Origin of the sequence: Drancourtella sp. An57 (genome assembly GCF_002161525.1) — a bacterium.
GTDB lineage: Bacteria > Bacillota > Clostridia > Lachnospirales > Lachnospiraceae > Sellimonas > Sellimonas catena.
This window is the reverse complement of record NZ_NFHY01000007.1, coordinates 57672-115342: the sequence shown is the minus strand read 5'-3', so window position 1 is coordinate 115342 and position 57671 is coordinate 57672. Positions and strand designations below refer to the sequence as shown.

The window sequence follows — 57671 nt, the reverse complement described above, 5'->3', positions numbered from 1 at the left end:
TTGCTGACGGACTTACATATGCTTCTGGATGAATCAAAACTGGAACTGTAAAGCCAAAGCGTTTTGCTTTCGCATACATTTCCAGTCTTTGCTCATAGTTTCCAACTGCCGGAAAAACTTCCTGATATTCTTTTTTTAATAATGGCATTTCGTTTAATTTACCAATCGCTTCTGGCTTTAGATCATCCAGAAAGCTGATTTTATCGTATAATGGATTACCTTCTGCATCGGTCATGGAACGTGCTGTTTCTGCAACCACATGTCCATGTCCGCCTGCTCCTAAAATCAGAAGATTCTTCATCTTCCTTCCCTCACTCCTTACTTTTTTACACAAAAATAAGGATCTCCTTGTTTGGAAATCCCTGCTTTGTTTTCTATCTTTTATTCGATCTTTTTTCTTCTATAATATAATAACTTCGTAGCTTTCTACGTTTCCCCTTATTCTTCCCCTTTTAGCCGGATACTAAGAAGAACCGTCCGTTTCTTCCCGAACAGTTCTTTTTCTATGACAACGTACCGTTTCCGGATCCTCTTTCTGACTACATTTCCGAGATACTGTGAAAGAGGGGCTCCGGCCCAGACGATATTTCCTTCTTCATCGGTTTCTATTTCTGACCGTTTTACGATGTACTCTTCTTTTTCCTCATCCTGTTCGATCGTGATCAGGCTTTCCAGAAACTCCTGCTCATCCTCCCGGACCGGCAGGAATTCTTCTTCCCCGTCGCTTAGCAGTTTGGAAAGCTTCGGTACTTTTTTTAATTGATAATACAATGTTTCCGGAATCTGTGTCTTGACAAACACATACCCCGGAAACAGGATTTCTTTCTGTATCTTGTGTTCGCCTTTCAATCTCCAGCATGTCTCCCGTTTGATCAAAAAGCTTTTTTCACATATCGTCTGTGGCAGCATCTTATCCAGCACTTCTGTCAGTTCTTCTTCTTTCCCTGTCATGGTCTGTATGACATACCACATAACTTCTCCTCTCTGGGAAGCTTATCTGTTTTTTGACATAGCTTCGCCATATCTGCGGTAAAAAATTTTTTTAAGTCTTTCACCCCAGACTTCTATTTTTCCTTTTTATCCGTTTTTTCCGCAGCCATGACTTCTTATCACAGTTGTTTTCCAAACTTCTTTTCCGTTTTCGCACTCCTTATCCGGGCGTGCGGTTTTTAGCTTTTTGATACAATTTCAAGGCCAGCCCAGAGTCCTTTTCTCTGATACTGATCCACCGGGCATTCCAGACGTGCCAGACGCTTATGTCGATCAATTTTGCGGATCTGGCTTTCCCGCCCGCAAAGCGGTCCTTCTGTCACACAGGTCTGTCCTTCTTTGATATAGCCCCGTGACATCGGGATGTGGTGCTCCTTCCCGCCGATCTCCTCCAGAAATCTGGTTTCTTCGCTACCGACAGGAATCAGGCTCTGATCATCTTCCTTTTCCGGGATCATCTCGTCTTGGGCTATCAAAAAGATGTACCCCACAAAGAGAGACTCCCGGAGCAGATGCCAGCTGCCTTCGTAGCGTTTCATCTTCTCATAGGTAAAGACAAAGGCCTCTCCGCCCTGTCCCGCAAGCTTTTGCTTCCACTTTTCTGCTGTTTTTTCTTCGTTTCCCGCTTCACAGCGCACTGCGTACCAGATGACGCTCACCACCTACTGTCATTTCGCAGAGTGTGATACTCTGCGAACCCGTTATTTTTGTATACAAAATAGTGAAAACTTTAAGGCTGTTTTCACCTCCCTAATTATAACACAACAAACTGAAAATGCAATTCTATAATACTGGAAGATGTCGTAAAAGACGGGATTCCTTCGTGAGGACAGAAAAGTGGACAGCCTTTTTTCTTTAAGATTCATCTTTCGACTTGTAGAATTTTCAAAATTATGCGTCAAATCTTTGGTCGAATACCAACTTTAGAGACAATTCTTTTTCTTTTTTTTGCTTCTATTTAAGATTTTATTCCTAATTTTATTAACGTCAATATTCTTGTCAAAAATTTTTTATTCGGAAGAAACGCCCTGTTTTCTGATCATTTCCATGTTGAATTTGTCATTTCCAAGAGTATCACACTCTGCGATTTTTTTATTATTCTACCGTTATTTCCTGCTGTTTTTACTGTTGAATGTAATATAGACTTGTTATTCCGCAATCAGCCCGGAGAGTTTTTCCATATTATCACGCTTCAGCTCCATAGATGGATGCACATACCGATTCAACGTAATATTCACGCTTGCGTGCCCTAGAATCTCGCTGAGGCTTTTGATGTCAAAGCCAAGTTCAATACATCTCGTCGCGAAAGTATGGCGCAGCGCATGGTAATTTGCCTCCTCGATGCTTGATTTCTTCAGAACCTTTTTAAAATGATACTGGAGGGTACGGGGTTCAACATATCTGTTTTCTTTTCCTGTCAAAAGATATTCATTGCCGTGTCTCTGGTACTCACCAAGCACTTCCGCTACTCCCTCCGGGATTGGAATATGCCGGATCGACTTGCTGCTTTTCGGCGGAGTGATGATAATTCTTGTCCTGCTTCCCCACTCCTGTCGCGGTTTCTCCGGTCTTTTATTTTGGATGCGCTGCATTGTTTTCCGGATAAACACTTCTTTTTCCCCCAAGTGAATATCTTCCCAGGTCAGAGCACAGAGCTCTCCGATCCGGAGCCCGGTAAATAATGTCAGGAAGATGCCGCAGTTCATCGGTGATGGATACTCCCGCAGATACCGGATCAACTGTTCCTGCTCTTCTCTGCTTAAAATCCGCATCCGGGATTCTTCTTTTTTAATAGTAATCTGTGAAAGATCACATTCGACTCTTTGAAATCGTCCATTGATGTAGCGGATCACGTTTCGTACCACTCCCAGAATATCTGTTACAGTTTTTGCCGAAAGAGGTGCGATTTCTTCGGTTCCCTCCAGAAGGGTATTGATAAACTCGTCAATGACGGCAGTATTCAGGCTGCCAAGTTTGACTGCTCCGATTTCTCTGTCAATATGAAGTTCAATCAGATTTGCATACTTTACATAGGAAGATTCTTTGATGCGCGGCCGAATATATTCAAGCCACTGGAAGAGAAACTCCGAAAATTCTTTTTCCGTATCCGGAAGATGTCTCTTCTCTATTGTCTGTTGACTTGTTTCTTTTGCTTCCTGCAGTTTCTGTTTGGCCTGAGTATAGGTTTTCGCATAAACAGAACGATAAACCGCTTTACCATCCATTGTTCTGTCTGCAATATATCTGCCTTCCCAGCGTCCATCTTTCCTTCTGTATATATTTTCTCCTTTTCTTGCCATGTCCTTTTCCTTTCTCTTTTGCGATGCTTCCGATCGTATTCTTTCATATTTCAATCGGGCTTTTATCGCTCAGGACTGACCTTGTTCCTCCCTCCTCTTCTTTGCTTGTGTGCTGTATCTTCCCTGTATTCCAGCTCCGGAATTTGATTTCTGTCACTGAGCTTTTTGGTAAGAATCCGGTTGTTGGATATGCATATCAGCGAAATAAAGCACTTCTTTTATCATATCATGTTCATTATTGCATAAAGATTTGACGGCTTGAAGTAGTTTCTGGCAGAAAAGTCCGGATACTGACCCCTGGAAGCCATTCCCGCTCCCTCGATAGTATCCGGACTTCTTGCTTTTACTGATTTAAATATTTACGAATTTCTCTCTGAAAGATCTTCATACTGCTTTCTATGTTCTTATTCTGTTCAAAAATCTCTGTAATTTCCGTGTTCGCCAGGCTGATCATCTGTTCATACGTCTCATACTGATAAAATTTCGGCGTGATGGTTCCATGTTCAATGACATCACACAACAGTTCTCCACTGATAACCTGTTCTTCCTTATCCATATCTTCCTGAATAATCGAGGCCGCTTTCTCAGATCTTGCTACAGATTCCAGGACGGATACGCCTTGTGAGTACCGGAAAATATCGAGCTGGCTTTCGTATCCACAGACAAGTTCTTTCAAAAATTCCCACGCCAGTTCTTTCTCTGTGCTATCATGATTGATTCCTATCAGAAGTGCGTCCACCTTGGAAATATTCTCTCCGTGGGTACGGCCTGGAAATGTCGTGCAGTCCCATTGGAAATTGGAATACTTCTTGATTTTGTATGGATAAGTTTTGTATGTCCGGTATTCTGCAAACGTCAGAGGCATGAAGGCGACTTTTCCTGCATCAAAGTCTTCCTGTGTCACATTTTCGCCCTGATTCAGAGCCAGTAGTTCTTTCATAAATTTCACCGACTCAATCACATACTGATTGGAAAAGTCTACATTTTGTTTTTCATTATCAAACGCGCTTCCGCCGCTTGTATACATCGCATCCTGCCAGGAATAATTGTAGGTTCCAAACTGGTCGATCCGGCCGTCGCCATCTGTATCTTTGGTCACTTTTCTGCATATTTCCATAAAATCATCCCAGGTCCAGTCCTGCTGTGGCATCTCTATTCCTTCCTGCTGAAGCAGTGTCTTATTTACAAAAAGCATGGTTGGAACTATTTCATATGGCAGGGCATACTGAATTTCTTCCGTGCCTTTCCCGATATCCATCGCTGTCCGGAAAATTTCTTCGCTTTGAAACTCCGGATCTGATTCCATAAAGCTATTCAGTTCCTGCAAAATTCCAAGGGAGCAGTATTGATTAAAATCCGTATCCAGAACCATAAAAACATCCGGCATTTTCCCTTCCAGAATCCGTTTTGCGCACCATTCGGAGTAATCCTTTTTTTCAATTCCGGAAGTATAGCGAACTTCTATCCCAGGATGGCTTTTTTCAAAGCGCTGAATTGCCCTGTCGATAATAACAAAGGCGTCTGCATTTTCTACTCCCCAGTTGCTTCCGGTAAACATGCCAAATTCCAATACCTGTGTCTGCGGTCTGCTGAAGAAATACATGCCTGCCATAAGGAAAACTGCCGCTGCTGTCTGTAGTATTCTGCTTATCCATTTTCTGTACAATCTCATCTTCCTATTCTTCAGTCATATTCTTGTGTGCGTTCGTCTGTACTGCCCAGATTGCAAGCTGCGTCCGGTCTCTTAGATTCAGCTTGTTCAGAATCGTACTTAAGTAATTACGGATCGTTCCCTCGGAAAGGCTCAGTGTATCTGCAATTTCCTTGTTGCTTGCTCCTTTTTCTACCTGTGCAATGATTCTCCATTCTGTTTTTGTCAGCTGGCGGATATCTTTTTCCTCAACAGGAATGGTATAGTTGGTTTGCGCCATCTGTGAAAACAGTCTCAGCACTTTTGCCGCAATGTCAGGATTGATCATTGCTCGTCCGCTGTAAACAGTGCGTATTGCATCACTCAGTTCATCCATGGAGACACCTTTCAGAAGATATCCGCTTGCCCCATATTTCAGAGCGTTAAATACATACTCGTCATCATCAAAGGTTGTCAGAATGATGATCTTAATCTGCGGATAATTTTCCTTAATAATTTTTGTACACTGGACCCCGTCCATTTTAGGCATCCGGATATCCATCAGTATAATATCCGGCTTATTTTTCCGAATACACTGAATCACTTCCTGGCCATTTGCAGCCACATCTGATACCTCAATGTCCTGTTTGCTGTTTAAAACAATCTGCAGACTCTGCCGAATCAGCTCCTGGTCATCTGCAATCAGTACTTTAATCATACTCTTCACCCCATCTTATCGGAATCCGGGCATCAATCAAGAATCCATTTTCTCCTGAGAAATGGATCGAGCCGCCCAGCATGGCAACCCGTTCTTTCATATGTTTTGTTCCGAATCCCTTCTTTATCTCTTTGCATCCACATCCATTGTCCTGAATTGTCAGATGCAGTACTCCATCAATTTTTCTGGCGTCAATCTGTATTCTTGTTGCTTTCCCGTGACGCAGGGCGTTTGTAATGCCTTCCTGTATGATTCGGTAAACAACATTTTCTTCATCTTCACTAAACCGGAATGGTTTCACTTCTGAATGAAACACTACTTCCACCCCCGCAAGTGAGTTCATTTCTGCGATCATATCGCTTATGGCTTCATCCAGCTGAAAATGTTCCAGCGCATCTGCACGCAGTTCGGAAACAGAACTGCGGACATCTTTAATCCCTCCTCGTACCGCCTTTGCAATCACTTCCAGCTGTTTTTTCGTCTGTCCAGGGTCAATGTCGACCAGCGCAATGCAGGCATCAACTCCGGCAGACACACCGGTCAAAGTATGACCCAGCGTATCATGGATTTCTCTGGCCACCCGGTTTCTTTCCCTTGTTTCAGCCATTTTTTCTGTCATTTCATTGTATTCCTTCAGCCGGTCATTTGCATATTGAAGCTGTCTGGACCATTCATTCACTTCCTGAATGGTATTTCGCTGTTCATTAATGATGTTAATACAATACAGAATGAAAATCATAATATTCAATGATCCCAGTATATTGTAGACGGAAAACAACAGCTGCTGCTGTGTCTCGTTGTAATACTGTATATAATCCCTGACGGAAAACAGATGATTGGATACAGAAATCAAATCGTAGTCCGCCACCAGATATCCAAGTGTCGCAACACCGATCAGAAGGTATTTTATCTTTGTATCATTGACAAATACAAGAATATTGGCGAAGACAAGCAAAATCACACCATTATAATTAAAGTCCAGAATCCAGACAAGAACGATGCTGCACACCAGATCTATTCCCAGTGTAATCGCAATGATTTTCCCGCTTTGTTCTTTCCGCGTCTCCCGGATCAGCATGTCGCATCCAAGAAGAGCAATGAGAAGCAGTGTACTCCAGACAATCATTTCCGGATATTTGGGAATGGCATCTACCTGCCCCAGAAATACTCTGGCCTGATCATCCTCACAGATTTTCTTTGTCGTCATATAGATAAAAAGGCTGATTCCGCCCGCCTGTACCATGTTAATCAGAAAAAAGAGCAGTTTAATAATACTCATTGCTTTTCTTTTCATCCTACTGCCACCCATCTATATCGTAATTCATCAGGTTTTCTTTTGTAATCAGCCTGCTTGGAAGCTTGACATATTTCTCCACTGCTTTTCCATCCAGTGCCTGATATGCCATTTCCGTCGCCGTCTTCCCGATCGTCTCCGGGCTCTGACTGCTTGTCCCGGTTACATACCCCAGATCCAGCATGGCTTTAAAATCAGGGGAGCCGTCTACTCCGTAAATCAGAATTCCTTCCTCTCTCCCTGCTTTCTGAAGAGCCGCAAGGGCGCCAAGTGCAGACGGATCGTTACCGCCAAATACAACATTAAAATCTTCGTCCAGAAGTCCGGATACTACTTCTGCTGAGATTTCAATTTCTCCGCCGCTGAAAATCTGCTGTACCACCTGATATTCCGGATGTCCTTCGATGGTGTCCAAAAATCCCTGGACTCTCTGGACGATAGAATCCTGCATCGGATTATCCAGAATGATAATTCTGGCCGAATCCACACGTTTCATCATATCTTTTGCGCATTCCTGTCCTGCCTGATAATTATCCGTCTCGATCGTGGACAGAACATAGTCCGTATCATCCACCTGGGTATCAATATTGATAATTTCAACGCCAGCTTCCTGACATGCCTTTAATGCCGGTTTGACTTTTACTTTGTCTACGGGATTGAGAAAAAGAATTTCTATTCCTTCATTGATCATATCGAGGATCTGCTGATTCTGCTTTTCCTGGTCCTGAAGCGGATCCCGGACAATCAGTTTGTCCCCGTTCGCTTCTACTCCCTCGGCAATCTCATCGTTCAGGACATCGAAATAGGGGTTGTTTCTTGTCATGTAAGTAGCCCCAAAGATGTGTTTTTCCTGATCTTGTTCTTTTGCGCATCCGCTGAAGAAGAGTGCAATGCACAGTGCTGCCGCAATCCATTTTGTTCTTTTCATTCTCTGCTCCGTTCACTTCTTCGTCACAATACTTATCTATCATGGTATAACTTTTAGCCTATTTTATCAAGCGTCTTTATCATAAAGAGACCGCTGCGAAAAAATGACGCACCAGTCTCTTTTTTATGATATTTCTTATTATTTTCTGTTTCGGATATAGTCAATAAATACCGCCAGGAGAATAACGACACCTTTTACTACGTCCTGCCAGAATGAATTTACATTCATCAGGTTCAGACCATTGTTCAGTACACCGATAATCAGAGCACCGATAATCGTACCTCCAATTTTACCGGAACCTCCTGCCATGGATGTTCCACCTACTACAACGGCTGCAATGGCATCCATCTCAGCGCCTTCTCCTGCCGTCGGCTGTCCGGAATACATTCTGGATGCCAGAATAATTCCGGCAAGTCCTGCCATAAGTCCCGCATAAGCGTGTACAATAAATTTGACTCTTGCTACCTTGATTCCGGAAAACTCTGCTGCCTGTGTGTTTCCACCTACCGCATAGATATGACGTCCAAGTTTGGTCTTATTCATCATCAATGCTGTAATAATGATGGCAATAATCATAATGATAACAGGAACCGGAACCGGTCCGATATAGCCTGCACCGATAAACTGCCATTCTTTTGTAACAACACGCACCGGAGAACCGCCGGTATATACTTTTGCAAGTCCTCTGGCGATATTCATGGTAGCCAGTGTAACAATGAATGGCGGAATGGTTGTCTTACAGATTACAAATCCGTTGAAAACACCGATTACAACACCAACCAGGACTCCCGCTATGAGTGCTACAGCAATCGGAAGCTCGTATCTTGATACGCATCCTGCCGCGATTACTCCGGAAAGAGCAATGATCGATCCAACAGAAAGATCGATTCCTCCCAGAATAATTACCATGGTCATTGCACACGCAATCAGCATATTGGTCGAAATCTGCCGCAGAATATTAAACATATTCTGGGTCGATAAAAATGAACTGCTTGTTGCCGGCAAAACCGCAAGAAGAACACATAGCACCAGAAGTGCTATAATAATTCCCAGGTTCTCCCTCAAAAATACTGCTGCTTTATTTTCTGTAGCGGGCAGTTTTGCTTTATTTCCTTTCATCTGAGCCATGTTTCGTTCCCCCTTTTCCTTCTACTTCGCCGCCAGCTGCATCACAGCTTCCTGAGTGACTTCCTCATGGGAAAGACATCCTGTAACACGGCCTTCTGACATGACATAAATCCGATCGCTCATGTTGATGATTTCCGGAAGTTCGGAGGAAATCATAATAATGGACATGCCTTTTTTCACCAGTTCATTCATGATCACATAAATTTCGGATTTCGCTCCTACATCCACTCCTCTGGTCGGCTCATCCATAATTAATACATCCGGATTGGTGGCAAGCCATCTTCCGATGATGACTTTCTGCTGATTTCCACCGGAAAGGTTTCCGATTTTCTGTAATTGTGTCGGAGTTTTTGTAGACATCATGTCAATGTATTTCTGTGTGATTTCGATTTCTTTCTTTTCATTAACCCGGATTCCTTTTATGAATTGATCCATAATTTCAATGGTCATATTAAACCGCACACTTTGTACCTTATAGAGCCCTTCCTCTTTTCTGTTTTCCGGGACAAGGGCAATGCCGTTTTTCATTGCTTCTACAGGTGACGAGATCTTTATTTTTTTCCCTTTCAGGTAGATATCTCCTTTGGCTCCTTTGGTCAGACCGAAAATGGCTTTCATTGTTTCACTTCTTCCAGCCCCCACCAGTCCGGCAAAGCCGATGATTTCTCCTTTGTGCAGATTGAAGCTGACATCACGTACCATATTACCGTCAGAAATATGTTCACACCGGAGTATTTCTTCCCCCGGTTCCTGATACTCTCTTGTGTAATAGCTTGTCAGTTCACGCCCTACCATCATGGCAATCAGCTCATCTTTGTTTGTCTCTTTTACCACTTTGGTTCCGACATACTCACCATCTCTCATGACGGTTACTCTGTCACAAATTTCTTCGAGCTCGCTCATTTTGTGCGATATATAGATAATTCCAACGCCTTGTTTTGCCAGTTTCCTCATCGTCTCAAACAGGAATTCCACTTCTTTATCTGCAATCGAAGAGGTCGGCTCATCCATGACAAGAATTCTCGAATTGTACGAAATTGCTTTTACAATTTCTACCATCTGCTGCTGTGCTATTGTCAGCTTACCTACCAGAGTATCGGCTTTAATATGCACCTGATTGGCATCGAGAAGCTTCTGCGCTTCCTCGTTCATCTTCGCCCGGTTAATAAGAAAACCGCTTCCAAATTCTCTTCCGAGAAAAATATTTTCCGCTACTGTCATGTGCGGAACCAATACCAGCTCCTGATGGATGATCGCGATCCCATTGTCCTGGGCATCTTTTACGCCTTTGATTTCTACTTTTTTCCCATCAATCCATATTTCTCCCTCATCCGCAGAATAAATCCCTCCGAGGACTTTGATCAGTGTCGACTTTCCGGCTCCGTTTTCCCCAAGGAGGGCATGTACTTCTCCTGCGTGCAGTTCCAGGCTGATATCATTAAGCGCATGCACCCCTGCAAAGCGCTTATGTATATGTTTCATTTCCAACAGCACATTTTTGCTCACGCTTTCACCTACTTCCTGTTTTGCTTTTCCTCAAGTCCGAGGAACAGACAGACAATCGTCCGTTCCCCTGAAATACATTCTTCTTACTGCCAGCCGTCTGTGCCGTATTCTTCTACATTGTCAGCAGTGATCAGGAAAGTATCAACCGGATAACGGTCTTCTACCTCTTTTCCTTCCATGATGTCATACATGATTTCTACTGCTTTTTCTGCGATCGCGATCGGGGACTGTGCTCCAGTACCTTCCATCAGAGAATCTCCTGATGCCAGTTCGGATTTCACATCCGGTGAACCGTCTACGCCGTAAATTAATACATCTTCAAGGCCTGCTGCGTTTGCTGCTGCTAATGCGCCAAGTGCTGTAGGGTCATTTCCACCGAAGATTGCTACAACGTCGCTGTTGCCCTGCAGAAGGTCTTCTGCGATACCCATGGATACTTCCAGGTTTCCTTTTGCATCCTGCTGTGCTACGATTTCAAATCCGTGTCCTTCGATCGCATCCAGGAATCCATTTGTTCTGTCTGTAACGGAGTTCATTGTCGGGGAATCCAGTACGATGATTTTTCCGCCGTCCGGACATTTCTTTACGAGGTCTTCTCCACAAACTTTTCCTGCGTTGTAGTTATCCGATCCTGTATAAGACGCTACATAAGACATATCCGCTACTTCTGTGTCGAAGTTTACGATCGGTACTTCTGCGCTTTTCAGTGCGTCAAGTGCCGGCAAAATTCCTTCTGCTTCAACCGGATTTAAGAAGATACCATCGATGTTCTGGGATACCATATCTTCTACCTGGGTAATCTGAAGAGAAACATCATTAGCCGGGTCTGTAGAAATCAGTTCATCGCCGTTTGCCTCTACCAGTTCTTTGATCTTGTCTTCGATTGTCACAAAGAACGGGTTTGTTCCGTCCATACAGGTGTAGGCGAATTTGTAGTGTTTGCCGCCGTCGTCGGATGATCCGCCATTGTCCGATCCGCCGGAACCACTGTCTCCGCTGTTACATCCCATTAACATGGTTCCTGCCATCGCTGCCACAAGCAATACACTTAACACTTTTCTTTTCATAATCTTTCCTCCTTTTGCTTTGTGTATTTTTGATAGATTCATCATAGCAAAACGTGATTTTTTGTGCAGGTGTACAATGTAACGATTTCCACATGACATTTGCAATGTTTTAAATGACAAATGTAATATATTCTCGACAAAAATAGCGCTGTGCGTCAGACATCTTTCCAGGTTGTCTGCTTTGCACAGCGCTGATTTGTCTGTATTTTTACGGTGCCGGCGGATATTCATTGCACAGCAGCCGGTAAGGAGCTTCATCCTCTTCGATCTCCGGGAATCTTCCCATCGGCTCGTAGAAACGATTATCCGTGTTATCGTCATTGCACATGGAAACTTCTCCTAACAGAACTGCCCCGCTTCCTTTCTCCACTTCAAAGTCATGGTACATATACGGATATACCGTAATGCTTTCGCCCGGGGTCAGCCTGATCTGTGTTCCCGCCGGAACGGTATATTCCCTTCCGTCACTATGGATGGTAACATCGGTATCATCAAAAGATCCATCCTCTTTGGAATTATAAACACGGATCAGAACATTTCCACCTCCACGGTTTATGATGTCTTCCATTTTTGTCCAGTGGAAATGCATCGTTGCGGACTGATCTTCTTCCAGATAAAGAAGCTTTTCCGCATATGTTTTTTTATATTTATCCATATGCGTATTTCCATTTCTGAGAGTGATCAGAGAAAATCCGATCTTCTTGAAATTTCCAAGGCCATAGTCTGTGATATCCCATCCCAGCATATTATCACGGATTTCATCATATTCATGTCCTTTTTCTTTCCATTCATCCGGTGTAAAGTCACAGAATGGCGGAAGATGGAAACCGCATTTTCTGATCATCTCTTCCATATTTTTTAATGCCTGATTAATTTCGGAACGTTTCATTTCTTTATCCCTCCTATTTGCATCCGGAAAAAACACGCATGGCATGAAGAACATCCTCTTTCATGCAGTCTCTTGCCCAGCATGTGATATCATGGAAAAATACCGGTCCATCTGTTTCCATGCATTTCTGTTTTACATATTCACCGCCTGCTTTTGCGCGATAAGTATAATAATTTATTTTTCTTACACCCCGGTCAATGCATTTTCTGAAATCCTCATCGCTGACTCCGCTTCCGCCGTGCATAACAATCGGAATTCCAATCGTCTCCCGGATTTTCTCAATCCGGTCAAAATCCAGCTTCGGTTCCGCTGTATATAATCCGTGGACGGTTCCGAAGGAACATGCAAGCGCATCGATGCCAGTCGCTTTGACAAAATTTCCCGCCTCTTCCGGATCTGTATAGCAGTCATTCTGTGCCTTTCCATCTTCACTGTTCATTGCGCCGATTTCAGCCTCCACAGACGCACCGTACATTTGGGCGATTTCCACTGCAGCTTTCGTATATGCACAGTTTTTCTCATACGGCAGCATGGATCCGTCATACATGACAGAGGAAAATCCCATATCCAGCGCCTCCCGGATCATATCAAAATTGTCGCAGTGATCCAGATGAACGCATACCGGTACTTTTGCCTTGTCAGCCATCAATACCATAATCGGTCCGATCGTTTTCAAAGAGATATACTCTTCATGTACCGGAGCAAATTGAAGAATTACCGGTTGTCCCAGCTCTTCTGCTGCCCCTAATACTGCCTGGATTCCTTCCAGTTCTGTAACATTGAAGGCCCCAATCGCCATATTTTCTGCATCCGCTATGTCTAAGACGGTTTTCATGGATACAATCATTGTTATTTTCCTCCTATTCTTTCATAATCTTCTGCTTTTTCCAGCCATTTTGTATCTTTTCCCTTAATTCCGCGAAAGACTTTAAGCCGCTGATCGTATCGTATGTTGATACGCAGCACGCACCGGTCGCCGCGGCATATTCAATACTTTCTTTTGGTGTACATCCCTGCATGGCAGCATACAGAAATGCCGCAATACTGGTGTCGCCCGCTCCGGTTCCGGACAAAATCCGTTCAGGGACGAAGCTGTCTTCAAAAAGTTCTGTATTTTCCCAGCCTTCCAAGTCAGCATCCACGTTCCTCATTCTCTCTTTTCCCGAAGTCTTTAAGTACATACCTGCCGCACCGCATTTTAACAAGACAGCACCGCATCCATAGGACAGTACTTTCTCAGCCAGAGGCCGGACATCTTTGCTAAGAGAAAGAACCGATACAATATCCTCGCCTTCTGCTCTTTCCTGCCATTCCTGATATTTTTCACGATCCACCATATAAGCAAGCTCTTCGATACTCGGCACGAAAAAGTCCACATATGGAAGCACTTGTTTTAAGATACTTTCCCAGTCACACTGTCCCGATTCGGATTCCGGGTCAACAGCTGCGAGGTCCAAAGAAGAAGTAAGACCTGCGGACTTTACCGCTTTATACAGCTTTACCAGTCCTGCCCCATCATTTTCATAAAACCGGCGCATCAAAGTCGGATACCCAAAGTGAAAATAATCCACCTTTTTTACTTCCTCCCAGTCCAGGTCGTCTGCACAGAACGTGTGATTACTGCCTGGATCATGCAGAAATGCCCTGTCGCTTCCTTTTGGAGCAAGCACAATCGTATAAGAAGTGGCTCCCTCTTCATCCCGGATCAAATGCATCGGGCATCCGTACTCCTCCAGCTTTTTCATCATGATATCCCCGAAAAGATCTGTCCCGATTTTTGCTGTCAGAATCACATCCGCCCCCAGCTTCTGCAAAGCAAGTCCGGTATTGGAAACCGCACCTCCCAATGTCATCTGGGCAGGCCCCACATTGACAAGCTTCCCCTGTCTTAGAATTTCCGAAAATTTTTGTGTTCCGGAATTGTGGAATTCTGGAGTAATATCGAGGGAAATATGTCCTGCTACCATGATTTTTTTCTTTTTCATAAAGCCCTCCTTTTCCGTCTGAATACTATCTTTATCATATCATTGGAATACTAAAAGTCAATTCGCTTTTGTAAGCTTATTACAATTATCATTCAAGTTGTGACATTTGTAATATACATTTTTCACAATTTTCATCCTGCTGTTTGAATACAAAAAGAAGAGTTCCGAACTTTCTTGTCCAAAACTCTTCCTATACTTATTTTCCTATTTTATTCTCTCAAATGCCGTCTCCAGATCTTCGATTATATCATCAATATGCTCTGTTCCGATGGAAAGGCGAATAGTATTCGGACGGATACCCTGTTCTTTTAATTCTTCCTCATTCAGCTGTGAATGTGTTGTGGAAGCCGGATGGATTGCCAGTGATTTCACATCCGCCACATTTGCAAGGAGGGAGAAAATTTCCAGGCTGTCGATAAATTTCCTTGCTTCTTCTGCGCCGCCTTTGATTTCAAAAGTGAAGATCGAAGCGCCGCCTTTCGGGAAGTAGGCTTTATACAACTGTTTCTGATCTTCCTCTTCCGTCACAGCAGGATGATGGACACATTCCACCATCGGATGCTGATTCAGATACCGTACAACCTGCAGGGCATTCTCCACATGACGTTCCACACGGAGAGACAAGGTTTCCAGTCCCTGAAGCAGTAAAAAGGCGTTAAATGGAGAAATTGCTGCTCCCATATCACGCAGAACAATAGCACGAAGTTTTGTGATAAACGCCGCCTGCGGCGCGGCTTTGGAAAATACCACGCCATGATAACTTGCGTTTGGCTCTGTCAGAGACGGGAATTTTCCGGATGCTTCCCAGTCAAATGCTCCGCTCTCCACGATAATTCCGCCAAGGCTTGTCCCGTGGCCTCCGATAAATTTTGTCGCCGAATGAACTACAATATCTGCTCCGTGTTCAATCGGCCGAATCAGATACGGCGTTCCGAACGTATTGTCAATCACAAGCGGAATCCCATGGGCATGAGCCGCCTCTGCCGCCGCCTTAATATCCGTGATGTCCGAGTTTGGATTTCCCAGAGTTTCAATAAAAACGGCCTTTGTATTTTCCTGAATCGCATCTTCAAACGCTCCTGTTTGAAATGGATCTACAAATGTCGTTGTGATTCCATATTCCGGCAGAGTATGGGCCAGCAGATTGTATGTTCCGCCGTAAATATTTTTTGCCGCCACGATGTGATCCCCCTGTCCGGCAAGGCCCTGAAACGTATAGCAGATCGCTGCCGCACCGGATGCAACCGCAAGCGCTGCCGAACCGCCTTCCAGAGCAGCCATTCTCTGCTCAAACACTGCCTGGGTCGGATTGGTCAGACGGCCGTAAATATTTCCTTCTGCTTTCAGGCTGAAACGATCCTCTGCATCCCGGCAGTCATGAAACACGTAGGAGGTTGTCTGGTAAATCGGCACTGCCCTTGCGTCTGTAGCCGGATCCGCCTGCTCCTGTCCAACATGAAGCTGCAATGTTTCAAATTTCAGGTTTCTTTTGTCTCTTGTCAAATTTTTTTCCATACTCTGTCTTTCCTTTCGCTGCTTTTTTATTTTCTGGCCTGTTATTCGGATTCTCTATGCGGTAAACAACGGAGTGGAGTAGTACCGGTCTCCTGAATCCGGAAGCAGGACAACAATCGTCTTTCCTTCATTTTCCGGCCGTTTCGCAAGCTTCACTGCCGCCGCGAAAGCCGCACCGGAAGAAATTCCCACCAGAACACCTTCCTTCTGCGCAATCTGGCGCGCACCGGAAAACGCTTCCTCTGAACTGATGGTAAGAATCTCATCATAAATTTCCGTATCCAGCGTATCCGGGATGAATCCCGCACCGATTCCCTGCAGTTTGTGCGGGCCCGGCTTTCCTCCGGAAAGCACCGGCGAATCCGAAGGCTCCATCGCCACAATCTTCACATTCGGATTTTTCTCTTTCAGATAGGTACCCACGCCTGTGATGGTTCCGCCTGTTCCAACACCTGCTACAAAAATATCAACCTGTCCTTGCGTATCCTCCCAGATCTCAGGCCCTGTCATCTCAATATGCGCCTTCGGATTCACCGGATTCTCAAACTGCCCCGGAATAAAACTGTCCGGGATTTCCTGAGCAAGTTCCTTTGCCTTCTCAATCGCCCCTGTCATCCCGCGGGCACCATCTGTCAGAACAATCTCAGCCCCGTACGCCTTCAGAATATTTCTCCGCTCAACGCTCATCGTCTCCGGCATCGTCAAAATCAGCCGATATCCAAGAGACGCCGCCATCGAAGCAAGACCAATGCCCGTATTTCCAGAAGTCGGCTCAATCAACGTAGCCCCCTCCTTCAAAAGCCCCTTCTCTCTGGCATCCAGAATCATCGCCCTCGCAATCCGATCCTTCACACTTCCAGCCGGATTCAAATACTCAAGCTTCATCAGGATCTTCGCCTTCAGACCAAGCTCCCTCTCAAGATTCTTCGCCTCAAGAAGCGGAGTACCACCAACCATATCCAAAACACTACTAAAAACAGCCATCTAAATCCCTTCTTTCTATTTCGGGGACGTGTTCCGATGCACCGAAACCTGTCCCCAATGAGTTGATTTCCTATAAATTTTATAGGAATTATATGGTATCTGTTTCTCTTTGTCAAGGGGTTTTTGTTGTTTTCTATTGGAACGGGTAAAAGAAAAAGAGGACAAATGTCCTCTTTCTTTTACCCGTTCTTATTAGTACTTACTACTTCTGATTATCACTTATTAGTTCGTTTTAATTCTTATTGATCTTTATTTAATTTATTATTTATTTGCTTTTTTCCGCCATCGTGGTCTTTTTTTCTGTTAAATAATGTATTCGTTTCCTTTTTGTTTTTCCCATGTTACGAGATCGGCGAGTGTGTAGTGATCGATTACGCTTTTGACTGCGGTGTCGAGTTCTTTCCAGAGGCGGAGTGTGGTGCATGTTTCTGCGCGCGGGCAGTGGTTTTCTTCTGTTTCGAGGCAGTCTACCGGTGCCATGCTTCCTTCTGTCAGCCTCAGAATATCGCCGACTTTATATTGTTCTGCACTGTATTTTAAAAAATAGCCGCCCTGTGCTCCCCTAAGGCTTCGGATATACCCTGCTTTTGCGAGTACTCCTGCAATGCTTTCCAGATATTTGACAGAAATTTCCTGCCGCGCGGCTACGTCTTTGAGCCGGATTGGTTTTTCCTGATCATGGAGAGCCAGATCCAGCATCAACCTGAGTGCATATCTTCCTTTTGTTGAAATTTTCATGCAATTCCCTCCCAATCTTCTCTGTTATCATACCTGTTGTCGAGGGAATTCGTCAAGTGTGCTCTCTTTATCTTTTCTTTTTTTCTTCCGCCAGATAAGATGCGCCCAGGGCTCCTGCGTAGCGTCCGTTTTCCGTCGGTTCTACTTTTTTGCCGATTTTTTTACTGAGAATATCTGTGAAATAGATGCTGTGGCTCAGTCCTCCGGTCAGGATGATATGATCCGGAAGGTCCTTTCTCTGTGCCAGCTGTGCCACTTTTGCAGCTACGGAATCCACAACTCCGGCGGCGATATTTTCCCGTTTCTGCCCCTCACCGATGTAGTTGATGACCTCGGATTCGGCGAATACCGTGCACAGGGAGCTGATCGGAAGCACCTCCCCTGCCGCTGCCATCTCAAACAGTTCGTCGATGGTCACGCCCAGACGGTTAGCCATAATCTCCAGGAATTTTCCGGTTCCCGCCGAACATTTGTCATTCATCAGGAAGTCCACAACCATGCCCTGTTCCACCATGATGACTTTTGTATCCTGTCCGCCCACGTCAATGACTGCACAGTCTCCGTGTGCCAGTTCCCGTCCTCCTCTTGCATGGCATGTGATCTCTGTGATCACATGATCTGCAAAATCCACGGCCACACGGCCGTATCCGGTAGCAACAACGCGTGTATCCTCGTTTTCCACGTCTGCTCCCAGTTCTTTTAAATGTTCTTTTATCTTCTTCGTCGTCTCCTTACTGCTCCATCCGGTCGGAAGTACGAAATGCGCATTTGCATCCCCTCTTACCACAACCTTGGAAGCGGTTGATCCGATGTCGATTCCTACGTAATTCATGTTTCATTCCCTCCACCATGATTTGGGGACGCTTATTTGCGTCCCCGCCTGTTTTTCAGCAATACCGGTCCCTGTTGGGATCGATATCCTTTTTGATTTCTGCAATCTGAAGAATTTCAATCTGTTTTTCTTTCACAATCTGCCTGATCTGATCCAGATCTTCTTTTTTTACAAGAAGTGAAATGCCGCAGCACTTGCTCGCCTCGCGCGGAGTCGGAGCAATCGTACATTTCAGGCCGTTTTCTTTCATTTCCCGGTAAAGCCGCATCCCATTATCGTGATTGGGAAAAAGCACATAATATGAAATCATGCCTGCACCAGCTTTCTTTAGCTGTTTAACATTTCAATAAATGCGCTGATTCTGGTACGAAGCTGCTGCGCGTCGCTGTCCGTATAATCCGTTTCAATGCCAAGTACCGGGATACCTGCCTCTTTCAGCGCTTTTTCTACATGGTAGCCTTCACAGTCATACAGGCTGCAGAATTTCAGGTTTACGTCAATAATTCCGTCTACCTTATATTCCTTTGCAAGACGGATAATATCGTCGATTCGTGCGGAGTTCGGTGTAAAGCATGCACAGTTGATGCCCATATACCGCTCTGCCAGATGGTCGATCTGCTCATCCACCGTTCCCTCTGCTTCGTCCACAAGACGTTCAAAGTACCGGGTACCAGTACACATTTCTTCACAGACTACTGCACCGCCGCTTGTTTCTACCAGGTTGTGAAGCTTCCAGTTCGGAATCGCAAGCGGAGTACCTGTCAGCATGATTCTCTTTGTTCCTTCCGGGAATACGCTGACGCCGTCTTTGACTCTCTGATCCAGCTCATCGCAAAGCTTGTTTGTCATCTCGGTAAACCGGGTCGGATCATCATAGAATGCAATCTGGGAAATCAAAAGGGCATCCTTTCCGCTGATCGGAAGTTTTTCATTTTTTCTTAAATCATACAGTCTGGAAAGTGCCCGTCTCTTATTATTGATCAGGACAATGGCATTGTGCAGAGATTCTGCCGTCACCTGATTGCCTGTCATCTCTTCAACTACGCCCCGGAAAATACGGATCTCATCTGCCCATGCTTTGATGTCCTTTTCCCGCTTCATCTGCGGAAGATCCATGACATGGACCGGCACATCTTCCGCCAGAATTTCCCATGCTTTCTTTTTGCCGTCGCAGGTTGTCTCACCGACATACATATCCGCAATCCGGAAGAACGGACAGGTCCGGTCCAGTCTTGCCCCTACGGATGCCTTGATCAGCGGGCAGGTATTGGTCGGCAGCACCTTCTCACCGCCCGGGACCCAGAACTGGGAACCGCCGCACAGTCCCGTTGCAATTGCGTCTGCCGCAAACACAATTTCATCCGGCACATAGACACAAAACGTTCCAAATACTTTTCCGCCCTTTTTCTGATGCTCAATGAGCTCTGCCGGACGAACGCCGTGGATTTCCGCAACGACAAAATTATAATAATCCATTCCTTCCGGTCTGTTTTCCTGAGAAAGATACACATCTCCAAACGCCTGTGGAAGCACTTCGCAGAGCTGATCGTGGGTCTCTACGTCCATTCCAAGATCTTTCCACATCTGATGATAATCTGCCATTTCTTTTTCCTCCTTTGTCACGAAACAAAGACACGGCTGCTGGTAAGCCGCGCCTTTTGTCTGTCAATGATTCTCTTACGTTAAGGGTAACATGTTTCCGGAACTGCTTCAATTTCGCCCGGCAGATTATTCTATCGTTTTTTCACATAATTATAATTGTTTATAGATAATCTCTATTTTCAGTAATCCGCTTGACCGCTTCGATTCCTCTGGAAATTTCTTCTTCCGTATTTTCCTCACTGAAAGAAAACCGCACCGTTCCTTTTGGAAAAGTTCCAAGACTCTGATGGGCCAGCGGCGCACAGTGCAGGCCGACCCGCGTCATAATCCCGTACTCCTGTTCCAGAAGAAATGCCGCGATCGCATTATCCATTTCTGGAAAATCAAGAGAGACCACCGCCGTCCGGTGCTCCATCGTCTGCTTTCCGATCACACGCACACCCGGGATCTCTCTGACTCCGTCCAGAAACCGGGCGGTCAGCTGTTCCTTTTTCCTGCGGATCACATCGATTCCCGTTTCTTCCAGATAGGAAAGAGCCGCATGGAGCCCGATGATTCCCGGAAGATTCATCGTTCCGCTCTCGTACTTATCCGGCAGTTCTTCCGGCTGGGACAGCAGATCCGAATGACTTCCCGTTCCGCCGAGAATCACCGGCCGGACACAGGCATCCAGCTCCGGCGAAATCAAAAAGCCGCCGATCCCCTGCGGGCCTTTGAGCCCCTTATGTCCGGTAAATCCCAGAAAATCGATGTTTGCCTTCTGCATGTCAATAGAAAGTGTCCCCGCACTCTGAGCCGTATCCACCGCAAAAAAGACATCATGCCGTTTGCAGACCTCCCCGATCTCTTCAATCGGAAGCACCGTTCCGCACACATTGGAAGCATGCAGCACAAGCACCAGCCTTGTCTTCGGACCGATCTTCTTCTCCACGGCCTCAGCTGTCACCTCGCCCTCTGACGACGTCCTTGCCACATCATAAGAAATTCCCTTCGTCTTCCTCAGCTGTTCCAGCGGACGCATCACACCATTATGCTCCATGCCGGAGACCACCACATGATCCCCCTCCCTCAAAAATCCATTTAAAAACATGTTCAAAGACCATGTGATTCCCGGGGTAAAAATCACCTGTCTGGAACTTTCCGCATGAAACAGCTTCGCAAGCATCTCACGCGTATCCAGCACCCGGCCCGCCAGCTCATAAGCCCCCTCGTAGCCGCCACGATTAATATTAAACGCACCCCGCTCCAGAAGCTCCGCCATCGCACGGCCCACACCCGGCGCCTTCGGAAACGACGTACTCCCATTATCAAAATAGATCTTCCCCATCGCTCCTCCTTTCCGGGGACGTGTTCCGATGCACCGGAACACGTCCCCAGTGAAAATTATCTGACAATTGGCTCCAGCCCTTGATTTTACTGGGCTGAAGGCCATTTTTTACTCATTTACGTCGTGTACCTTTGAATCGGAACACGTCCCCGATGAATATTGTATTTTTGCAAGTCTGAGGCCTTGTGGTGGTGCGGTGACGCCGGCTTCAGTTCGTTCTTTTGTTTCGAGGATTTCTTTGACTTGTTCTGGCTGATAGAATCCCCGGCCGACGCGGATGAGTGTGCCGGCGATGATGCGTACCATGTTGTAGAGGAAGCCGTTTCCGCTGATGTAGATGGTGATTTCTTCTCCGTCCCGGACAACGTCGAGACTGTAAATGGTGCGTACGGTGTCGTCCGTGTTTGTGCGGATATTGCAGAAGCTTTTGAAATTGTGTGTACCGATGAGGTAATTGGCCGCCTCCTGCATTTTGGCCTCATCCAGCGGGAAGGAGACGTGGCTTGTGGTCAGGCGTTTCAGCGGATCCGGGAGTGATCTGTTGAGAATGTGGTATTCGTAGTATTTGGTGCAGTCCTGATATCTCGGGTGCCAGTCCAGAGGAACTTCCTCGGACTGTGTGACTACGATGTCCTCTGGCAGTCTCTGGTTGATGGCATAGGCAAACCGTTCCGGTGGAATTGTACTTGTTGTATCAAAAACTGCCACATTTCCAAGGGCGTGGACGCCGGAGTCGGTTCTGCTTGCTCCGATGATGTGAATATCTTCTCCGGTAAGTTTGCTGAGTTTTTTATTCAGTACTTCTTCAATTGTGATTCCGTTTGGCTGTACCTGCCAGCCGCAGTAGTTGGTGCCGTCGTATGCGACGGTCAGTTTGATTCGTTTCACGTTCTGATCCCCTTCGTCTGTTTGCTTTCTTCATTTTAACACACCGCGGCCAAAGAATCTGCCTTTTTCTTGTACATTTTCTTCATCCATGATAAGATAATCTGCGAGGTGAACGAACATGAATAAAAAAGAAATCGCAGAAATTAAAAAGCAGTTTTCTCCTGCCAACTGTGCCATTACGCGGATCTGTGGCTGTTATGTAGACGGGGAAAAGACGATAAAGACGAAATCAAAAGATGCGTTCCTTTCTCTCCCGGAGGAGGAAATGTTTAAATATTTTGATCTGTTTAAGAAGACGCTTTCCGGAGGAATCGGGAAAAATCTGATGGATATGGAGTTCCCGCTGGAGCAGGAAACTTCCGGCGGCACCCAGGAGTTTCTTCTGAGACTTCGGGACAGTAAACTTCAGGATGATTCTCTTCTGGACGAGTTTTATCAAAAGATTATCGATTTTTATAATTATGGGGAAAATTATTATATTATTCTGATTCATGCAAACTACGATGTGCCTGGAAAATCTTCCGACGGGGAAGAAATGTTTGATGCTTCAGACGAAGTATATGAATTTCTCCTTTGCAGCATCTGCCCGGTGAAGCTTTCCAAGGCAGGGCTCTGCTATAATTCGGAGACCAATCATATTGAGGACCGGATCCGTGACTGGATCGTGGAAATGCCGGATATCGGATTTCTGTTCCCGGCGTTTAACGACCGCTCCACGGACATCCACAGTCTTCTGTATTATTCGAAAAACGCAAAAGAATTTCAGGATGATCTGATTGACAATGTCCTTGGCTGTCATGTGCCGATGCCTGCAGGGGATCAGAAATCCACCTTCCAGTATCTGGTCAGTGATACCCTTGGGGATTCCTGCAATTTTGACACCGTAAAAACACTGCATGAGAATCTGACAGAAATGATTGAAGAGCATAAAGATGAGCCGGAGCCGCTGCGTCTGGACAAGACGGATGTGAAGAAACTTCTGGAGCGAAGCGGCGCCAGGGAGGAAAATCTGGAACAGTTTGACCGGGAATTTGATGCTGCTGCCGGGGACACGCCGTCTCTTCTGGCGTCCAACGTGGCCAACACCCGAACCTTCGAGGTCAAGACTCCAGATGTGGTCATCAAGGTAAATCCGGACCGGACTGATCTGGTGGAAACAAAATTGATTGACGGCATCCCATACCTTGTCATTCAGCTCAGTGACAGCGTGGAAGTCAACGGCATTCCCGTTTCCAACCGGCCGTCCGGATCTATTTCAGAATAGAGACACATACATAACAATGGCGCCAGTTCTGCTGAGGTCAGAAATTCCCTTCTGCCTTGGCAGGACCGGCGCCTTTTTACTGGTTTAAGCGTTCTTCTGCTTTCCTGATCGTCTGTCGGAAGGTAGAATTTTTTGCATTCTTTCTTATAATCAAATGCCATCTTCGTATGCTCTTTTCAGATTCTCCATCCTCTGACGGATATCAGCTTCAAATTCCGCCTCATCCAATTCCGGGTTCTTTGTTGTCCTCCAGATTTCACACGGCAGATCCTCACATCCGGCACAGCTGGTACGGTACTTTTTGTAAACGGCGCACCGGTAAATCGGGCAGGCCTTTCCCTTCGGAGCGTGGAATACTTTTCCGGAAAGCTCATTGCATCCCCCGCAGATGGAACCATAACAGCTGCACGTATAACATTCTGTACCACAACAGGTGATGCCCAGAATTTCCCGCTGCCGTTTCCGGCTGAATCCTTCCATCACCAGGCGGTACGACTCATCCAGCATGTCTTTCATCAGGTCGTCCGGCACCTCCCCGTCCGGGCGGATCGAGTTCCAGTTGATTTTGTCAGAATAGTATCCCGGCAGAACATCTTCGTACCGGCTGCGGAACACCTCACCTTTTACCGGTTCCAGCTTCAGATTGATATAGTAAGGGCGCTTTTCCTGGTCCAGGCAGATGGCTGCAAACATTTTCCCGCCTACATGATATCGGATCCAGTTCCAAACCGGCTGATAATCTTTCGTCACGCCCCGCTTTTTTAACAAGTACGCATCCATCCACTCATATCTCATCTTGTCTCCTCCTCTTTTTCCTTGACTATAGCACACAAAACATGACACCTGTCTATCATGTTTCCATTGTATCAAAAAAAGAATCTGTTTTACCGTTTTGCCGGTAAAAAGATTCTTTTTCTGATACATAAATTTTATTCTTGTTTTGCACCCTCCCGCTGAGAATGCTTTCCTCACCATTAAAAAATCCAGATATGAAACGGCAGAAATCTTCCTGCTCCCACCGCAACGACCATGTATACGATTACGATCACATACGCGCGGATATCCTGACTACTGTAGACAAGCGGCTTCATCTTTGTTCTGCCTTCTCCGCCACGATAGCACCTGGACTCCATTGCCATGGCAAGGTCATTGGCTCTCCGGAACGCTGAAACGAACAGCGGCACGAGAATCGGAATCATGGCCTTGGCCTTCTGGATAATATTTCCGCTGTCCAGATCTGCTCCTCTTGCGATCTGGGCTTTCATGATTTTATCCGTCTCCTCCAGAAGAATCGGAATGAACCGAAGTGCAATGGACATCATCATTGCGATTTCATGTACCGGCACATGCAGATGATTCAGCGGACGCAAGAGACTTTCGATGGCATCGGTCAGTGCCGTCGGCGTTGTCGTGAACGTCATCAAAGATGCGCCCATGATCAGATAAATCAGACGGATTGCCATGTAAACTGCTGTCCGAAGCCCTTCTTCCGTCACCCGGAACATCCAGATGTGAACCAGAGTTCTGCCACCGGTTGTCAAAAACAGATTGAAGAGAATCGTAATCAGCAGCAGAATGAAGATCGGCTTCAATCCTTTGAGAATATATTTTACCGGAACTTTGGACAATTTGATGCATCCAAAGAGAAAGATCGTGGCAATCAGATAGCCCGGAATGCTCCGGAATAAAAATAGCGAAATCAGATACAACAGTGTACTGACAATCTTTACACGCGGGTCCAGTTTATGAACAAGGCTCTTCGCCGGATAATACTGGCCTATTGTAATATCTCGTATCATTGTTTTAATACCCTTTCTATTTCATCGGCTGCTTCCTCCACAAGAGTGATATCTGTAGAAACCGGAACTCCCGATTCTCGCAGTTCGTGCATAAGATATGTCACTTCCGGTGCGGCAAGTCCCACTTCTTCCAGCCGTTTATAATGTCGGAAAACCTGTTTCGGTGTGTCATCAAAAATCTTTTCTCCGTGATTCATGACAATGATCCGGTCCACATATTTGGCAACGTCCTCCATACTGTGGGAAACCAGAATTACTGTCATATGGGTGGTCTTCTGGAGCAGTGCAATCTGATCCAGAATGTCATCCCGTCCTTTCGGGTCCAGTCCCGCTGTCGGCTCGTCCAGTACCAGCACCTTCGGGCGCATGGCAAGGACACCTGCAATGGCCGCCCTTCTCTTTTGTCCTCCGGAAAGATCGAACGGAGATGCATTGTATAAAGACTCTGGAAAACCAACCATCTCCAGTGCCTCTTTTGCTCTCTTCTTACATTCCTCCTCGGAAAGCCCCTGATTTTTCGGGCCGAAGCAGACATCGCTCAATACATCCGCTTCAAAGAGCTGATGCTCCGGATACTGGAACACCAGTCCCACCTGCTGCCGGAGAGCTTTCATAGAGTAACCCTCTTTATAAATATTTTCACCGTCAAAATACAATTCTCCGCCGGTAGCACGGATCAGACCGTCCAGATGCTGGATCAGCGTAGATTTCCCGGATCCGGTATGTCCGATGATGCCGATAAATTCGCCCTGCCAGATATCCAGATTGACATCCTTCATGGCCTGCTTTTCGTAGGCAGTTCCCGGACTGTAGACATAATTCAGCCCGCGAAGGCTTAAAATCGGCTCCCCGTCCGGTCGGGTACGCGCGTGATCTTTGACCACTTCCGGCGGCAGGGAATTCTGAAGAACTCCTCTCTCCTTTGCAAGGACACAAACCTCCTGACAAAGCTTCTGTCTCGTCAGCGTTCCCGCGGAAACCGGAAATCCTTTTTTAATCAGCGCATCCGCTACTGCTGTCGCCTGCGGCACATCCAGACGGTAATGCTTTAACAGATCCACCTGCGAGAAGATCTGCGTTGGATTTCCCTGCATGACGACTTTCCCTTTATCCATTACATAAATATAGTCGGCATCCGTCACCTCTTCCATATAATGGGTGATCAAAATGACCGTCACCTTCTCCTGCCGCTGCAGATCCCGGACCGTCCGGATCACTTCCTTCCGGCCATTCGGATCCAGCATCGCCGTCGGCTCATCCAGCACAATACACTCCGGCCGCATGGCAACCACACCTGCAATTGCCACCCGCTGCTTCTGTCCGCCGGAAAGCTTGTTCGGCGAACTGTAACGATATTCCAGCATACCTACTTTTTCCAGCGCATCCTCTACTCTTTTCCAGATCTCCTTTGACGGCACCCCCAGATTCTCCGGGCCGAATCCAACATCCTCTTCCACCACCGTGGCAATGATCTGATTGTCTGGATTCTGGAACACCATCCCCGCACTCTGGCGGATGTTCCACAGCTCATCCTCATCTTTGGTATCCCGGCCGCCGACCCACATCGTGCCGCCTCCCGGAATTAAAAGCGCATTGATATGCTTTGCAAACGTGGATTTTCCGGAACCATTGTGTCCCAAAATGGCAATAAACTGCCCCTTTTCAATCTCCAGATCTACCTCATCAATGGCCCGCTGCTTCCCGATGACATTTCCTTCCTCGTCTCGTTTCTCATATTCAAATACAAGCTTGTCGGTTTTTACCATACTCATCTGCAGTCAACCTCTTACTTCTTCATTTTTCACCATATTTCGTATAGTGTACCACATTCCCGGTCATTAGTAAAATGGAAAAAGAGCTGCCGCCAGAACCAGCAACAGCTCGCATCTCTCTCTAATCGTGCATTTCGTCTTCCTTTTCTTGCTGAAAACCTCGGCAGCACTCTTCTAGCAGCCGGAAAAAATTCTCTGCATGCCACCCGTCATTTACCGCATGGTGAAACTCTACTGTTACAGGCATTTTCATCCGTCCGTTTTCCTCATGATACTTTCCAATCATCACAAAAGGAATGTAACTGACATTGTCCGTTCCATACTTTGTAAAAGAATTCGGCTTGGCGTACGAAAGACTCGTGTAAACAGTATTCGGCATCGTGGAAATATGCACGTCATCCATCGCCTTTTGCTGATAGGCATACAGGCTGCTGCATTTTTCCGCTTCTTTCTTATCCTTTAAAAACGCCTCATAGAACTTCTGGAAATCCTCCTGGTATCCTGTCCGTTGATGTGTAAAAAGATGATCCGTGTTCTTGCGCATCAAAGTATAATGAGTATTCACATGATCCCATACGCAGACTTGACCGTCCACTTTTGCATACCGGTATCTTTCATCCAAATTGACTGTCTTGGTAATACAATAACAGATAGAAGGATAAAATTTCCATTGATGTTTATGAATCGTCTCCAGGAATTCCGTAATATCAATCTCAACTGTCAGATAAAAAAGATAGCCGTGAAACAATTCATAAATCTCTTTTCGATCCCAGTTTTCATAGTCGATTTTCTTTTTCATCTTCCTGTTCCTTTTAACCTAGATCGTTTCCGGTTCCGGATATTCTTCGCCGAATGTCTCCACCGTAACTTTTTTCATTCTCTGGGTTTCCAGCGGACGGTCACTGTAGTCTGTCGCTGTCTCAGCAATCTTATTGACCACGTCCATTCCCTCTGTCACCTTTCCAAATGCTGCGTAAGCGCCGTCCAGATGCGGAGCCGCTTCATGCATAATAAAAAACTGGCTTCCCGCAGAATCCGGATGCATCGCACGTGCCATGGAAAGCACACCCGGCGTATGCTTCAGATCATTTGTCACACCATTCTGCGCAAACTCACCCTTAATGGAATAACCAGGGCCGCCCATACCTGTACCATTCGGGCATCCTCCCTGAATCATAAATCCACGGATAACTCTGTGGAAAATCAATCCATCATAAAATCCCTTTCCTGCAAGAGACACAAAATTTCGAACTGTATTCGGGGCAATTTCCGGATATAACTCCGCCTTGATGATATCCCCGTTCTCCATCTCAAACGTAACTACTGGATTTGCCATATCATTTCTCTCCTTTATCTTTATTAGGCTAAAACGATTGTAACACACTCCTCTGCGGCAGGCAAGCCGCCACACTCTGACGTCAACCTCTTTTCTGTAATACAATCCGGAAGGCTCGGCCTGCATAATTCCGGCCATTACTTTTCGGACAGCTCATACAAAATCATACCGCCCTTCTCCTCACAGCCCGTATTCCAGATCTCGTGAAAGGAAAAAGCCTTCTTCTCTCCGTAAGTCGCCGTCTGAATCAGAAAATCCTTCTCCGTCTCCTCATAGCCTATCACCATAAACCAGTGCCAGATATAATCCTCAAACACCTCCCGGTTTTGATGACGTAAAAGCAGAAACGGCACCGGATACCCTCTATCCATCCGCTCCTTCAAAGCCTCCTTCGCTTTTCCTTCCGGCTCTCCGCCCCACAAAATCTCCATCCGAAGTTTCGGCCTTTCCGGATCCGGATGATCCTCAAGATACCGTGAAAAACCATCCACAAACCACTCCGGATTCTTCACGCCTCCAACCCGCGGCTTGATATACGGCTTCATCATCTGGCTGAACACAACATAGTCATCCTTATTCAGATTTTCAATGTCAAACGGATACCATCCTGTATTTCCAAATCTCTTTCCAAAATAAATACACGTATCACAAGCCGCCGCTGCTGCACAGCCACCAATATGCATCACTACATTCGAAAACCAGTCCTGATTCCCTCCAACAGCACCATCAATCCCAAAATAATCCAGCTCCAACATAGTTACCATCACCCTTTTACGGGGACGTGTTCCGATGCACCGGAACACGTCCCCAAAATACAGTTGTTTTTTAATTATCTGTCAATATAGATTATTGCTTCGTACGGACGTAATATTCCGTCTGTGTTTTCTGTGTTATAGTTATGTATCAGTTTTTCTGTTTTATTCCATTTTTCTATCAGTCTGCATGGTGCCGGTGTAGCTGTAAAGTTTGCGATGACGCACATTGTTTCTGTTTCAGTTGTGCGTGTGTATGCAAAAATCTGTGAGTCTTCTTCAAGCAGGAGATGGAATTCTCCTTCTGTGAAGATTTCGTTTGCCTTCCGTAATTTTATCAGCTTTTTATAGTAGTTGTAAATAGAATCTGGATCTTTGGTTTCATTTTCTGCATTGATTTCTGTGTAGTTTGGATTGACTTCGATCCATGGGGTTCCTGTGGTAAATCCTGCGTTTGTGCTGTCGTTCCACTGCATTGGTGTCCGTGCGTTATCGCGGCTTTTTGCGTAAATGGATTTCATAATATCTTCTTTTTTGTATCCTGCTTCCAGCCGCTCCTCGTACATATGGAGTGTCTCGATATCGCGGTAATGGGTAATATCCGGGAATCTTACGTTTGTCATTCCCAGTTCTTCTCCCTGATAAATATATGGAGTTCCCTGCATTCCGTGTAGAATGGTTGCAAGCATTTTGGCGGATTCTACGCGGTATTCTTTGTCATTTCCCCATCTGGATACGATTCTTGGAAGGTCATGGTTGTTCCAAAACAGGCTGTTCCAGCCGCTTCCGTGCAGTTCTTTCTGCCATTTTGCAAAGTTTTTCTTCAGTTCCACAAATGGAAGCGGGCTGAGGTCCCATTTTTCTTTTCCTTCTTCCTGATCCAGCATCACGTGCTCAAACTGGAATACCATGGAAAATTCGCTGCCGTCCGGATTGCTGTAACGTTTTGCCCGTTCCGGGTCCGCGCCCCATGTTTCACCGACCGTAATCAGATCTGCCTTCTGGAATGTTTCTTTACTTAACTCCCGCAGAAATTCATGCAGTTTTGGACCGTTTGTCGTGATTTTCTTATCTGGTTCTTTGGCAATCTGATCGATGACATCCAGACGGAATCCTCCAACACCTTTGTCCATCCACCAAAGAATCATATCGTAAATCTCCCGTCTGACCTTTGGATTTTCCCAGTTTAAGTCAGGCTGTTTTACAGAAAACTGATGGAAATAATACTGACCAAGCTCCGGTACCCATTCCCAGGCCGAACCGCCAAAGGATGCCTTCATATCATTCGGGAGCACTCCTTCCTCACCATCACGCCAGACATAGTAGTCGTGGTACGGATTATCCTTGCTTTTCTTCGCCTCCTGAAACCAACGGTGTTCATCGGAAGAATGGTTCAGCACCAGATCCATAATAATTTTGATATTTCTTTTTTTTGCTTCCGCAATCAACTGCTCCATGTCGTCCAGTGTTCCAAACATCGGATCAATATTTTGATAGTCCGAAATGTCGTACCCATTGTCGTCCTGCGGAGACTGACACACCGGCGAAAGCCAGAGTGCGTCCACTCCAAGATCCGCCAGATAATCCAATCTAGAAATAATACCCGGAAGATCACCGATTCCATCCCCGTTACTATCCTGAAAACTCCTTGGATAAATCTGATATACTACCTTATCCTGCCACCACTTTCTTGCCATAACAAAACTCCTCCTTTGACTTTTTTCAGTACCCTGGCATCTCCAAATCGCCGCCTAGAACTGTCACATTTTCTCATACAATATTAAAAACTCGCTCTATTCTGAAATTTTTCATTGGGGACAGGTTCCGTTGCATCGGTACACGTCCCCAACAAAAGGGTTAACTGTATTATACTTGCATTTTTTGTTTTTTTCTTGTATTATTATCTTACTATTTTGTACGATTCTGCTTTTCAGGTCCTATAAGCCCTAAAAAAACCTATAAGTGCTCAACAGGTTGGGAGGTGTATTGGATGTGTGCTGATATGGATCTTCGTGATCGTTCGTTTTTGATGAAGCGTGAGGGTGTGCGGCATGGGGACCGGCTGTTTCCGCTTGAGAAGTATGATGTGGTGTTGTCGGAGGAGTTTCCTCTGGTGCCGGCGCACTGGCATGAGGAGGCGGAGTTTACCTGGATCCGGTCTGGTTCGTGTGTGTATCATATTGATTTGTGTGATTATCCGGTTGGGGAGGGGGATGTGATTTTGCTGCCGCCGCGTGTGCTGCATTCTGCGGGTTCGTTCCCGGAGAGCCGGATGGTTTCGGAGTCCTTTGTGTTTCATATGAATTTTCCGGGTGCGGGTGGTTCGGATCTCTGCAGTATGAAATATCTTCGTCCGTTTGCAAACCGGGAGGTGCAGTTTCCGTATGTGTTTTCTTCCGGCCATTCTGTGAATCCGCATCTGCGGGATCTGATGTCCCGTCTGAGCAAGTTGTATGAGTCCCAGGAGGAGGGCTATGAGCTTTTGATGAAGTCCTTGTTTCTGGAGTTATTTTACCGGATCTGGTCGTTCCGCCTTCAAAAGACGGCCTCCGTTTCTTCCAGGGAGCAAAGCGAGAAGCTGAAACTGGTGCTGGACTACATTGATCTCCACTTGGAATCTCCCATTACAGTTTCCACGCTTGCCGAAATCTGCTGTTTCAGTGAATCGCATTTTATGCGGTTTTTTAAGACCCATGTAGGAATGACCTGTACGGAGTACATCAATGCGCTTCGCCTGGAAAGGGCCTGGCAGCTGCTGCAAAGCGGCAGGTATTCTGTCATTGATGCGGCCTTTTCCAGTGGATTTCACAACCTTTCTTATTTTTATCGGGTCTTTAAGAAAAAGTACCATATGACGCCAAAGGAGGCCTTAACCCAAGTGGAATAACGAAACCGGACGCCGGAAGTCTGCCCTTCAAAAGCGATCCTGTCGGATCGAATCGGGCGCCTCCCGGCGTCTTTTGTATCCATCCTGGCTCTTTATTCTTCTGTAATGGTAACGTTTGGCTCCGGTTCTGCGTCCGTCACCTGAATGCGGTACGTCTTCCCATCCTTCTCCCAGATGGTTTCGTACTGTCCATCCCTTCGGATTTCCTCCGTAATATCCCGCTCTTCTTCCCCAAGAACCAGTCCGATAGTCTGCTGATCTTCATGCCGTACCACAGACACGCCAAGTTTCTCTGCTTCTGTCATTTCTCTGCTGGTCCTGGTTCCTTCTTCCATATGGATCACATACTGATCCCCTTTTTTCTCCAGTCCGGCTCCAATCTGAAGGACTTTCCCGTCTGCAAAAAATTCCACCTGAAACTGTCTGGCCGCCGCTGTGCCTACGATCGAGCAGGCAAACATTCCAATGCAGGCCGCCGCAAGAACCACTGCCTTTCTCCGGGCCGGCCTTCTGGCCGCCCGCTTCCTCTGCATCACCTTGTTCACTGCATGTTGATCCGGCCTGAGCCTGGTGCATGCCATTTTATAAATTTCCATTTCTCTGAACCCGTCTGTCTGATTCATAACGTAATCTCTCCTTTCCATCCGCCATTTCCCATGTCTGCTTTAACTTCTTCCTCGCCCTCGCAAGCTGAGTCTGAATGGTGGATTCCTTTTTCCCAAGCATTCCTGCAATCTCTCTGATGGAATATTCTTCGTAATAATAAAGATAAATGACGACTCTGTATTTTCTTGGGAGCAAAAGTACATCCGCCAGAACTCCCTCCTCTGTCGTCAGATCCGCCGGACTTCCGGATACCAATGTGTCCGCTCCCGGATGCAGTTCTTCCAGAAGTGCTTCCCGTTTCCGGAAGGGCTTTGCAAACAGTCGCCTGGATTCCCGGACGGTCACCTGAATCAGCCATCTGCGCAGGTGCTCCTCACTTTGAAATTCCGGTACGAACCGGTACAGCCGAAGAAATACATTCTGCATGACGTCCTCTGCATCGGCATGATTTCTGCAGTCGTGGAGGGCAATCCGGTACACCATCGGGCTGTATGTTGTCACAATTTCGTTATATCGTTCGTTGTCCACTGTCTTCCTCCGCCGAAACATATTTTCTGAAAAGCTTTTCACTTATCATACCTGAAAAAAGTGGAAAAATCCCACTTTTTCGGATTTTCTTTCGATCGTTCTCCTGCTATAATGGAAAGACAGTGTTTGGGATGGCCGGAAAAGAAAGGAATGATCATGATGAATCAGGATTATCAAGAAGAACTCCTGCATCTGGAAAGCTGTCTTTCCGTGATTCAGGAAAATATCCGGCTGTATGAGGCCAGAGAACAGGCCTCGCGAAAAGAGGTTACAGCGTTGTTTCAGGCTGTCCGCAAGGGGGAGGGGGATTCCTACGGTCAGCTGGTCGCAAGCCAGAATATTCTGGAGCATGTGCAAAATACCCTCCGCAAAAACAGATCGGCGCTGCATCAGCCGTATTTCGGGCGGATTGTCTACGACGATCTGACCTACGAGGCCTCGGAATGCTGCTATATCGGGAAAAACGGCATTTCGAAAAATCAGACCGACGTGATTGTCGTGGACTGGCGGGCTCCGGTGGCCAATGTGTACTATGAAAACAGTCTGGGAAACGGACATTACGCCGTTCCCGGATCCAGCGATGTGGAAATCGATCTCCACCAGAAACGGACCTACGACATTTCCGATGGCACGCTGCACGGCTACTACGATGATGATATCGCCGCCAATGACGACCTGCTGGTGAAATATCTTTCTCAGAATAAGGACGCCGTGCTGGGGGATATCATCGCCACCATCCAGAAGGAGCAGAATACCATCATCCGGGATCTGCCCAGCAAAAATATCATCGTCCAGGGTGTGGCCGGCAGCGGAAAAACAACGGTGGCCCTCCACCGGATCTCGTACCTTCTGTACAACTACGAAGATCTCTACAAGCCCTCCGAGTTCTGCATCATCGGAAGCAGCGACATGCTCCTGCACTATATCCGGAGCGGTCTGCCGGAGCTGGATGTCCACCATATCCACGAAATGCGGATGGATGAAATCTTCCCGTATCTGATGGAGAAAGCCTGGAAAAAGCAGTATCAAATCGTTCCGGATTATCCGGAGGCGGAAATCAAGAGCCACCTGCCTTTTATCCGGGCACTGGACCGGTTTCTGGCAGAACTTACCGAGGAAGCACTGAACCTTTCGGATATCACGGATCCGGATCTGGGCGTGGTGCTCTCTCTGGAGAGCATGCTGGAGGCAAAAAGCTATCACCCGGAAGATTCTCTCTATCAGTTCGAGAAACACTTAAATGAACGGATTCTCTCCCGGCTGAAATTTCTCTGCACCGAGCGGTCATCCGATTTTAAGAAAGCCAAACGCCAGGCATTCCGGAAGTATTTTGACTCTTCCGTCCACAAATGGACGGTTCCGGGACTTTACCTTGCATTTCTCACCGAATTGGAAGAACAGGATTCCTCTCTTGATTTTTCTGCGACAAAAGCCGGTGTTTCAAAAGGGAAAACCGATGTTTACGATGCGGCCGCCTTTGGCCTCATTTACCGCCGGATCTTCCAAAAACAGGATCAGGATGTATTCAGCCAGATCTTTATCGATGAGGCTCAGGATTTCGGTGAAACCGTCTATTATGTCCTCAAGCAGATGCTTCATGACTGTTACTTTACCATTATGGGGGACGTCTCCCAGAACATCCGCTACGAGACCGGCATGAACGACTGGGAACAGCTCAAAGAAGCCATGTTTGATTCTCCAAAGGACAGCTTCTACCTTCTGCTGAAAAGTTACCGGAATACCATAGAAATTTCCCGCTTTGCAGGGCAAGTCCTTCAGCGGGCTTCCCAGGGCGGCTACCAGATCGATCCGGTGATCCGCCATGGTCAGCCGGTATCCATTCTGCAGGCAGAGCCTTCCGGACTCTTCTACCAGCTGCAGGAGACTCTCCGGCACGTCCGGGAAAAGAAGTTTGAAACCATCGCCGTCATCTGCCGGACGCCGGAAGAGGCCGCAGAGCTGAAATCCGGCCTTGGCATCCCTCTGGAAGAGGACGACAACAGCTTCCACAACGGCGTCATGGTGCTTCCGGTCTCTCTGACCAAAGGTCTGGAGTTTGACTGTGTCATCCTCTGGAAGCCGGACGAAGACCACTATCAGGATCATCCAAAGGACGCAAAGCTCCTCTATGTGGCCATCACCCGTGCCCTCCACGAACTCTATCTTCTGACGGACCGGCCGCTTACTCCTCTTCTTTTGACTTCCACAGGCAGCGAAAGTGTGCTAAAATAAGGCCGTACAAAGGGAAACAGGACTCAGGGAGGGATACCTATGATCATCGAAGGAAATCCAAAACAAAAAGAAGCAATGGAAGCCTTTCACCGTGGCGACCGCGCCGAAGGACTGCGGCTTCAGGAGGAGTTTGCCTCCGCATTCCGGGAAGAATATAAGGACAAGGATCACTGCCCTTGCCAGAAAGCCTGCCGCTACCACGGCAACTGCAAGGAATGTGTAGCCATCCACCGGGCTCATCAGGAACATGTACCGAATTGCATGCGCCCGCTCCTAAATAAGAAAATCCGGGCACTTTCCGAGCTCACCGAGCACACGATCGCTCTGGAAATTGAGCCGCCAAAAGAAGTGCTGAGGAAAGAAGTTCAGAAATAAAAACAGCCCCATGCTGCAGCTTTGTTATAGTTGCAGTATGGGGTATCTTTTCTGATTCTTTAATAGACGTCCGAAACAGACTTGATAAGCTCTCTTTGTCACCGGACTCCATGACAGCAGATCAATTCTCCAACTGGAGCCTTCAAAATCCCGGCGATTCTCTCACATTTTACCATCATCAAATGGTAAATGTTCTTGTCCGTGCATTCACTGAGACTTTCAAAATTGCCCTGACCTTTGCTGATAATAACATCCGCCTTTTCAAACACATTCCGAAATTGCAAAGAAGTATCTGACAGTACCGTACCAAGGGCTCCGCTTCCGTTCTCGATCACCTCTGCCACTCTTTCCATTCCTGTCATGCGGGCATCCAGAATCGTCACATCATTGACAATCGGTTCCCCTCTGACTCCATATGTAACGGAAAGATCTGGATACTGCTTCCGGATTTCTTCTATAAACAGTTTATCCAACACAATTTCTCCGCAGTTATCCCCTATATACAACACACTTTTTGCATCTTTCAAATCTTTAAAGAGCTGCCCGCTGTCATCCACCGCCAGCATTCCATTCATCCGATGGTATACTTCTTCCATCACAAAACGGACTTCTCTGCTCCCTGCAAAATCAATCTGATTTCCAGCGGCTGCCAGACGCAGGGCACCACAAAGCGGGTCTTCTGAGCGCTTCACCGACAAGCGAAGTTCTTCCTCCTCATCCATATCCAGCAGACGGATCACACGATACACCTGATTTAAATTACAGAGCATACACGCATGATGCATTAACATATACTTTCCTCTCCCATTTCTTCTGCAATGAATTCGTCCGCATCCAGCAGGTTGATATGGCAGTAGCCGGCCGGATTCTTATCCAGGTAATCCTGATGGTATTCTTCTGCATCATAAAAGCAGGCAAGGGGCATGCATTCTGTCACAACCGGATTTGCATACTTCTGCTTCTCCTTCTCGATTGCCGCCTCAATCACGGGCCGGTCCTCTACATCCACATAATAGATGCCGTTCCGGTACTGTTCCCCAACGTCACCGCCCTGCCGGTTGAGCTCCGTCGGATCCACAACCTTGAAAAAGGCTTTTAATAACAGTTCCAGGGAAATCTGTTCCGGATCATACACGACCTTCACCGTCTCCGCGTGCCCTGTCGTATTGCTGCAGACCTCCTGATACGTCGGATTCTCCGTTCTGCCATTGGCATATCCGGCCGTCGTCTCTGCAACACCCGGCAGCTTTTTCATAAATGCTTCCATTCCCCAGAAGCACCCTCCAGCAAAATAGATTGTTTTCATATTTATGTCCTCCTTATGCAAATTGTTCTCTTCCTGATGCTTTTTCCAGGAGAGCGGATAAGGTGTATTCGGACTCCCCATCAAAACCACATCCGGTATAAAAAACTCTTCGTTCTGTTCCTGATCCGTCCAAACCAATTTTAAAGAAGTTTTTGGAATTCCTCCACCGTCATTCCACATTCCACGGCCGCCTGTTCCACGGTCAGCACCTGCTTCCGATACAAATCAATTAATGTCTGTTGAATTCCCTGTTGAATTCCCTCCTGGATTCCCTGGCGCATTCCTTTTTCGTGTCCCTCCTTGAGTGCGCGCTCTGCTGCACGCTCTGCCGCATGTTTGAAATGCTCATAGTCGCGGATCGCCCGTTCCCTCGCTTCATATTCGCGCCTTTTTTCTTCATCCTGGCTCATTTCCAACAGGTCTTCGTATGCCTCTTCCAAATATGGATTTTCTTTTGCCAATTCTTCCATCTCCTTTTTGTCCGGCCCCCGGAAGAATTTCATCCATGCTACAATCCCGTCCGGATCCTGATAACCTTCCGGTATCTTGGGCAGTTCCAGAATCTGAATCTCCATCTTATCGCTGTACAGCTTCATGGTCTTGTTATCCCGAAAATTGATCACGTGGTAACTGATGTCATCATCATGGAAATATGTGAAATTCAGGATTCCGACCTGGATGCACTTCTGAAGTTTCTCATACCCTTCTCCTTTTTTCAGCTGATCGGCAAACATCTTGCACAGATAAAACATCTGCCGCTCGTCCCAGTAATCCACATAGGCAACCTGCATCTCCATGTCGATCTGAACTCCGTTCCGTAAAAGGACGTGTACATCCAGAATGCCCTGTTTTTCCTCTTCGGACCGCCGGGAAAGCTCATTTTTCAGCAGAATCGTCTCGCCGATTTCTTCGGGTGGGACTTTCAGCAGCACTGCAATAAATCCCTGTCTCGTCTTTGGATTGCGCATCAGCTCTTTGAAACACCAGTCCACATAGGGTTTCATGATAAATTCTTCCTGGCCGTTTGTGATTTTTTGATTGGTTTCATTTGTTCTCATAGACAGTCTCCTTTCTGAGATGGCTTTTGCATCTGCCTGATAAGGAACTGTTCTTCTTTCTACAGTGTACCATAATCCATGAAAGCCGAAAAGGTCTGTTCTTTTCTGACAGATGTCTCTGCCGTATTCAGTTTGATTGATTGGATAATCCGGCGAACGCCGTTGAATGAGAAAAGCAGAATGCTTTTCAGATAGTGTTATCTTATCACAGTGACCTGGATAACTCCATAAAAAATCGGAGAATTCTTTCTAAACTTTTTAAAATATTCTACGTGTTCATGTATGAAAAGACGGAACGGGCTGTCCCTTGTTCCGTCTTTTCAATAGACCTATGGCGTTTCTTTTCTGGCGGCTTTCCTTCCCTGCCGGATCTCCTCCATGAAATCGCTCATCTCTTCGGAGAGCTGGTCGAAGAGATAGGTTCTCCCTTTTGTGTCCTGGTGGTCCAGATACGTTTCCCTGATCTCGATACTGGCCTGTTCGATTTCTTCCTTCAGTCCTTTTGCAGAAAGCCTTCTTGCGCCCTGTCCCATGATGATGATCTGCTCCAGTCCGTCCGATGTGGCGACAGTCACCTGGTGGGTACGGCCGATTTTATGTACCGTCTTTTCGATATACTGATCCGCTGTCTCAGCTTCTTTTGTATAGACGACATAGATATTGTGGTACTTCTGTACCTCACCCGGATGTCCTTCCACTTTGTAGGCGTCAAATACAAGGATCAGGGTCTGCTTTTTGAAACCCTGATAATTGCTCAGGATATCCATCAGTTTATCTCTTGCCGCCTGGATATTGATTTTGGACAGCTCTTTTAATTCCTCCCACGCAAAGATAATGTTATAGCCGTCTACAAGGAGGTATTCTTCCTCCTCCTTCTTTTTCGCGTAGACGGTCTTCGGCGCCCTGGAAAGGGTTTTGTTTTTTTGTTTCTGGTATCCGTATTTTCGTTCCTGGCCGGACCCGTAGGTACGGTTGAAGATCTCTTCCAGTTCTTTCTCGTCTCCCCAGCCGTAACTGGAGGTCAGGGTATAGGAACGGGGTGCGGCCGCTTCTTCCCGGGGTTTTTCTTCTTTCAGGCAGCTTTCCAGATGCATATAATTTTCTACCTGATCCCACTCCACATAAAATCCGGCACCATGGGCACAGAATACGGATCCCGCCGGGTTGTCCGCATCCAGCTGCGGCCGGTATCCTGCCGCCTCGATGATTTCCTCCGCATTGTGGCATGGCTCGTACCCTTTCAGAGTGCAGGACATCCTTCCAAGCCCTTTCGTATAGGCAATGACTTCCATCTGGTACCCCTGAAGCTCCGATACGGGAACGCTGCCGCGCAGGACGGCGCGGTCCATCTCCTGCTCCGGAGGCGCAAAGGAGCCGCCCATCTTCTGGATGTCCGTCATAGCTCGCCCGATGGATTCCTGCGGGACTTCCAGAATAAAGTCGTAGACCGGTTCCAGCAGGATACTTTCCGCCTTCATCAGTCCCTGCCGGACAGCGCGGTACGTCGCCTGCCGGAAGTCTCCGCCTTCTGTATGTTTCTGGTGGGCTCTTCCGGATGCCAGGGTGATTTTCAGATCGGTGATTTCCGATCCGGTCAGAACTCCTGGATGCTTCCGCTCTGCCAGATGGGTCAGGATCAGACGCTGCCAGTTCTTATCCAGCACATCGTCGCTGCACTGATTGTCGAGAACGAGTCCGCTGCCCCGCTCACCCGGTTCCAGAATCAGATGGACTTCCGCATAGTGGCGGAGGGGCTCAAAGTGGCCCACCCCTTCTACTTTCTTCGTAATGGTTTCCTTGTATACAATGCTTCCGGAGCCAAATTCGGCACGGACGCCGAACCGCTCTTCAATCATGCTTTTCAGGATTTCGATCTGAACCTCGCCCATCACCTGGACATGGATCTCTTCGGCCTGCTCATTCCATACGATGTGCAGTTCCGGTACTTCCTCCTCCAGCTGCCGGAGTTTCAGAAGCATCAGGTGAACGTCCTCCCCGTCCGGGAAAAGGATCTGATAGGAGAGCACCGGCTCCAGCATCGGCACCTGGGCGTCCTCCTCCATTCCAAGTCCTTCCCCGGACCAGCTGGAATCCAGTCCCGCCACGGCGCAGACCATCCCGGCGGAAGCCTCCTCCACCGCCTGATAGGAGGCACCGGAGTAAATCCGGATCTGATGAACCTTTTCCTCCCAGGTCTCTTCCGGGTCCTGCTGTTTTCTGCCCCTTAAAATGTCCTTGACTTTCAGTGTCCCGCCGGTGATTTTCAGATAGGTCAGGCGGGTCCCGGACGGATCTCTTGCAATCTTGTAGACCTTTGCCCCGAAGACATCCGGATAGGATGGTGCGGTTGTAAAGGTGTCAAATACCTGAAGGAATTCCTCCACTCCCTGCATCTTCAATGCAGATCCAAAGCAGCACGGGAACAGCTTTCTCTCCCGGATCAGAGTCCTTACCGCCTCATCCTCGATCTCTCCGGTCTCCAGATAATATTCCAGAAGAGATTCTTCGCACACTGCGATATTTTCCAACAGTTCCTCCCGGCTCTGGTCTTTGCCAAAGTCCACACACCGCTCGTCCAGCTCTTTCTTTAGTTCCTGCAGAAGGGCCGTCCGGTCCGTCCCCGGCTGGTCCATCTTGTTTACAAAAAGAAAAACCGGAATCTCATACCGGTCCAGCAGGGTCCAGAGGGTGCGCACCTGTCCCTGGACGCCGTCCGCCCCGCTGATCACCAGCACCGCATAATCCAGTACCTGAAGGGTTCGTTCCATCTCCGCGGAAAAATCTGCGTGGCCCGGCGTATCCAGGAGCGTCACCTGCCTGTCCCCGATCACGGTCTGTGCCTGTTTGGAAAAAATCGTAATGCCGCGGTCCTTTTCCAGCTCGTAGGTATCCAGAAACGCATCTTTATGATCGACTCTTCCAAGCGTCCGGATTTGTCCGCTCTGATATAAAATACTCTCGGCCAGCGTCGTCTTTCCCGAATCCACATGGGCGACCAGACCGAGACAAATCTGTTTGTCTTTATTTCCAGACGTATCTTCCATATGAAAATACCCCTTTCTGTTCGATAGTACAGATACTATCATAACACAGAAAGGGGACGTCTATAAAGGGAATTCTCCCGCTTTTTCACCTCCGAATCCTTTTTCTTTTTCCCTCAGTATGATATACTGGGTATATGTCACCCGTTTTCCAGGGGAATGGAAGCGGCTGTGCGCAGAGAATCCTTCAGACAGGATTCTTTTTTGTGGAATGAAATACCTTGCTTCGATAAGGTACAAAAGATATGAGGAGGTTTTTGAAATGGAAGAAAATGAAAAGATTGTGCTGTTTGAAAAGGCATCAATCCCCTCGGCGGTTGCCAAGCTGTCGGTTCCCATGATTTTCAGTTCTCTTGTCATGGTGCTCTACAACATGGCGGACACCTATTTCGTGGGAATGCTCAACAATCCGGTGGAAAATGCCGCAGTTTCCCTTGCCGCTCCGGTGCTGCTTGCGTTTAATGCCATCAACAACCTGTTTGGCGTTGGAACATCCAGCATGATGAGCCGGGCGCTTGGACGAAAGGACTATGAGGTGGTATCGGAAAGTTCAGCTTTTGGATTTTACTGCTCTTTGATCTGCGGAGTGCTATTCGGTCTGCTGTGCGGACTGTTTCACGGACCTTTACTGACCCTGATCGGGGCGGATGAGACGACACGTGCCGCCACTCAGGGATATATGTTCTGGACAGTTTATCTTGGAGCAGCCCCTTCCATTTTGAATGTCGTCATGGCCTATCTGGTCCGCTCGGAAGGTGCGGCCCTTCATGCCAGCATCGGGACGATGAGCGGATGTATCCTGAATATGATTCTGGACCCGATTTTCATTCTTCCGTGGGGCTTCCACATGGGTGCGGCAGGCGCCGGACTTGCCACCTGTATTTCCAACTGTGTGGCCTGCCTGTATTTTTTCGTTCTTCTTTATGTAAAACGGGGAAATACCTTTGTCTGCATCAATCCAAAGAAATTCCGGATCAAGCGCCAGATCATCAGGGAGGTCTGCGGTGTCGGCATCCCGGCTTCCATCCAGAACCTGCTCAACGTGACCGGGATGACGGTCCTGAACAATTTTACTTCCGCCTACGGGGCGGACGCCGTGGCCGCCATGGGAATCGCCTACAAGATCTACATGGTTCCGATGCAGGTGGCAATGGGATTCTCCCAGGGAATCATGCCGCTTGTAAGCTATAACTTTGCTTCCGGCAACCGGAGAAGGATGAAAGATACCATTCTCTTTGCCTTGAAGCTGATCGTCCCGGTCCTTGCAGTAGTGACGGTTCTTTATTATATCAATGCCGGACGGCTCATCAGCCTGTTTATGAACAATGAAGCGATCATCGCATACGGAACCCGGTTCCTCCATGGATTCGGACTTGGCATCTGCTTTATCAGCGTAGACTTCCTGGCAGTGGGTGTCTTCCAGGCACTGGGATTCGGAAGATATGCTCTTCTGTTTGCGGTCATGCGGAAGCTGATCCTGGAAATTCCGGCACTTCTTATCCTGAATATGATTTTCCCGCTCTACGGACTGGCTTACGCGCAGTGTACAGCGGAATTCATTCTCTGCATCTGTGCAATCCTGATGCTCCGGCACATTTTCCGGACCTATCAGGATACAAAAGAATACGCTTCTTCCCATTAAATAAAAGAGGAAACCGGTTATATCCGTTTTCCTCTTTTTTCTCATATCTTTCCCGCAAATCCGGTATTTATGCAATATACTTTGTTATGATCTGATTCACCTCTTCCGAGTTATCATATGCTCTGACTGCCTGCAGAAAATCTTCTGTCCTCGCTTCTTTCATACACCAGTTTCTGTAATACTGCTGGAGCATGGAGAAAAATTTTCCATCACCCATGGCATTCTGCAGTTCATACAAAAAGCAGGAGCCTCCAGTATAGACATACTCGGAATACGTATCCACTTCCTGTTGGTACTGTTCATAAGTGCGGTTGATAATAAAGCGCTCTCCCACGATCTGCTCAATCTGACTTTCCATATCCCGGTGAAATTCCTCGTCTGACATCGTTCCCCAGATTTCGCTGCTTCCAAGCCGTTCTTGATCCCGTTTTACCGCTTCCACTGCACTCGCCAGCCTGCTCTGCTGATACAGCACATCCTCGCAGTACTCGGCAAAACCTTCATCCAGCCACGCTTCTTCATACGGGTCATTTCCCACTCCGCCATAGAACCACTGATGTGCCGTTTCATGGGCAATCATACTGCAGGCCGATGTATAGGAGGCACTCTGATCCAGTTTCTGAATGTTCTCAACATCCGGCATTGCGGCCATCACAAGCCCCGGAAACTCCATCCCGTTTGAAAGCGCCGTCTGTACAATGTCCAGCTCTTTATACGGATACTCACCGATGAACCTGGAAAATAAAAGTACTGAATCCCTTGCAGCCATTAAGGACAACTTATTATATTCTGTGTTTCCCTTATAATCCAGATAATAGTGATTAACTTCGACACCTTCGGCATCTACACACTCCTTCTTCATACGGTCAGATGCCACAACCGCCAGTTCCCGGATGCTTTCCGCATAAATCTCCGTCACTTTACCGGATGTCTTCTCCTCTCCGGTGGCCGCCACTGTATATTCTTCAGGCGCTGTGAACGTACAGCGAAATACAGCCGGACTGTGATAGTTGGACTCGCCGGAAAATACATATGGATTTTCATTCCATTTTCCGTTTTCGTACATGGCAGTAACCGGAAAACAAAATGATAACTGATACACCCGGTTCTCTCCTTCTTCCCAGTATCCGAACTTTTCTTTCTGTTCTGGTATGTCAGTCACAAAATCAAGAGAGATGGTAATGGTATCCTTTGGCTTCAGCTCCCGCTCTCCCAACTGCAGATAAATGACTGAGGAATCTTCTTTTGTTTCCGTCACAAGCATCTGATCCGTACCTGCGATTCTTGCATTGGAAATGGTGGATGTTCCCGTTCCTTTCTCCTTCAGGATCGAAGCCGCATAGTTTCTCACACAGATCTGTCCGAGTGTATCTTCTGTCTGATTCGTGATGGTCATGGTGCTGTTTCCCCGAATCTGCTGCTTGACGGTATCCAGTGTAATCTCCATTTCATACTGTTCTGCCCTGCATGTCTTTCTCTCCCCGGCAGGCGGCAGTTCTTCTGCCTCATACGGCTCCAGTTCGATCTCATCAACCGTCCGGCTCTCCAGCTTTGTCTCCTGTTCCGTCTGCTCACTTTGGACACAGCCTGCAAGCTGTTCTCCCAGGAATAACACCGCCAAAACGATTGCCAGATACTTTTTTATATTCTTTTTCATACACTTTTTCTCCAAAAATTTCTTTATACTTCTTCCGCACTGTTTAAATGCATCTCCAGCTTACACTGTTTCCTCACAAAATAGAAACAGACTGCCTGCATGATGATAGTCAGAATCCAGGATGCCGGATAGGAAATGAACAGAAAGTACAGAGATCTGTGGTGCGGGAAGAACAGGTAAATCCAGACGATTCGTGTTCCCACCGTTCCGATGACGGATAAGATCATCGGCACCGCCGAGTGTCCCATTCCCCGCAGGGCTCCCGGGAACAGGTCCATGATGCCGCAGAGAAAATAAGGTACCGTTGTGATGGACAGTACTTCCAGGCCGCACTGAATGACTTCCGGCTCTGCCGTATAGATCTGAAGAAGCTGTCCTCCGAAAACGTAGGCCCCGATTCCCATGAGCGCGGATACGCTGACTGTCAAAATGATGCAGTCCAGAAGAACCCTGTCCATCCGTTTTTGCTTACCGACACTGTAGTTCTGGCTTGTAAAGCTCATGCATGCCTGGGTTACTGCATTGACTGCGGAATACAAAAATCCGATGATGTTGTTTGCCGCCGTGTACCCTGCCATGGCAGTGGATCCGAATGAATTGACCGAGGACTGCAGCAGGGCGTTGGAAAAGTTGATGACGGTACTCTGGATTCCGGCAGGAATTCCCACCTGAAGGATCCGCACAAGATGCTCCTTTTTCACCGTCAGTCTGGAAAACCGCAGTTGGTAGCTTCCGTCGGACTGATGCAGGCACCGGATAACCAGAATACAGGAAATCATCTGGGAAGCCACCGTACCGATGGCAACGCCTGCCACATCCAGCGGGATTACGATAACCAGAAGAAGATCCAGCACCACATTGGTCAGCCCGGCCGCAATCAGAAAATACAGCGGTCTTCTTGTGTCTCCCACAGCCCGGAGGATGGAGGCGCCGTAGTTGTAAAGCATAAAAAACGGCATGCCCATGAAGTAAATCTTCATATACAGTACCGACTGGTCAATAACGTCGTCCGGCGTTCCCATCAGGGAAAGCGCAAGTCTGGACGCTGCCACTCCTACAAATGCCATAACGATTCCGCTGATCAGGGCCAGAGTAATAGCTGTGTGTACTGCTTCTGACATTTCCCGGTCTTTCCCGGCCGCATAATAACGGGCTGCCAGTACGTTGGCGCCCAGCGAAATTCCAATAAACAGGTTCGTGAAAATATTAATCAGTGCGGACGTGGAGCCTACTGCCGCCAGAGCCTGGCTTCCGCTGAATCTTCCCACTACAATGATATCTACTGCATTAAACATAAGCTGCAGAATGCTGGTCAGCATCAGCGGAAAGGCAAAAGTCACCAGCTTGTCCATAATGGAGCCATTGCACATGTCAATTTCATATTTGTTTTTCTTCAAAGTCCGTTCCCCCTTTTTGATGATGTCTCATTCCATAATACTGCCGCGGTCTTTTGACCGCGGCTTCCCTGATTTATTTCTTGTTTTTCTGATACAGAATCGACAGCCCCTTCAAGAGCAGATCGTCATCCAGAATGACCTCTCTTCTGCAGTGGGGCACGATCTTTTTTGCAAGTCCGCCTGTAGCAATGACTGTCACATCGGAGCCAAGCTCTTCTTTCATCCGGTCGATGATTCCGTCGATGGCCGCTGCACTGCTGTAGATAATCCCGCTCTTCATGCATTCGATCGTATTTTTCCCGATCAGATGCTCCGGCGCTTCCAGACTGATGCCGGACAGCTGTGCCGCCCTTGCCGTCAGGGAATCCAGTGATACCCCCACGCCCGGATAAATCATGCCGCCCTGATAGCAGCGGTTCTCATCGATGACGCTGACCGTTGTCGCCGTCCCCATGTCAAAGATCAGCATCGGAGGTTTATATTCCTGAAGACCGGCCACCGCGTCCACAACCAGATCGCCCCCAAGAGACGCCGGATTGTCCATCCGGATATTCAGTCCGGTCCTGATGCCGGCTCCCACAATCATAATCTCCTTCTTCAGGATCTTCTCGGCCGCAAGCCGGAAGGACTTTGTAATCTGAGGAACCACGGATGAAATGATTCCGCCTTCCAGCTCGTGCGGATTGATATGGTAGATGTCCAGGACATTTTTAATATCAATCGCATATTCCAGTTCCGTCTTCGTCCGGACGGTGGAGAGCCGCTCGATAAAGCTGCAGCGGTTTCCCTCCATACATCCGATGACGATATTTGTATTTCCTATATCAATCGCTAAAATCATACTCTAAACTCCCAGTCTGTCTCTGATATTTTTCTTCATCAGAATCTTTCCGATTCCAAGGGTAAAGACCGCCGCCACAATGGCCTCCGGCACCCCGTTGATTCCGATCACGGACAGAATAAATGTGTATACCGTGCTCTCTGCTACGCCGTTTGCCTTTGCATAGGCGTCACGGAAAAATACAAAAATCAGATTCATCACAAGCAGCGTGTTAACCAGTGCTCCGGACATGCCTGCCAGAATCAGTCCCGGTGATGATACTTTCTCACTTCTGGTCAAAGCTTTCACTCCTTTATATACATAATATGGAACCACTCCGACCAGAACTCTCGGGATAAAGCAGATGATCAGGCTGCCGATCCCTCCGCTGAATTCTCCGAGGTTATAAAACGGTGTGAATACAAACGATGTCACCGTCGGGTTCATCGTGTTGTTGATAAAACTGGTCACACCGAAAACAAATCCAAGTACCGCTCCCTTTTTCGGCCCCATCAGAATGGATCCGATAATCACCGGGATGTGGATGATGGTCGCTCTCGTAAATCCAAGCGGGATGTATCCGAGGAAAGGGGTGAATGCCAAAATCACGATAATTGCTCCGAATAATGCCACCTGGATCATGCTGCGCACGCTCATGGACGTGCCTGCGTTTCTGCTGTCTGCTCTTTGATTCATAATTGCCTCCTTGTTATCATTCTCTTCTGAGATACAATACGTTTGGCACAGAATAGCTTCTGTTTACCTTATTCTTTTGTTTGTTTCTTTTTCTGTTCTTTTAAGATCCGGTCGACGATGTGCACGGCTGTCTCCTCTTTTGTCATCTTTTCGAGTGAGATTTCCTCATCGTCTGTGATCATGGTCACCACATTCGTATTGCCGCCGAATCCGGCGCCTTCTACTTTCAGGTTGTTCGCCACGACCATATCCAGATGTTTCTTTTTCAGTTTCTTTCGTGAATTTTCCAGCATATGTTCGGTCTCCATGGAAAATCCGCAGAGGTACTGATCCTCTCTTTTATGTTCTCCGAGATACTGGAGAATATCATCGGTCCGCTCCATTTCGATGGAAAGTGCTCCATCTTTCTTTTTAACCTTCTCATCGCTGACGTACTTCGGCCGGTAGTCCGCCACCGCGGCTGCCTTGATGATGATGTCCTGCTCCGGTGCATGAGCGGTGACCGCCTCAAACATCTCCCGGGCCGTGGTTACCGTAAGGATGTTCACAAACTCCGGCTTCTTCGTCTCCGTCGGTCCGGTCACCAGCGTGACGTCCGCGCCCCGGCGCATACAGACTGTTGCAAGGGCATATCCCATCTTCCCGGTGGAATGGTTGGTGATATAACGCACCGGATCGATGGATTCCTGTGTCGGTCCTGCTGTGATAAGTACCTTCTTCCCCGCAAGATCTTTCTCATACTGAATCTCACGCAGGATATATTCCAGCAGAAGCTCCGGCTCCGGCATCTTGCCCTGGCCAGTATCCCCGCACGCCAGATAGCCACTGGCCGGGTCCACTACTTCATACCCGAAACGGCGGAGCTTGTCCAGGTTGTCCTGCACAATCGGATTGAGGAACATATTCGTATTCATCGCCGGAACGATGATCTTCCTGCACCGGCATGCCATGATAGTCGTTGTCAGCATATCGTCCGCGATCCCGTTTGCAATCTTTCCGATCACGTTGGCGCTGGCAGGTGCCGCCATTACCACATCCGCCTGTTTTGCCAGAGACACATGCTCCACACTGTACTGGAAATTCCGGTCAAATGTATCGATCAGACACTTATTGCCGGTCAACGTCTCAAATGTAATCGGATTGATAAAGTTCGTTGCATTTTCTGTCATCAGTACATGCACATCTGCCTGAAGCTTTTTCAGTGCGCTTGCCAGGGACGCGATTTTATAGGCCGCGATACTTCCGGTCACGGCAAGTATCACTGTCTTTCCTTTCAGCATAGTCTTTCCCCTTTCTTTTCCAATGTTCCTGTATTATTATAATTTCTAACACATAAAAAAGCAAACCGTTTCTTACGGCTTGCTTTCTTTGCCTTGTTTCTTTTTTCGTACATTTACATGACATCTGTTTTTTTGATATGGAACAGTCTGGAGAAATAGTCCCCCTGCTGCTCTCTTGCTACGCCTGCAAGGCCGGAAGAGCAGTCGGAAACACTTAATCCTGCATACATCAGCTCATCCCCGTAATGTACACCGCAGTCCATTTTTGCTCCGAAACATTCCTGTACGGAGTAGGCTGCCGTTTCATCCAGCCCTTTGAAGCAGATCCGTTCAAATTTGCCCTGCGGCGGCTGCATCACGCGGAAGTAGGCCATAAGACCTTCGCTTCTGTCATCCGCAATCACTCCCCAGGCTGAGTGGTTGCCCTCGAACGGACTCTTGAGCCGGTAAAAGACGCCCTTCTGGATCAGATCCCGGTACTTCTTCATAAACGCAATCTGTTCTTTCATCTGTTCCAGCTCTTCCTCCGGAAGCTTTGTGATATCCAGCTCATAGCCGAATGTTCCAAAGTACGCCACATTTCCCCGCATTTCCAGAGATGTATTCCGGAATACCTGATGGTTCGGAGAAGCGGATACATGGCTTCCAATGCTGCTGATCGGGTATACATAAGACGTTCCGTACTGAATTTTGATCCGTTCTACCGCATCCGTGTCATCCGACGTCCACGCCTGCGGCGCGTAATAAAGCATTCCCGGATCGAATCTGGCCCCGCCGCTTGCACAGGATTCAAACAGGATCTCCGGAAATTCCTGAATCAGCCGTTCATACAGGCTGTATACTCCAAGAATATATTTATGCCGTACTTTTCCCTGATAACTTTTGGAATTTCCATTGGAGAATACCTCGGAAAATGCACGGTTCATATCCCACTTCACATAGGAAACCGGCGCATCTTGCAGGATCTTTCTCATCTGTCCGTGGATGTGATCCACCACTTCCGGTTTGGAAAAATCCAGTACATACTGATTTCTGCTGTGGCAGTAGTTCCGCCGGATATCCGCCAGAAGCCAGTCCGGATGCTCCCGGAACAGGTCACTGTCCTTGTTTGTCATCTCCGGCTCAAACCACAGACCGAATTTCATGCCCAGATCTTCGATTTTTCCGGCAAGTCCTGTAATGCCCTCCGGCAGTTTTTCCAGATTCGGATACCAGTCTCCAAGAGACGCATTGTCCCAGTTCCGCTTCCCGAACCATCCGTCATCCAGAACAAAAAGCTCTATACCAATTTCTTTTGCCTTCCGGGCGATATTCAGTATCTTTTCTTCAATAAAGTCAAAATAGGTTGCTTCCCAGTTATTGATCAGGATCGGTCTTGCCTGATCTCTCCACTTTCCTCTTGCAAGTCTGGTACGGTACAGTTCATGGTAGGTCTGACTCATTCCATTCATCCCGTGTTCAGAGTATACCATCACCATCTCCGGAGTCTGGAAGGATTCGCCCTTTTCCAGTTCCCAGCGGAATTCATTTGGATGGATTCCCATCACCACTCTTGTCACGTCGAAGTTGTCGACCTCGACCTGCGCAAGAAAATCTCCACTGTAGACAAGACTGAACCCAATCACTTCTCCGGAAAATTCATCTGCCTCTTTTCGCTTCAGCATCAAAAACGGGTTGAACTGATGGCTGCTGCATCCATGCATACTGTATACTCCCTGGGTACCGTAACACAGTTTTCTCGTATGCGGATGACGCTCCCGGTTCCATGTCCCTGCAAGTTCAACCATTTTATATTCTTTGTCCGGCAGGTCAAGGCAGCCGCTCATACAGTTTAAAAGCGTAATTCCATTCTCATTTCCGCACGCAAAACGTGCATGCCTTGTAATCACCGGGCGTCCATTGAAAATCGTGTAGGACAGCACGATTTCTGTCTTTAAGAATGTATCTTCCAGAACAATTTCCAGAGTGTCAGCCTCGCTGTCATCTTCCACATAGACAGCCGGGAGTCCCTGAATTTCTTTCTTTCCGGAATAAATTTCGTGTGTTTTATATTTAAAATCTGCGACCCTGCTTCCATCCGCACTTTCCAGTTCAAAAGCCGGATATCTTGTATCGCCGGAGCCAAAGGTTGGATATTCCTGTTTCAGATGTTCCAGGGAAAAATTACTTCTCCCTTCAAACGGGTACGGAGCCATATCTCTTGTTGCATACTCCACCAGATAGCCAAAATCTTCCCTGTCTGTGAGATGTTTCCCGAAATATACATGGCCTAACTGGCCATTTTCCAGAACTTTGATAATATAACTGATCTGTTCATTGTAAAGATGAAATTCTTTTGAAGTTTGGTGAAATTGAATCGCCATTTCATTCTCCTTTTTCCTATTCCCATTTTTCTTTATTTTATCAAAAGAGGGAACCTTTTACTAGAAAAGATTCCCTCTGCCTTAAATCACTTAATGGCTCCCCCGGTTCCTTCGATGATGTATTTCTGTGCAAATAAAAAGATCAAAATTGGCGGTACGATCATAATCACAGTAATACAGAGCATCGGGACAATTTCCTGAGAGTAAACACCCTTAAATGATGCAAGACCTAATGCCAGTGTGTACTTGGATCTTTCCTGCAGGAAAATCAATGGTCCTAAGTAATCGTTCCATGCGGCAAGCATATTCAGTACACCTACCAGAATTAATGAAGGTCTCATAATCGGAACATAGATTTTATAGAAAATCTGGAAAGCATTTGCTCCGTCAATTCTCGCTGCCTCCTCGAAATCTTTCGGTACGCCCATTAAGAACTGGCGCATCAGGAAGATATAATATGCAGATCCAAACCAGGACGGGACGATCAACGGTTTCAGCGTGTTCAGCCATCCAAACATATTAAATTCCATATACTGCGGGATCATTGTAACGTCCCACGGAATCATCATTGTGGAAAGCAACAGCATGAAGAGGATGTTTTTCCCTCTGAACTGGAATCTTGCAAATCCATATGCAACAAGCGCTGCGGATACCATGGATCCTAATGCGGATCCTACCGTTACAATTACAGAGTTCTTTAAAAATGTACCGAACGGCTGAGCGTTCCATGCATCCACGTAATTCTGCCAGTTCCAGATATCCGGCAGGAAACTTGGCGGGTAGGCAACTGCCTCTGTTTCTGACTTAAATGTGGAAAAGAACATATATACGAAAGGGAACAAAAAGTAAACTGCAATCAATGTCAAAATCACATACAGTACTACTTTTGTTTTTTTAGACATTTTCATTACTTTTTCCTCCTCTTCTTTTTCTTTTTCGATCCGGAGTTCATTTCATTCTCATAGAATACCCACATGGAGGATGATTTGAATACAAGAGCGGTCAGACAGAGAATAATGATGAACATTACCCATGCATTGGCACTTGCGTATCCAAGCTTATGGTGTCTGAACGCGTTGTTGTATGTCATCAGTCCGTAGAAGTATGTGGACTTCATCGGTCCACCTCCGGTTAACAGCATAACCAGTGTTACCTGCTGGAATGAACTGATGATAGAAGTAATCAGGTTAAATAATAATGTAGGTGTGATGATCGGCAGTGTAATGCTGAAAAACTGTTTAACCGGTCCTGCCCCGTCAAGTGCGGCTGCTTCATAAAGCTCTGCCGAAATTCCTTTGATATTCGTATAGAACACGAGCATCATGGTTCCGACTCCAAACGCACTTACAATAACGACTGCCAGAATCGCCCATGCCGGATCTACGAGCCATTTAGGTCCCTCAATCCCGATCAGTGAAAGCAGATAGTTCAATACACCATAGTCGCTGTTTAATACCCAGCTCCAGATTACGGATGTCGCAACACCGGACACAACGGCCGGGATATAAAAAATCGTTCTGTAAACCTTGATTCCTTTTAACGGCTGGCTGATCAGCATCGCAAGGAACAAAGCGATACAAATATTCAGCGGTACAAAAATAGCGGCATATTTAATACTGATAGTCAGGGATTTTATTACCTGCTTATCCTGAGTAAACATTTCTATGTAGTTTCCCAGTCCCACAAATGTACGTTCTCCGACAACCGGCCAGTCAAAAAAGCTGATGCAAAGAGAAAAGATCAGCGGTCCTAATGTAAAGACTAAAAAGCCGATAATCCATGGAAGAATGAACAGATATGGCGTGACCGTCTTCCATTTAAATTTTTTCATGTGACTCTCTCCTTATTTCGAGGAGGAGAAGCGCTCTCCCCCTCCCTTTGTCCGTTCTTTCATGTACGGACCGGATATTTTTATTCTACAACCTTATTCGTGTGCTTCAACAACTTCATTCAGAGTATCTTTTACATCTGCAAGGCTGCTTGGATTGATAATGCTTTCAAATGCAAGCTGAACATCTGCGTCAATCTCCGTCCATCCTTCAGTAATAAAGCTTGCCGGTACATAACCTGCACAATTGTCAAGCGCTGTATAGAATGGAGCATATTTTTCGTCTTCTCTCAGACCTTCAGAGTCAACAACAGACTTTAATGCCGGTAATTCTGTATTAATACGATATTTATTCATCTCCTCACCTGTCCAGAATTTCAGGAATTCCCAAGCTTCTTCTTTGTGCTTGCTGTCTTTGGAGATTGCAATACCAGATGTATTAATAACACTGATAGAATGTTCTGTTCCTTCAAATTTCGGAATCTGGGCAATACCATAATTCAGTCCTTCTTCATCAAACTGTTTGATCGGCCATGTACCATCTACGTACATTGCTGTTTTGCCGCCCAGCATTTCTGTCTGTCCACTTTCTTCAGATGCGTATAATACGCCATCTTTTTCCATATCCTGGAATGTCTGGAATACTTCTATAGACTTGTCACTGTTGATGTTGCCGTCCAGTTTTCCATCTTCGTCAACAAACGCGGTTCCATTGCTCCACAGATACATTTCCAGTGTGTATGGAAGTGTTCCGATCGGAAGCGTAAATCCATTTACATCATCCAGCTTGGACTGAATCTGCTTAGATGCTTCTGCCACATCTTCCCATGTCCAGTCATCTGTCGGGTATTCTACACCAGCCTGATCAAACAGGTCTTTGTTGTAGTACAGACAGGATGTAACTACACTGACCGGTACACCATAAATCTGATCATTCATAGAGTTGTATGGCCAAAGTGCTTCGAAGAAATTGTTCTTGTAATCTTCTCCTTCAGCTTCAATATACTCATCGAGTGGTTCCAGGCTTTCAGAATATGTCGGGTAATCCCACATATACATAACGTCCGGTGCATCTCCTGCTCCCATACTGGCTGTCATCTTTGTGTCGAAATCAGATCCCCATCCTTCCAGAACAACTTCGATCTTGTCCTGGCTCTCATTAAACTGATCAACACATTCCTGTTGGCTGTCCAGTGTATCTCCTGTCTCCCAGGATGCAAAACGAATTTTTACTTTTCCATCACTGGTTGTGTCGCTTCCACTGTCACTTCCGCTTCCACCTCCACATCCAAGAAGCATCGTACCTGTCATCGCTGTTACAAGCCCAACTGCTGCAAGTCTTTTCATTCTCTTTTTCATGTTACTACCTCCGTTTTTTATTTTTCTTTTTTTATTTCAATCCGCCCCGCCGTAGTACAAGGAATACTTTTGATGCCTGAAAGCATCATTCTTTCTTCCTTCACAACAGTTCCGAAACAGTCAATCTGAACGACTTTGACAGCTGTTTCATTTTCTGTTCTTACATAAATTTCTTCTGCCCTTGTTCCGTTCACAATGATGGAATCTCTCTGTTGTGAGCCGATAGTAACTACCCGGCCGGTTGAATACAATGCTACGATCTCCGTCTCGTCATCTCTTACGCTGACTTCCGGATATAAATTCTGCGGTTCTTCTGCCGTCACTGCGCTCTCCTGCAGTAATGCTTTATGTTCCCGCATAAACTCCATATAATTGCGGATCATTTTTTTATGTGCATCTGTCAGATATTCCGTCTTTACGGAAAACTGCAGCGTTGAAAAAAGTGCATTTACAATCTGCAGTGCTGCTGTCTCTGGTGTCTCTCCCTCATTCCAGACAATCGGATCGCAGTGAACTGCTGTATGTTCATTCATCAGTCTCAGATCAATGCTTCCGACTCTGTTTGCAAGTCCGGATTCCGGACAGTCACAGACTCTCAACATATTTCCGTATTTCTTGATAAACGGTCCGATGTAACGCTGTCTGAATTCAATCAGAATGTTTTCATCGATCTTTTTGAGTTCTTCCATCGTCTCACCAAGCAGCTTGTCAAGCGCTGTCTGGAGGCAAACACAGTCCATATCGGCATTCGCCTTTGGTGTATCTTTTCTCTCATAGAACTCATCGATGAAATCAAGTTTCAGACCGTCAAGTCCCCATTCACGTACAGCTTTCACATAAATATTTTTTAAATATGCTCTGACTTTTGGATATCTGATATCCAAAATTCCCGTATGCTGTTCTTCATCTACCGCGATCAGCTTATCATGGAATAATTCCCACATTTTTGAATACATACCAACATAAGGAACGCTGAACCACAGCAGGTATTTCATCCCCAGCTTGTGAACATTATCTACATGCTGCTGCATATTTTTGATTTTCTTTTCAGCGACTTCCCAGTCTCCGCAGTACCCATAACCACGATTTATGTCATCAGTCTGCCAGCCGTCATCTACAATTACGGTCTTAAATCCCAGTTCCTTTGCATTGCGGCATTCCTTTTCGATCTCTTCATCTGTGATTTCCTGATGGTAAGAATACCAGAAAGAGTACATCGGCTCTTTCGCGTCTTCCGGCACAAATGCCGGCTCAAATCCGCATTCTTTCTCCCACCAGATTCCAACTTCTCTGATTGCCTGTTCATACCTGATCTTTCTGTAATCCATCAGAACAGATACTTCATAATGATCTTCATCTGCCGCCCCCACATGAATATCCACACAGCATTTCATCGTTCCGTCTTCTTCATGAACACCCAGATTCATCCTGACAATCTTTTTCGCCTCGGAAACAGCAAATGTACCGCTGTTTTTTCCATCCTCGCTGAAAAATACTACCAATGGGGCTGATACAGAACTCATGGAAACCTCTCCATGCGCCCAGTCCGCTTTCACTGTTCTGTCATATCTGCAGTTCGGATGCCATTTCCCAGCTATATCGCAGATCGGAAAACTCCATTCACAGGTAATGACCGTCTGATCCGCTCCCTCCGGAATCTGATCCAGGGATATGTTGTAAACCTGACGTCCATCCGGTAAGGATCTGGAAGTCCAGTTCAATTCTGCTTTGATATTACTTACAACTTTCATTTTGATTCTCCTTGCCTTGACTTTTTTCTGAAATACTTTTATGCTATATTCATGTAATTTTAACTTCGCTTCAAAGGAGGGACTCATATGGAAACAAATGTATATCGTGATGTTGTCGGCTTCCAGTGTCTCGACCATATTGAACATCAAACCAACGATCTGTATCTGACAAGGTGCGGCATTCAGAAATGCCCTCCAAACTATACGTGGGGTCCAAAGCTCCGCCCTCAGTACCATATGCATTTTATTCTCGATGGAAGCGGCTACTTTGAAATTGATCATCAGATCCATCATCTGAAAAAGGGACAGATCTTTCTGATTCCTCCAAATACTCAAGCCCGCTATTATGCCGACAGCCAGACACCGTGGACCTACGCTTTTATCAGCTTTCTCGGAAACAAGTCCGCACAGTATATGGAACAGGCCGGCTTCGGCTCCTCCCCATATATCCGAGACTGCAACAGCGATCCGGAAGAATACGCTGATGTTATCCGGAAAATGCTGAAAACCCATCAGCTGACCATTACCAACGAACTTTGTCGTGTCAGTCTGTTGTTTTCACTCTTTTCCATGCTGACTGCTTCTTCCCACTCAGCCGATTCCCAATATCCTCAGAAGCATCACGACTACCTTCCTGAGACATATTTTGAACACGCCCTGCAGTACATACACTTTAATTACAATAAGAATATTCACATTCAGGACATCGCCGACTATATAGGTATTACACGATCTTATCTGTTCTACATTTTTAACAAGAAACTACAGATGTCTCCACAAAAATATCTCTTAAATTATCGGATTGAACAGGCCAAAAATCTGCTCGCCTCCACCGATATATTCATTAAAGATATTGCCCATAATGTAGGATATGAAGATTCCCTAGTATAAATGTTTTTAATTAACTCGACTATATAATCAACCTATGATATAATCTCTATACATTAACTATGGAGGGCAATATCATGGGAAGAAAAGCAACAACAATAACACTTACTCCAGAGGAACGGTCTTATCTTGAATTACAGACACGTTCTCGTACCATTCAGGCACAGACTGTTTGCAGAGCTCGGATCCTTTTATTGAAAGCGGATGGTGAACCGATTGATGTAATCGCTGATAAAGTTGGTATCAACCGATGCAGCGTTATGCTTTGCTTAAAAAAGTTTAAGGAGGGCGGCGTTGAAAATGCCCTCTCTGATGCTCCCGGCCGTGGCCGCAATGCTGAAATCACAGATACCGAAAAGGCGTGGATTATTAACATTGCATGTCAGAAACCTGTAGATCTTGGTTATTCCGCTGAAGTATGGACCAGAGCCCTTCTAACAAAACATATCCATCAGTTTGCAGAAGAAGCCGGTCATATACGTCTTTCAACCATAAGTCAGTCAAAGGTTCGCACAATACTTGAAGAAGCAGAAATTAAGCCGAATAAGATCACGTATTACTGCGAAAACCGCGATCCTGACTTTGATCAGAAGATGCATAACGTCCTTCTGGTTTATAAGCAGTTGTCGCTTCAGTTTGACGAAAATGGACAATTATTGCCTTTTCCTGAGAATGAACAGGTAACTCATGTACTCTCCTATGATGAGAAACCA

52 protein-coding genes and 1 pseudogene (2 of these 53 cut by a window edge) are annotated in these 57671 nt (G+C 46.7%); 7 read left to right on the top strand and 46 right to left on the bottom strand.

Going from position 1 to position 57671, the window contains the following annotated elements; all coding sequences use genetic code 11:
* The 22 genes from B5G11_RS07390 to truA form a co-directional block, all read right to left on the bottom strand.
* Positions 1 to 334, bottom strand: partial view of a hypothetical protein gene (locus B5G11_RS07390; protein WP_087252704.1) — the 5' portion only. Its footprint begins 230 nt before the window's first position; only the first 334 of its 564 coding nucleotides appear in the window; the start codon lies at positions 332 to 334; its stop codon lies off the left edge, out of view.
* Between the two features lie 104 nt (positions 335 to 438).
* Positions 439 to 972 carry a transcription termination/antitermination NusG family protein gene (locus B5G11_RS07385; protein WP_087252703.1) on the bottom strand — a complete coding sequence of 178 codons (534 nt, stop codon included), beginning with the start codon at positions 970 to 972 and terminating at the stop codon, positions 439 to 441.
* 197 nt (positions 973 to 1169) lie between these two features.
* The gene (locus B5G11_RS07380; RefSeq protein ID WP_158099231.1) at positions 1170 to 1649 is read right to left on the bottom strand and encodes a transcription termination/antitermination NusG family protein; all 480 of its coding nucleotides are present in this window, start codon (positions 1647 to 1649) and stop codon (positions 1170 to 1172) included.
* 489 nt (positions 1650 to 2138) lie between these two features.
* Positions 2139 to 3290 carry a site-specific integrase gene (locus B5G11_RS07375; protein ID WP_087252701.1) on the bottom strand — a complete coding sequence of 384 codons (1152 nt, stop codon included), beginning with the start codon at positions 3288 to 3290 and terminating at the stop codon, positions 2139 to 2141.
* Positions 3291 to 3633: 343 nt separating this feature from the next.
* A complete protein-coding gene (locus B5G11_RS07370; protein ID WP_087252700.1) occupies positions 3634 to 4962 on the bottom strand; it encodes an extracellular solute-binding protein in 1329 nt (442 codons plus the stop codon).
* Positions 4963 to 4966: 4 nt separating this feature from the next.
* Positions 4967 to 5638 (bottom strand): response regulator transcription factor, encoded by a 672-nt coding sequence (locus B5G11_RS07365; RefSeq protein ID WP_087168533.1) that lies wholly within the window; start codon positions 5636 to 5638, stop codon positions 4967 to 4969.
* Entirely contained in the window at positions 5631 to 6932 is a 1302-nt protein-coding gene (locus B5G11_RS07360) for a sensor histidine kinase (protein ID WP_087168534.1), read from the bottom strand. The genes B5G11_RS07365 and B5G11_RS07360 overlap by 8 nt, the downstream gene beginning before the upstream one ends.
* A 1-nt stretch (position 6933) precedes the next feature.
* Positions 6934 to 7860, bottom strand: coding sequence for a sugar ABC transporter substrate-binding protein (locus tag B5G11_RS07355; protein WP_087252699.1), 927 nt, complete (start codon positions 7858 to 7860; stop codon positions 6934 to 6936).
* 138 nt (positions 7861 to 7998) lie between these two features.
* Positions 7999 to 8988, bottom strand: a complete 990-nt coding sequence (locus tag B5G11_RS07350; RefSeq protein WP_330616885.1) for an ABC transporter permease — start codon at positions 8986 to 8988, stop codon at positions 7999 to 8001.
* Between the two features lie 21 nt (positions 8989 to 9009).
* Positions 9010 to 10470, bottom strand: coding sequence for a sugar ABC transporter ATP-binding protein (locus tag B5G11_RS07345; protein ID WP_330677613.1), 1461 nt, complete (start codon positions 10468 to 10470; stop codon positions 9010 to 9012).
* 107 nt (positions 10471 to 10577) lie between these two features.
* Positions 10578 to 11561, bottom strand: a complete 984-nt coding sequence (locus B5G11_RS07340) for a sugar ABC transporter substrate-binding protein (protein WP_087252697.1) — start codon at positions 11559 to 11561, stop codon at positions 10578 to 10580.
* Positions 11562 to 11769: 208 nt separating this feature from the next.
* The gene (locus tag B5G11_RS07335; protein WP_087168538.1) at positions 11770 to 12450 is read right to left on the bottom strand and encodes a D-lyxose/D-mannose family sugar isomerase; all 681 of its coding nucleotides are present in this window, start codon (positions 12448 to 12450) and stop codon (positions 11770 to 11772) included.
* Positions 12451 to 12463: 13 nt separating this feature from the next.
* Positions 12464 to 13297 carry a class II fructose-bisphosphate aldolase gene (locus tag B5G11_RS07330; protein WP_087252696.1) on the bottom strand — a complete coding sequence of 278 codons (834 nt, stop codon included), beginning with the start codon at positions 13295 to 13297 and terminating at the stop codon, positions 12464 to 12466.
* A gap of 13 nt (positions 13298 to 13310) precedes the next feature.
* Entirely contained in the window at positions 13311 to 14435 is a 1125-nt protein-coding gene (locus B5G11_RS07325) for a carbohydrate kinase family protein (RefSeq protein WP_087252695.1), read from the bottom strand.
* Between the two features lie 204 nt (positions 14436 to 14639).
* A complete protein-coding gene (locus tag B5G11_RS07320) occupies positions 14640 to 15950 on the bottom strand; it encodes an O-acetylhomoserine aminocarboxypropyltransferase/cysteine synthase family protein (RefSeq protein WP_087252694.1) in 1311 nt (436 codons plus the stop codon).
* Positions 15951 to 16004: 54 nt separating this feature from the next.
* Positions 16005 to 16934: a cysteine synthase A gene (cysK, locus tag B5G11_RS07315; protein ID WP_087252693.1), complete on the bottom strand. Its 930-nt coding sequence runs from the start codon at positions 16932 to 16934 to the stop codon at positions 16005 to 16007.
* A 303-nt stretch (positions 16935 to 17237) separates the two neighbouring features.
* Positions 17238 to 17672 (bottom strand): RrF2 family transcriptional regulator, encoded by a 435-nt coding sequence (locus tag B5G11_RS07310; protein WP_087252692.1) that lies wholly within the window; start codon positions 17670 to 17672, stop codon positions 17238 to 17240.
* 67 nt (positions 17673 to 17739) lie between these two features.
* Positions 17740 to 18504, bottom strand: coding sequence for an acyl-CoA dehydratase activase (locus B5G11_RS07305; RefSeq protein ID WP_087252691.1), 765 nt, complete (start codon positions 18502 to 18504; stop codon positions 17740 to 17742).
* A 55-nt stretch (positions 18505 to 18559) separates the two neighbouring features.
* A complete protein-coding gene (locus B5G11_RS07300) occupies positions 18560 to 18814 on the bottom strand; it encodes a DUF3343 domain-containing protein (protein WP_087168545.1) in 255 nt (84 codons plus the stop codon).
* 17 nt (positions 18815 to 18831) lie between these two features.
* A complete protein-coding gene (locus tag B5G11_RS07295) occupies positions 18832 to 20106 on the bottom strand; it encodes a double-cubane-cluster-containing anaerobic reductase (RefSeq protein WP_087252690.1) in 1275 nt (424 codons plus the stop codon).
* A 160-nt stretch (positions 20107 to 20266) separates the two neighbouring features.
* The gene (locus B5G11_RS07290) at positions 20267 to 21433 is read right to left on the bottom strand and encodes an aminotransferase class V-fold PLP-dependent enzyme (protein ID WP_087252689.1); all 1167 of its coding nucleotides are present in this window, start codon (positions 21431 to 21433) and stop codon (positions 20267 to 20269) included.
* A 108-nt stretch (positions 21434 to 21541) separates the two neighbouring features.
* A complete protein-coding gene (truA, locus tag B5G11_RS07285) occupies positions 21542 to 22321 on the bottom strand; it encodes a tRNA pseudouridine(38-40) synthase TruA (RefSeq protein WP_087252688.1) in 780 nt (259 codons plus the stop codon).
* Between the two features lie 118 nt (positions 22322 to 22439).
* On the opposite strand from truA, the gene B5G11_RS07280 reads away from it, so the two are divergent.
* Positions 22440 to 23585, top strand: coding sequence for a DUF4317 domain-containing protein (locus tag B5G11_RS07280; protein ID WP_087168548.1), 1146 nt, complete (start codon positions 22440 to 22442; stop codon positions 23583 to 23585).
* A gap of 150 nt (positions 23586 to 23735) precedes the next feature.
* Here the strand turns inward: B5G11_RS07280 and B5G11_RS16975 are convergent, their stop codons facing one another.
* The 8 genes and pseudogenes from B5G11_RS16975 to B5G11_RS07245 form a co-directional block, all read right to left on the bottom strand.
* On the bottom strand, positions 23736 to 24380 hold the full coding sequence (locus B5G11_RS16975) for an MmcQ/YjbR family DNA-binding protein (RefSeq protein WP_087252753.1): 645 nt from the start codon (positions 24378 to 24380) through the stop codon (positions 23736 to 23738).
* Between the two features lie 179 nt (positions 24381 to 24559).
* A complete protein-coding gene (locus tag B5G11_RS07270; RefSeq protein WP_087252687.1) occupies positions 24560 to 25384 on the bottom strand; it encodes an energy-coupling factor transporter transmembrane component T in 825 nt (274 codons plus the stop codon).
* Positions 25381 to 26268, bottom strand: coding sequence for an energy-coupling factor transporter ATPase (locus B5G11_RS16970; protein WP_343215485.1), 888 nt, complete (start codon positions 26266 to 26268; stop codon positions 25381 to 25383). Before B5G11_RS16970 ends, B5G11_RS07270 begins: the two co-directional genes overlap by 4 nt.
* 48 nt (positions 26269 to 26316) lie before the next feature.
* A pseudogene (locus B5G11_RS16965) lies at positions 26317 to 27156 on the bottom strand (energy-coupling factor transporter ATPase); the annotation flags it as partial.
* 121 nt (positions 27157 to 27277) lie between these two features.
* Positions 27278 to 27955, bottom strand: a complete 678-nt coding sequence (locus B5G11_RS07260) for a CatA-like O-acetyltransferase (protein ID WP_087168551.1) — start codon at positions 27953 to 27955, stop codon at positions 27278 to 27280.
* Between the two features lie 18 nt (positions 27956 to 27973).
* The gene (locus B5G11_RS07255; RefSeq protein ID WP_087168552.1) at positions 27974 to 28492 is read right to left on the bottom strand and encodes a peptidylprolyl isomerase; all 519 of its coding nucleotides are present in this window, start codon (positions 28490 to 28492) and stop codon (positions 27974 to 27976) included.
* A 137-nt stretch (positions 28493 to 28629) separates the two neighbouring features.
* A complete protein-coding gene (locus B5G11_RS07250) occupies positions 28630 to 29256 on the bottom strand; it encodes a hypothetical protein (protein WP_343215482.1) in 627 nt (208 codons plus the stop codon).
* 65 nt (positions 29257 to 29321) lie between these two features.
* A complete protein-coding gene (locus tag B5G11_RS07245; protein WP_087167239.1) occupies positions 29322 to 30941 on the bottom strand; it encodes an alpha-glucosidase in 1620 nt (539 codons plus the stop codon).
* A gap of 293 nt (positions 30942 to 31234) precedes the next feature.
* Here B5G11_RS07245 and B5G11_RS07240 point away from each other — a divergent pair, with 293 nt between their 5' ends.
* The gene (locus B5G11_RS07240; protein ID WP_087167238.1) at positions 31235 to 32131 is read left to right on the top strand and encodes a helix-turn-helix domain-containing protein; all 897 of its coding nucleotides are present in this window, start codon (positions 31235 to 31237) and stop codon (positions 32129 to 32131) included.
* A gap of 92 nt (positions 32132 to 32223) precedes the next feature.
* On the opposite strand, the gene B5G11_RS07235 is transcribed toward B5G11_RS07240, so the two are convergent.
* Positions 32224 to 32754: a hypothetical protein gene (locus tag B5G11_RS07235; protein WP_087167237.1), complete on the bottom strand. Its 531-nt coding sequence runs from the start codon at positions 32752 to 32754 to the stop codon at positions 32224 to 32226.
* The gene (locus B5G11_RS07230) at positions 32714 to 33265 is read right to left on the bottom strand and encodes a sigma-70 family RNA polymerase sigma factor (protein WP_242958970.1); all 552 of its coding nucleotides are present in this window, start codon (positions 33263 to 33265) and stop codon (positions 32714 to 32716) included. Before B5G11_RS07230 ends, B5G11_RS07235 begins: the two co-directional genes overlap by 41 nt.
* Before the next feature lie 126 nt (positions 33266 to 33391).
* Here B5G11_RS07230 and B5G11_RS07225 point away from each other — a divergent pair, with 126 nt between their 5' ends.
* On the top strand, positions 33392 to 35497 hold the full coding sequence (locus B5G11_RS07225; protein WP_158099230.1) for an ATP-binding domain-containing protein: 2106 nt from the start codon (positions 33392 to 33394) through the stop codon (positions 35495 to 35497).
* Positions 35498 to 35536: 39 nt separating this feature from the next.
* Positions 35537 to 35872, top strand: coding sequence for an LPS biosynthesis protein (locus B5G11_RS07220; protein ID WP_087252683.1), 336 nt, complete (start codon positions 35537 to 35539; stop codon positions 35870 to 35872).
* A 98-nt stretch (positions 35873 to 35970) separates the two neighbouring features.
* Here B5G11_RS07220 and B5G11_RS07215 read toward each other — a convergent pair whose 3' ends face one another.
* From B5G11_RS07215 to B5G11_RS07200, 4 genes are all read right to left on the bottom strand, one after another.
* Positions 35971 to 36663, bottom strand: a complete 693-nt coding sequence (locus B5G11_RS07215) for an ARMT1-like domain-containing protein (protein ID WP_087252682.1) — start codon at positions 36661 to 36663, stop codon at positions 35971 to 35973.
* A complete protein-coding gene (msrA, locus tag B5G11_RS07210) occupies positions 36657 to 37178 on the bottom strand; it encodes a peptide-methionine (S)-S-oxide reductase MsrA (RefSeq protein ID WP_204229577.1) in 522 nt (173 codons plus the stop codon). The genes B5G11_RS07215 and msrA overlap by 7 nt, the downstream gene beginning before the upstream one ends.
* Before the next feature lie 140 nt (positions 37179 to 37318).
* Entirely contained in the window at positions 37319 to 38236 is a 918-nt protein-coding gene (locus B5G11_RS07205; protein WP_087252681.1) for an Rpn family recombination-promoting nuclease/putative transposase, read from the bottom strand.
* A 329-nt stretch (positions 38237 to 38565) separates the two neighbouring features.
* Entirely contained in the window at positions 38566 to 41280 is a 2715-nt protein-coding gene (locus tag B5G11_RS07200) for a TetM/TetW/TetO/TetS family tetracycline resistance ribosomal protection protein (RefSeq protein WP_087252680.1), read from the bottom strand.
* 259 nt (positions 41281 to 41539) lie between these two features.
* Here B5G11_RS07200 and B5G11_RS07195 point away from each other — a divergent pair, with 259 nt between their 5' ends.
* Positions 41540 to 42919: an MATE family efflux transporter gene (locus B5G11_RS07195; RefSeq protein WP_087167231.1), complete on the top strand. Its 1380-nt coding sequence runs from the start codon at positions 41540 to 41542 to the stop codon at positions 42917 to 42919.
* A gap of 67 nt (positions 42920 to 42986) precedes the next feature.
* Here B5G11_RS07195 and B5G11_RS07190 read toward each other — a convergent pair whose 3' ends face one another.
* The 10 genes from B5G11_RS07190 to B5G11_RS07145 form a co-directional block, all read right to left on the bottom strand.
* Complete coding sequence (locus B5G11_RS07190) at positions 42987 to 44576, bottom strand: M1 family metallopeptidase (RefSeq protein WP_087167230.1); 1590 nt, start codon at positions 44574 to 44576, stop codon at positions 42987 to 42989.
* A 23-nt stretch (positions 44577 to 44599) separates the two neighbouring features.
* Entirely contained in the window at positions 44600 to 45973 is a 1374-nt protein-coding gene (locus tag B5G11_RS07185; RefSeq protein WP_330616824.1) for an MATE family efflux transporter, read from the bottom strand.
* A gap of 73 nt (positions 45974 to 46046) precedes the next feature.
* The gene (locus B5G11_RS07180) at positions 46047 to 46814 is read right to left on the bottom strand and encodes a type III pantothenate kinase (RefSeq protein ID WP_087167229.1); all 768 of its coding nucleotides are present in this window, start codon (positions 46812 to 46814) and stop codon (positions 46047 to 46049) included.
* 3 nt (positions 46815 to 46817) lie between these two features.
* Complete coding sequence (locus B5G11_RS07175) at positions 46818 to 47489, bottom strand: ECF transporter S component (RefSeq protein WP_242958968.1); 672 nt, start codon at positions 47487 to 47489, stop codon at positions 46818 to 46820.
* 68 nt (positions 47490 to 47557) lie between these two features.
* Positions 47558 to 48769 (bottom strand): bifunctional phosphopantothenoylcysteine decarboxylase/phosphopantothenate--cysteine ligase CoaBC, encoded by a 1212-nt coding sequence (coaBC, locus tag B5G11_RS07170; protein ID WP_087252679.1) that lies wholly within the window; start codon positions 48767 to 48769, stop codon positions 47558 to 47560.
* A gap of 113 nt (positions 48770 to 48882) precedes the next feature.
* Positions 48883 to 51132 carry an alpha-galactosidase gene (locus B5G11_RS07165; protein WP_087252678.1) on the bottom strand — a complete coding sequence of 750 codons (2250 nt, stop codon included), beginning with the start codon at positions 51130 to 51132 and terminating at the stop codon, positions 48883 to 48885.
* A gap of 86 nt (positions 51133 to 51218) precedes the next feature.
* A complete protein-coding gene (locus tag B5G11_RS07160; protein WP_343215481.1) occupies positions 51219 to 52034 on the bottom strand; it encodes a carbohydrate ABC transporter permease in 816 nt (271 codons plus the stop codon).
* A gap of 5 nt (positions 52035 to 52039) precedes the next feature.
* A complete protein-coding gene (locus B5G11_RS07155) occupies positions 52040 to 52963 on the bottom strand; it encodes a sugar ABC transporter permease (RefSeq protein WP_087252676.1) in 924 nt (307 codons plus the stop codon).
* A gap of 93 nt (positions 52964 to 53056) precedes the next feature.
* Complete coding sequence (locus B5G11_RS07150; protein ID WP_087252675.1) at positions 53057 to 54319, bottom strand: sugar ABC transporter substrate-binding protein; 1263 nt, start codon at positions 54317 to 54319, stop codon at positions 53057 to 53059.
* A gap of 17 nt (positions 54320 to 54336) precedes the next feature.
* Positions 54337 to 56070 carry a glycoside hydrolase family 36 protein gene (locus B5G11_RS07145; RefSeq protein ID WP_158099229.1) on the bottom strand — a complete coding sequence of 578 codons (1734 nt, stop codon included), beginning with the start codon at positions 56068 to 56070 and terminating at the stop codon, positions 54337 to 54339.
* 87 nt (positions 56071 to 56157) lie between these two features.
* Between B5G11_RS07145 and B5G11_RS07140 the strand changes: the two genes are divergently transcribed.
* Together B5G11_RS07140 and B5G11_RS07135 are read left to right on the top strand one after the other, a co-directional pair.
* Entirely contained in the window at positions 56158 to 56961 is an 804-nt protein-coding gene (locus B5G11_RS07140) for an AraC family transcriptional regulator (RefSeq protein ID WP_087252673.1), read from the top strand.
* A gap of 74 nt (positions 56962 to 57035) precedes the next feature.
* Positions 57036 to 57671, top strand: partial view of an IS630 family transposase gene (locus B5G11_RS07135; protein WP_070090375.1) — the 5' portion only. Its footprint extends 555 nt past the window's final position; only the first 636 of its 1191 coding nucleotides appear in the window; the start codon lies at positions 57036 to 57038; the stop codon falls past the right edge of the window.

Bases quoted from the DNA above. Each gene is read 5' to 3' on its own strand.
- B5G11_RS07385 (WP_087252703.1), bottom strand. From the start codon at position 972: ATGTGGTATGTCATACAGACCATGACAGGGAAAGAAGAAGAACTGACA.
- B5G11_RS07375 (WP_087252701.1), bottom strand. From the start codon at position 3,290: ATGGCAAGAAAAGGAGAAAATATATACAGAAGGAAAGATGGACGCTGG.
- B5G11_RS07370 (WP_087252700.1), bottom strand. From the start codon at position 4,962: ATGAGATTGTACAGAAAATGGATAAGCAGAATACTACAGACAGCAGCG.
- B5G11_RS07365 (WP_087168533.1), bottom strand. From the start codon at position 5,638: ATGATTAAAGTACTGATTGCAGATGACCAGGAGCTGATTCGGCAGAGT.
- B5G11_RS07360 (WP_087168534.1), bottom strand. From the start codon at position 6,932: ATGAAAAGAAAAGCAATGAGTATTATTAAACTGCTCTTTTTTCTGATT.
- B5G11_RS07355 (WP_087252699.1), bottom strand. From the start codon at position 7,860: ATGAAAAGAACAAAATGGATTGCGGCAGCACTGTGCATTGCACTCTTC.
- B5G11_RS07350 (WP_330616885.1), bottom strand. From the start codon at position 8,988: ATGGCTCAGATGAAAGGAAATAAAGCAAAACTGCCCGCTACAGAAAAT.
- B5G11_RS07345 (WP_330677613.1), bottom strand. From the start codon at position 10,470: ATGAAACATATACATAAGCGCTTTGCAGGGGTGCATGCGCTTAATGAT.
- B5G11_RS07340 (WP_087252697.1), bottom strand. From the start codon at position 11,561: ATGAAAAGAAAAGTGTTAAGTGTATTGCTTGTGGCAGCGATGGCAGGA.
- B5G11_RS07335 (WP_087168538.1), bottom strand. From the start codon at position 12,450: ATGAAACGTTCCGAAATTAATCAGGCATTAAAAAATATGGAAGAGATG.
- B5G11_RS07330 (WP_087252696.1), bottom strand. From the start codon at position 13,297: ATGATTGTATCCATGAAAACCGTCTTAGACATAGCGGATGCAGAAAAT.
- B5G11_RS07325 (WP_087252695.1), bottom strand. From the start codon at position 14,435: ATGAAAAAGAAAAAAATCATGGTAGCAGGACATATTTCCCTCGATATT.
- B5G11_RS07320 (WP_087252694.1), bottom strand. From the start codon at position 15,950: ATGGAAAAAAATTTGACAAGAGACAAAAGAAACCTGAAATTTGAAACA.
- cysK (WP_087252693.1), bottom strand. From the start codon at position 16,934: ATGGCTGTTTTTAGTAGTGTTTTGGATATGGTTGGTGGTACTCCGCTT.
- B5G11_RS07310 (WP_087252692.1), bottom strand. From the start codon at position 17,672: ATGAAAATTTCAACAAAAGGAAGATATGCACTCAGGTTGATGCTGGAT.
- B5G11_RS07305 (WP_087252691.1), bottom strand. From the start codon at position 18,504: ATGAATTACGTAGGAATCGACATCGGATCAACCGCTTCCAAGGTTGTG.
- B5G11_RS07300 (WP_087168545.1), bottom strand. From the start codon at position 18,814: ATGATTTCATATTATGTGCTTTTTCCCAATCACGATAATGGGATGCGG.
- B5G11_RS07295 (WP_087252690.1), bottom strand. From the start codon at position 20,106: ATGGCAGATTATCATCAGATGTGGAAAGATCTTGGAATGGACGTAGAG.
- B5G11_RS07290 (WP_087252689.1), bottom strand. From the start codon at position 21,433: ATGGGGAAGATCTATTTTGATAATGGGAGTACGTCGTTTCCGAAGGCG.
- B5G11_RS07280 (WP_087168548.1), top strand. From the start codon at position 22,440: ATGAATAAAAAAGAAATCGCAGAAATTAAAAAGCAGTTTTCTCCTGCC.
- B5G11_RS16975 (WP_087252753.1), bottom strand. From the start codon at position 24,380: ATGAGATATGAGTGGATGGATGCGTACTTGTTAAAAAAGCGGGGCGTG.
- B5G11_RS07270 (WP_087252687.1), bottom strand. From the start codon at position 25,384: ATGATACGAGATATTACAATAGGCCAGTATTATCCGGCGAAGAGCCTT.
- B5G11_RS07260 (WP_087168551.1), bottom strand. From the start codon at position 27,955: ATGAAAAAGAAAATCGACTATGAAAACTGGGATCGAAAAGAGATTTAT.
- B5G11_RS07255 (WP_087168552.1), bottom strand. From the start codon at position 28,492: ATGGCAAATCCAGTAGTTACGTTTGAGATGGAGAACGGGGATATCATC.
- B5G11_RS07250 (WP_343215482.1), bottom strand. From the start codon at position 29,256: ATGGTAACTATGTTGGAGCTGGATTATTTTGGGATTGATGGTGCTGTT.
- B5G11_RS07245 (WP_087167239.1), bottom strand. From the start codon at position 30,941: ATGGCAAGAAAGTGGTGGCAGGATAAGGTAGTATATCAGATTTATCCA.
- B5G11_RS07240 (WP_087167238.1), top strand. From the start codon at position 31,235: ATGTGTGCTGATATGGATCTTCGTGATCGTTCGTTTTTGATGAAGCGT.
- B5G11_RS07235 (WP_087167237.1), bottom strand. From the start codon at position 32,754: ATGAATCAGACAGACGGGTTCAGAGAAATGGAAATTTATAAAATGGCA.
- B5G11_RS07220 (WP_087252683.1), top strand. From the start codon at position 35,537: ATGATCATCGAAGGAAATCCAAAACAAAAAGAAGCAATGGAAGCCTTT.
- B5G11_RS07215 (WP_087252682.1), bottom strand. From the start codon at position 36,663: ATGTTAATGCATCATGCGTGTATGCTCTGTAATTTAAATCAGGTGTAT.
- msrA (WP_204229577.1), bottom strand. From the start codon at position 37,178: ATGAAAACAATCTATTTTGCTGGAGGGTGCTTCTGGGGAATGGAAGCA.
- B5G11_RS07205 (WP_087252681.1), bottom strand. From the start codon at position 38,236: ATGAGAACAAATGAAACCAATCAAAAAATCACAAACGGCCAGGAAGAA.
- B5G11_RS07200 (WP_087252680.1), bottom strand. From the start codon at position 41,280: ATGGAAGATACGTCTGGAAATAAAGACAAACAGATTTGTCTCGGTCTG.
- B5G11_RS07195 (WP_087167231.1), top strand. From the start codon at position 41,540: ATGGAAGAAAATGAAAAGATTGTGCTGTTTGAAAAGGCATCAATCCCC.
- B5G11_RS07190 (WP_087167230.1), bottom strand. From the start codon at position 44,576: ATGAAAAAGAATATAAAAAAGTATCTGGCAATCGTTTTGGCGGTGTTA.
- B5G11_RS07180 (WP_087167229.1), bottom strand. From the start codon at position 46,814: ATGATTTTAGCGATTGATATAGGAAATACAAATATCGTCATCGGATGT.
- B5G11_RS07175 (WP_242958968.1), bottom strand. From the start codon at position 47,489: ATGAATCAAAGAGCAGACAGCAGAAACGCAGGCACGTCCATGAGCGTG.
- coaBC (WP_087252679.1), bottom strand. From the start codon at position 48,769: ATGCTGAAAGGAAAGACAGTGATACTTGCCGTGACCGGAAGTATCGCG.
- B5G11_RS07165 (WP_087252678.1), bottom strand. From the start codon at position 51,132: ATGGCGATTCAATTTCACCAAACTTCAAAAGAATTTCATCTTTACAAT.
- B5G11_RS07160 (WP_343215481.1), bottom strand. From the start codon at position 52,034: ATGTCTAAAAAAACAAAAGTAGTACTGTATGTGATTTTGACATTGATT.
- B5G11_RS07155 (WP_087252676.1), bottom strand. From the start codon at position 52,963: ATGAAAAAATTTAAATGGAAGACGGTCACGCCATATCTGTTCATTCTT.
- B5G11_RS07150 (WP_087252675.1), bottom strand. From the start codon at position 54,319: ATGAAAAAGAGAATGAAAAGACTTGCAGCAGTTGGGCTTGTAACAGCG.
- B5G11_RS07145 (WP_158099229.1), bottom strand. From the start codon at position 56,070: ATGAAAGTTGTAAGTAATATCAAAGCAGAATTGAACTGGACTTCCAGA.
- B5G11_RS07140 (WP_087252673.1), top strand. From the start codon at position 56,158: ATGGAAACAAATGTATATCGTGATGTTGTCGGCTTCCAGTGTCTCGAC.